38 protein-coding genes and 1 tRNA gene (2 of these 39 running past the window's edge) are annotated in these 57,671 nt (G+C 71.1%); 21 read left to right on the forward strand and 18 right to left on the reverse strand.

Going from position 1 to position 57,671, the window contains the following annotated elements:
- The 12 genes from ACZ42X_RS03330 to ACZ42X_RS03385 form a co-directional block, all read left to right on the forward strand.
- Positions 1 to 605, forward strand: the final stretch of a protein-coding gene (locus ACZ42X_RS03330) for a tetratricopeptide repeat protein (protein WP_468283740.1). The gene continues 2,458 nt to the left of window position 1, outside the view; only the last 605 of its 3,063 coding nucleotides appear in the window; its start codon lies beyond the left edge, outside the window; its stop codon occupies positions 603 to 605.
- A gap of 231 nt (positions 606 to 836) precedes the next feature.
- Positions 837 to 1,547, forward strand: coding sequence for a (Fe-S)-binding protein (locus ACZ42X_RS03335; protein ID WP_468283742.1), 711 nt, complete (start codon positions 837 to 839; stop codon positions 1,545 to 1,547).
- Positions 1,544 to 2,968, forward strand: coding sequence for a LutB/LldF family L-lactate oxidation iron-sulfur protein (locus ACZ42X_RS03340; protein ID WP_468283744.1), 1,425 nt, complete (start codon positions 1,544 to 1,546; stop codon positions 2,966 to 2,968). The genes ACZ42X_RS03335 and ACZ42X_RS03340 overlap by 4 nt, the downstream gene beginning before the upstream one ends.
- Positions 2,969 to 3,129: 161 nt before the next feature.
- Entirely contained in the window at positions 3,130 to 3,795 is a 666-nt protein-coding gene (locus ACZ42X_RS03345; RefSeq protein ID WP_468284122.1) for a LutC/YkgG family protein, read from the forward strand.
- Positions 3,796 to 3,988: 193 nt separating this feature from the next.
- Positions 3,989 to 5,419 carry a family 2B encapsulin nanocompartment shell protein gene (locus tag ACZ42X_RS03350; protein WP_468283746.1) on the forward strand — a complete coding sequence of 477 codons (1,431 nt, stop codon included), beginning with the start codon at positions 3,989 to 3,991 and terminating at the stop codon, positions 5,417 to 5,419.
- Positions 5,420 to 5,472: 53 nt separating this feature from the next.
- Positions 5,473 to 6,756, forward strand: a complete 1,284-nt coding sequence (locus ACZ42X_RS03355) for a family 2 encapsulin nanocompartment cargo protein terpene cyclase (RefSeq protein ID WP_468283748.1) — start codon at positions 5,473 to 5,475, stop codon at positions 6,754 to 6,756.
- 76 nt (positions 6,757 to 6,832) lie between these two features.
- Positions 6,833 to 7,693, forward strand: a complete 861-nt coding sequence (locus ACZ42X_RS03360) for a geranyl diphosphate 2-C-methyltransferase (RefSeq protein WP_468283750.1) — start codon at positions 6,833 to 6,835, stop codon at positions 7,691 to 7,693.
- Positions 7,694 to 8,121: 428 nt separating this feature from the next.
- The gene (locus ACZ42X_RS03365) at positions 8,122 to 8,343 is read left to right on the forward strand and encodes a type A2 lantipeptide (RefSeq protein WP_361415603.1); all 222 of its coding nucleotides are present in this window, start codon (positions 8,122 to 8,124) and stop codon (positions 8,341 to 8,343) included.
- Positions 8,344 to 8,444: 101 nt separating this feature from the next.
- Positions 8,445 to 9,251 (forward strand): hypothetical protein, encoded by an 807-nt coding sequence (locus ACZ42X_RS03370; protein ID WP_468283752.1) that lies wholly within the window; start codon positions 8,445 to 8,447, stop codon positions 9,249 to 9,251.
- Entirely contained in the window at positions 9,248 to 11,476 is a 2,229-nt protein-coding gene (locus ACZ42X_RS03375) for an NHLP family bacteriocin export ABC transporter peptidase/permease/ATPase subunit (protein ID WP_468283754.1), read from the forward strand. The genes ACZ42X_RS03370 and ACZ42X_RS03375 overlap by 4 nt, the downstream gene beginning before the upstream one ends.
- 28 nt (positions 11,477 to 11,504) lie before the next feature.
- Positions 11,505 to 14,357 (forward strand): NHLP bacteriocin export ABC transporter permease/ATPase subunit, encoded by a 2,853-nt coding sequence (locus ACZ42X_RS03380; protein WP_468284124.1) that lies wholly within the window; start codon positions 11,505 to 11,507, stop codon positions 14,355 to 14,357.
- A gap of 127 nt (positions 14,358 to 14,484) precedes the next feature.
- A complete protein-coding gene (locus tag ACZ42X_RS03385; RefSeq protein WP_468283756.1) occupies positions 14,485 to 14,721 on the forward strand; it encodes a hypothetical protein in 237 nt (78 codons plus the stop codon).
- 109 nt (positions 14,722 to 14,830) lie between these two features.
- Here ACZ42X_RS03385 and ACZ42X_RS03390 read toward each other — a convergent pair whose 3' ends face one another.
- Positions 14,831 to 20,242 (reverse strand): AAA domain-containing protein, encoded by a 5,412-nt coding sequence (locus tag ACZ42X_RS03390; protein ID WP_468283758.1) that lies wholly within the window; start codon positions 20,240 to 20,242, stop codon positions 14,831 to 14,833.
- 529 nt (positions 20,243 to 20,771) lie between these two features.
- Between ACZ42X_RS03390 and ACZ42X_RS03395 the strand changes: the two genes are divergently transcribed.
- Together ACZ42X_RS03395 and ACZ42X_RS03400 are read left to right on the forward strand one after the other, a co-directional pair.
- Positions 20,772 to 23,318 carry a GmrSD restriction endonuclease domain-containing protein gene (locus tag ACZ42X_RS03395; protein ID WP_468283760.1) on the forward strand — a complete coding sequence of 849 codons (2,547 nt, stop codon included), beginning with the start codon at positions 20,772 to 20,774 and terminating at the stop codon, positions 23,316 to 23,318.
- 72 nt (positions 23,319 to 23,390) lie between these two features.
- Entirely contained in the window at positions 23,391 to 23,921 is a 531-nt protein-coding gene (locus tag ACZ42X_RS03400; protein WP_468283762.1) for a hypothetical protein, read from the forward strand.
- 42 nt (positions 23,922 to 23,963) lie between these two features.
- Here ACZ42X_RS03400 and ACZ42X_RS03405 read toward each other — a convergent pair whose 3' ends face one another.
- Both ACZ42X_RS03405 and ACZ42X_RS03410 read right to left on the reverse strand, forming a co-directional pair.
- A complete protein-coding gene (locus ACZ42X_RS03405) occupies positions 23,964 to 25,577 on the reverse strand; it encodes a serine/threonine-protein kinase (protein ID WP_468283764.1) in 1,614 nt (537 codons plus the stop codon).
- A gap of 115 nt (positions 25,578 to 25,692) precedes the next feature.
- Positions 25,693 to 26,631 (reverse strand): serine/threonine-protein kinase, encoded by a 939-nt coding sequence (locus tag ACZ42X_RS03410; protein ID WP_468283766.1) that lies wholly within the window; start codon positions 26,629 to 26,631, stop codon positions 25,693 to 25,695.
- Between the two features lie 179 nt (positions 26,632 to 26,810).
- On the opposite strand from ACZ42X_RS03410, the gene ACZ42X_RS03415 reads away from it, so the two are divergent.
- Positions 26,811 to 28,796 (forward strand): N-6 DNA methylase, encoded by a 1,986-nt coding sequence (locus ACZ42X_RS03415; protein ID WP_468283768.1) that lies wholly within the window; start codon positions 26,811 to 26,813, stop codon positions 28,794 to 28,796.
- 44 nt (positions 28,797 to 28,840) lie between these two features.
- On the opposite strand, the gene ACZ42X_RS03420 is transcribed toward ACZ42X_RS03415, so the two are convergent.
- On the reverse strand, positions 28,841 to 30,358 hold the full coding sequence (locus tag ACZ42X_RS03420) for a serine/threonine-protein kinase (protein ID WP_468283770.1): 1,518 nt from the start codon (positions 30,356 to 30,358) through the stop codon (positions 28,841 to 28,843).
- A 308-nt stretch (positions 30,359 to 30,666) separates the two neighbouring features.
- Between ACZ42X_RS03420 and ACZ42X_RS03425 the strand changes: the two genes are divergently transcribed.
- The 5 genes from ACZ42X_RS03425 (at position 30,667) to ACZ42X_RS03445 (ending at position 42,483) form a co-directional block, all read left to right on the forward strand.
- On the forward strand, positions 30,667 to 32,223 hold the full coding sequence (locus ACZ42X_RS03425) for a PD-(D/E)XK nuclease family protein (RefSeq protein WP_468283772.1): 1,557 nt from the start codon (positions 30,667 to 30,669) through the stop codon (positions 32,221 to 32,223).
- Positions 32,216 to 33,409 carry a pPIWI_RE_Y domain-containing protein gene (locus tag ACZ42X_RS03430; protein ID WP_468283774.1) on the forward strand — a complete coding sequence of 398 codons (1,194 nt, stop codon included), beginning with the start codon at positions 32,216 to 32,218 and terminating at the stop codon, positions 33,407 to 33,409. Before ACZ42X_RS03425 ends, ACZ42X_RS03430 begins: the two co-directional genes overlap by 8 nt.
- Positions 33,402 to 37,112: a pPIWI_RE_Z domain-containing protein gene (locus tag ACZ42X_RS03435; RefSeq protein WP_468283776.1), complete on the forward strand. Its 3,711-nt coding sequence runs from the start codon at positions 33,402 to 33,404 to the stop codon at positions 37,110 to 37,112. The genes ACZ42X_RS03430 and ACZ42X_RS03435 overlap by 8 nt, the downstream gene beginning before the upstream one ends.
- A 16-nt stretch (positions 37,113 to 37,128) precedes the next feature.
- Positions 37,129 to 40,197: a pPIWI_RE module domain-containing protein gene (locus tag ACZ42X_RS03440; protein WP_468283778.1), complete on the forward strand. Its 3,069-nt coding sequence runs from the start codon at positions 37,129 to 37,131 to the stop codon at positions 40,195 to 40,197.
- A gap of 111 nt (positions 40,198 to 40,308) precedes the next feature.
- On the forward strand, positions 40,309 to 42,483 hold the full coding sequence (locus ACZ42X_RS03445; protein WP_468283780.1) for a UvrD-helicase domain-containing protein: 2,175 nt from the start codon (positions 40,309 to 40,311) through the stop codon (positions 42,481 to 42,483).
- A 174-nt stretch (positions 42,484 to 42,657) separates the two neighbouring features.
- Here ACZ42X_RS03445 and ACZ42X_RS03450 read toward each other — a convergent pair.
- From ACZ42X_RS03450 to ACZ42X_RS03465, 4 genes are all read right to left on the reverse strand, one after another.
- Positions 42,658 to 42,745 (reverse strand) — tRNA-Leu (locus tag ACZ42X_RS03450).
- A gap of 201 nt (positions 42,746 to 42,946) precedes the next feature.
- A complete protein-coding gene (locus ACZ42X_RS03455; RefSeq protein ID WP_468283782.1) occupies positions 42,947 to 43,468 on the reverse strand; it encodes a hypothetical protein in 522 nt (173 codons plus the stop codon).
- A complete protein-coding gene (locus tag ACZ42X_RS03460) occupies positions 43,465 to 44,325 on the reverse strand; it encodes an aldo/keto reductase (RefSeq protein WP_468283784.1) in 861 nt (286 codons plus the stop codon). The genes ACZ42X_RS03455 and ACZ42X_RS03460 overlap by 4 nt, the downstream gene beginning before the upstream one ends.
- Complete coding sequence (locus ACZ42X_RS03465) at positions 44,322 to 44,702, reverse strand: hypothetical protein (protein WP_468283786.1); 381 nt, start codon at positions 44,700 to 44,702, stop codon at positions 44,322 to 44,324. The genes ACZ42X_RS03460 and ACZ42X_RS03465 overlap by 4 nt, the downstream gene beginning before the upstream one ends.
- Before the next feature lie 155 nt (positions 44,703 to 44,857).
- Between ACZ42X_RS03465 and ACZ42X_RS03470 the strand changes: the two genes are divergently transcribed.
- Positions 44,858 to 45,133: a hypothetical protein gene (locus tag ACZ42X_RS03470; RefSeq protein WP_468283788.1), complete on the forward strand. Its 276-nt coding sequence runs from the start codon at positions 44,858 to 44,860 to the stop codon at positions 45,131 to 45,133.
- A gap of 52 nt (positions 45,134 to 45,185) precedes the next feature.
- On the opposite strand, the gene ACZ42X_RS03475 is transcribed toward ACZ42X_RS03470, so the two are convergent.
- From ACZ42X_RS03475 to ACZ42X_RS03520, 10 genes are all read right to left on the reverse strand, one after another.
- Complete coding sequence (locus ACZ42X_RS03475; RefSeq protein WP_468283790.1) at positions 45,186 to 46,223, reverse strand: sugar phosphate isomerase/epimerase family protein; 1,038 nt, start codon at positions 46,221 to 46,223, stop codon at positions 45,186 to 45,188.
- Between the two features lie 33 nt (positions 46,224 to 46,256).
- Entirely contained in the window at positions 46,257 to 47,660 is a 1,404-nt protein-coding gene (locus ACZ42X_RS03480; protein ID WP_468283792.1) for a nucleotide pyrophosphatase/phosphodiesterase family protein, read from the reverse strand.
- Positions 47,657 to 48,826 (reverse strand): metabolite traffic protein EboE, encoded by a 1,170-nt coding sequence (gene eboE, locus ACZ42X_RS03485; RefSeq protein ID WP_468283794.1) that lies wholly within the window; start codon positions 48,824 to 48,826, stop codon positions 47,657 to 47,659. The genes ACZ42X_RS03480 and eboE overlap by 4 nt, the downstream gene beginning before the upstream one ends.
- A 12-nt stretch (positions 48,827 to 48,838) precedes the next feature.
- Positions 48,839 to 49,687, reverse strand: coding sequence for a TatD family hydrolase (locus tag ACZ42X_RS03490; RefSeq protein ID WP_468283796.1), 849 nt, complete (start codon positions 49,685 to 49,687; stop codon positions 48,839 to 48,841).
- Entirely contained in the window at positions 49,687 to 50,316 is a 630-nt protein-coding gene (locus tag ACZ42X_RS03495) for an EboA domain-containing protein (RefSeq protein WP_468283798.1), read from the reverse strand. Before ACZ42X_RS03495 ends, ACZ42X_RS03490 begins: the two co-directional genes overlap by 1 nt.
- Positions 50,313 to 51,185 (reverse strand): sugar phosphate isomerase/epimerase family protein, encoded by an 873-nt coding sequence (locus ACZ42X_RS03500; RefSeq protein ID WP_468283800.1) that lies wholly within the window; start codon positions 51,183 to 51,185, stop codon positions 50,313 to 50,315. Before ACZ42X_RS03500 ends, ACZ42X_RS03495 begins: the two co-directional genes overlap by 4 nt.
- Positions 51,182 to 52,195, reverse strand: a complete 1,014-nt coding sequence (locus tag ACZ42X_RS03505; RefSeq protein ID WP_468284126.1) for an SCO3242 family prenyltransferase — start codon at positions 52,193 to 52,195, stop codon at positions 51,182 to 51,184. Before ACZ42X_RS03505 ends, ACZ42X_RS03500 begins: the two co-directional genes overlap by 4 nt.
- A 161-nt stretch (positions 52,196 to 52,356) precedes the next feature.
- On the reverse strand, positions 52,357 to 53,487 hold the full coding sequence (locus tag ACZ42X_RS03510) for an inositol-3-phosphate synthase (protein ID WP_468283802.1): 1,131 nt from the start codon (positions 53,485 to 53,487) through the stop codon (positions 52,357 to 52,359).
- Positions 53,488 to 53,560: 73 nt separating this feature from the next.
- A complete protein-coding gene (locus ACZ42X_RS03515) occupies positions 53,561 to 57,250 on the reverse strand; it encodes a ThuA domain-containing protein (RefSeq protein WP_468283804.1) in 3,690 nt (1,229 codons plus the stop codon).
- 273 nt (positions 57,251 to 57,523) lie between these two features.
- Positions 57,524 to 57,671, reverse strand: the 3' portion of a protein-coding gene (locus ACZ42X_RS03520; RefSeq protein ID WP_468283806.1) for a sugar phosphate isomerase/epimerase family protein. 857 nt of this gene lie beyond the right edge of the window; 148 of the gene's 1,005 nt are visible here — the last part of the coding sequence; its start codon lies beyond the right edge, outside the window; its stop codon occupies positions 57,524 to 57,526.

Consider the following 57,671-nt stretch of genomic DNA (forward strand, 5'->3'; position numbering starts at 1 on the left):
TGCGTGACGAGGCGGTCGCGGCGTACCAGCGGGCCGTCGAGCTGTGGGAGAGCGTGGGCGATCCGGTCTCGCTCGCCCGCGCGCTGCGTTCGCTCGCCTGGCTGGAGATGCGCGGCGGCGACCCGGCCGCCGCCAAGGAGCTGATGGCGAGGGCGCTCACGGCGGTCGAGGGCGAGGGGGCCGAGCTGCTGGTGGAGCGTGCGCGTACCTGGGCGCAGACGGCCGAGCTGATCCTGGACGAGCTGTACGCGGAGGACGGGGAGGAAGCGGAGGACACGGCGGACGCGGAGGGCAGGGCGGACGCGGAGGGCGCCGGCGGGGCACGGCAGGACGCTGCCTCGGCCGCCGAGGCCCGGCGCGAGGCGGTGCTCCTGCTGGAGAGGGCGGAGGCGGCGTTCGCCGCGCTCGGCGCCGGCGCGCTGGACGAGCGGGCGCGGTGCGCCGTCCAGGCGGCGTGGGCAGAGCAGGGCCTGGGCCGTACGGACGCGGCCACCGCACGACTGCGGTCGCTGATCGACGAGTTCGGCGCTCTGGACACGGAGGAGTCCCGCGGCTGCCTGCCGCAACTGGAGCACACGCTCGAACAGATCGGCGGCAGGGCCTGACCCGGACACGACGGGGGGCGGGCGACTCGGTCCGGGCCATCACAGCCCGGGCCGTGCGTCCGCCGGCCGGAATGCCGGCCGAAGTGCCGGACGGACCACCTGGCGGACATGCGGCACCCGGTCGCCACGGCGCGGCCGCCGCGCCACTACACTCCGCGCGGCGCGGCGACACGGGCAGGGGACGGGGCCGACGCCCGGATGCCCCATGTCGAGAGGGAGAGAGGAGCCAGGATGCGCGTCGCGCTGTTCGTGACCTGCGTCAATGACGCGGTGTACCCCGCCACCGGCATCGCCGTGGTGAGGCTGCTGCGGCGCCTGGGGGTCGAGGTGGACTTCCCGGCGGAGCAGACGTGCTGCGGCCAGCCGCAGTACAACACCGGCTACCGAAGCGAGACGCTGCCGCTGGTGCGCCGGACGGTGCGGGCGTTCGAGGGGTACGAGTACGTCGTGACGCCGTCGGGTTCGTGCGCGGCGATGGTGCGGGACACCTACCCGAAACTGGGCGCGCCGGAGCTGGGGCCCCGGACGTACGAACTGACCGAGTTCCTGGTCGACGTGCTGGGTGTGACGGACGTGGGGGCGTACTTCCCGCACACCGTCACGTACCACCCCTCCTGTCACGGCCTGCGGATGCTCGGGCTCGGGGACCGGCCGCGCCGGCTGCTGGAGGGGGTGAAGGGCCTTGAGCTGGTGGAGCTGCCGGGCGCGGAGGAGTGCTGCGGGTTCGGCGGGACGTTCGCGGTGAAGAACGCCGCGGTGTCGTTGGCGATGGGCCGCGACAAGGTGCGCCACGCGACCGGGACGGGCGCGGCGGTGCTGTGCGGCGCGGACAACTCGTGTCTGATGCACATCGGCGGGATCCTGCGGCGGGAGGGTGAGCGGATGCGGGCGGTGCACATCGCCGAGATCCTGGCGAGCACGGAAGAGGAGCCGCTGCGGTGAGCGGGACGACGACGTTCGTCGGGATGCCGGCGTTTCCCCAGGCGGCGGCCACGGCCGTACGTGACGAGCGGCTGCGGGCGAACCTGCGGCACGCGACGCACACGATCCGCGACAAGCGGGCCCGGGCGGTCGCGGAGTTGGCGGACTGGGAGCAGCTGCGGGAGGCGGGCAAGCGGATCAAGGACCGTACGCTGCGTCATCTGGACACGTATCTGCTCCGGTTGGAGGAGGCGGTCACGGCGGCGGGCGGCACGGTCCACTGGGCGGCGGACGCCGACGAGGCGAACCGGATCGTCACCGAGCTGGTGAAGGCCACCGGCGAGCGCGAGGTCGTGAAGGTCAAGTCCATGGCCACACAGGAGATCGGCCTCAACGAAGCCCTGGAGGCGGAGGGCATCGCGGCGTACGAGACGGATCTCGCCGAGCTGATCGTGCAGTTGGGCGACGACCGGCCCTCGCACATCCTGGTCCCCGCGATCCACCGCAACCGCGGCGAGATCCGCGACATCTTCCGTGAGCGGATGGGCGCCTGGGGGCGGCCCGCGCCCGACGGCCTGACCGACACGCCCGCCGAACTGGCCGAGGCCGCCCGCCTTCACCTGCGGGAGAAGTTCCTGCGCGCCACAGTGGGTATCTCCGGCGCGAACTTCATGGTCGCCGAGACGGGCACCCTGGTGGTGGTCGAGTCCGAGGGCAACGGGCGGATGTGCCTGACCTTGCCCGAGACCCTGATCTCGGTCGTCGGGATCGAGAAGGTGGTGCCGACCTGGCGGGACCTGGAGGTGTTCCTGCAGACGCTGCCGCGTTCGTCGACGGCCGAGCGCATGAACCCGTACACCAGTATGTGGACCGGCACGAGCGACGGGGACGGGCCCCGGACGTTCCACCTCGTCCTGCTCGACAACGGCCGCACCGCCGCGCTCGCCGACGAGGTCGGACGGCAGGCGCTGCGCTGCATCCGCTGTTCGGCCTGTCTGAACGTCTGCCCCGTGTACGAGCGGGCCGGCGGCCACGCGTACGGCTCCGTCTACCCCGGCCCGATCGGTGCCATCCTCACGCCCCAACTCCGGGGCACGGCCAGCGGGATCGACGCCTCGCTGCCGTACGCGTCGTCGCTGTGCGGGGCGTGTTACGAGGTGTGTCCGGTGGCCATCGACATCCCCGAGGTGCTGGTGCACCTGCGCGGGCGCGTCGCCGAGCAGGGCGGCAGGGGGCACCGGCTGGAGAAGGCCGCCGTCCGGGCGGCGACCTGGCTGCTCGACCACCCCACCGCCCTCGCCGCCGGTGAGCGCCTCGCCTCCGCTACCCGGCGCGCGCATCCGTCGCGGCTGCCGGGCGCGGGGCCGTGGACGGAGGGCCGGGAACTGCCGGAGATGCCCGAGCAGTCGTTCCGCGAGTGGTGGAGGAGGAACCAGGCATGAGCGCCGACCCCCGTAAGGGCGACGAGCCCCGCACGAGCGCCGGACCATGGCACGGCGACAAGCCCCGCACGAGCGCCGGACCCCGGCACGGCGACGAGCCCCGCACCAGCGCCGGACCCCGCGACGGCACCGGACCCCGCGACGGCACCGATCCCGCGCCCGTGCCCCCGCCCACGCCCCGCAGCGGCTCCCGCGAGCGGATCCTCGCCCGTATCCGCGCGGCCGTCGCCGACGCACCCGAAGCGCCGGAGCCGGCCCGCGACTACCTCACCGCGCACGCCCCGTCCGACGACCCGGCCGCGCTCCTGGACCTCCTCCACCACAACCTCACCGACTACCGCGCCCATGTGCACCGTACGGCCGAGGAGCGGCTCCCGGAGGTCATCGCCGGCCTGCTCGCCGAACACGGCGTGCGGTCGCTCGCCGTGCCGCCCGGGCTGCCGGCCGCCTGGCTCGCCGGAACCGGCGTCGAGCGGCTCCATGACACCCGCACCGAACCGCTGACACCCCGGCAGCTCGACGCGATCGACGCCGTCGTCACCGGTTGCGCCCTGGCGATCGCCGAGACCGGCACCCTCGTCCTGGACGGCGCCGAAGGCCAGGGCCGCCGGGCCCTGACGCTGGTGCCGGATCTCCACGTGTGCGTCGTGCGCGCGCCGGGCCAGGTCGTCGCGTCGCTCCCGGAGGCGCTGCCGCGCCTGGTGCCGGGGCGTCCACTGACCTGGGTGTCCGGGCCGTCCGCGACGAGCGACATCGAGCTCGACCGGGTCGAGGGAGTCCACGGCCCGCGCACCCTCCACGTCGTCCTGGTGGTCGGCGACCGGTAGAGAGGGGCGCGCGCAGGCGCGCGTGGGGGCGTACGCGCAGGCCGCGCGCTGCGGCGCGACACGCGCACGCGCACCTCAATCCAGGCCCACTATGCGTCACGCATATTCACTACGCGTGATGACGCCTGGTGGAGTCGGGTCGGTGCCCGCCATGAGGAGCCAGGCGGATCACCATACGAAAGGGAAGCCCTCCATGGCCGTCGAGACACGTCCCGCTCCCGAGCCGCCGCAGATCCTCACCCAGGAGAGCGTCCAGCTCAGCCTCAGCACGCGGGCCGCGCGGAATCTCGCCACGACCACCAAGTCCGAACCGCAGATGCAGGAGATCAGCTCGCGCTGGCTGCTGCGCAAACTGCCGTGGGTGCACGTCCCCGGTGGCGCCTACCGGGTCAACCGCCGCCTGTCGTACTCCGTCGGGGACGGCCGCGTCACCTTCGTCCAGACCGGCTCCAAGGTGCAGGTCGTCCCGGCCGAGCTGTGTGAACTGCCGCTGCTGCGCGGGTTCAACGACCCGACCGCCCTCGCGGCGCTGGCGGACAAGTTCGTCCAGAAGACGTACGAGCCGGGTCAGGTCCTCGTCGAGGCGGGCCGCAAGCTGGACACGGTCTTCCTGATCGCGCACGGCAAGGTGGAGAAGGTCGGCAAGGGCAAGTACGACGACTCCGAGACGCGTCTCGGCATGCTCGCCGACGGCGACTCCTTCGGCGGCCGGGTGCTGGCGGGCGCCGCGGACGCCAAGTGGGAGTTCTCGGTCCGCGCCCTCACCACGACCACCGTGCTGACGCTCCCCCAGTCGGCGTACAAGACGGTGGCGTCGCAGTACGAGACGCTGCGCGACCACGTCCAGGGGCTCACCTCCAACGGGCACCGGCCGACGAACAAGTACGGCGAGGTGGAGATCAGCTTCCTCTCGGGCCACGAGGGCGAGCCGCCGCTGCCGACCACCTTCGTGGACTACGAACTCGAGCCGCGCGAGTACGAGCTGAGCGTCGCGCAGACGATCCTGAAGGTGCACAGCCGGGTCGCCGACCTCTACAACAAGCCGATGAACCAGACCGAGCAGCAGCTCAAGCTGACGATCCAGGCGCTGCGCGAGCGCCAGGAGCACGAGCTGGTCAACAACCCGGACTTCGGGCTGCTGCACAACACGGACTACAACCAGCGCATCCAGAGCCCCGCCGGTCCGCCGACCCCGGACGACCTCGACGACCTGATCAGCATGCGGCGCGGCACGCAGTACATCTTCGCCCACCCGCGCGCGATCGCCGCGTTCGGCAAGGAGTGCACCAAGCGGGGCGTGAACCCCGGCAGCGTGGACATCGGCGGCCACCACATCCCCGCGTGGCGCGGCATCCCGATCCTGCCCTGCGGCAAGATCCCGATCACCGAGCACCAGACGTCCTCGATGATCGCGATGCGTACGGGCGAGGACAACGAGGGTGTCATCGGCCTCTACCAGACGGGGCTGCCGGACGAGTACGAGCCGGGCCTCAACGTCCGGTTCATGGGGATCGACGAGAAGGCGATCATCTCGTACCTGGTCAGCACCTACTACTCGGCCGCGATCCTCGTCCCCGACGCCATCGGCATCCTCGAGAACATCGAGGTCCGTCCGCGTGCGTAGCCGCCTGCGCAGCCGCGTGCGAACGAACCGGAAGGTGAAGGAGGGCCGGGCCGATGTCACTGCTGTCCCGGATGTCCGCGCCTGCGGCCGTCCATGAGCTCGCGGGCCTGGTGAGCGCCGTGCTGAACGGGCCCTCGGGGCCCGCGAAGCTGTCGGCGCCCCCGGCGCCCCGGCTGCCCACCGGTCCGACGGGGCTGGGCTCCGCCGCCGCCCGGCTGTGGTCCCTGGGGCCGGCGGGCGGTGCGGCGAAGGGCTCCCCGGCCCCTGCCGGGCGCACCGCACCCGGCGGGGCCACCGCGCCCTCCGGAACCACCACGCCCACCGCGCACGACGGAACCGCCACGCCCGGCGGGCAGACCGCCTCCGCCCCCTCCACCGGGTCGCATCCCACGCTGTACTGCCCGCCCGCCCTCCGCGACGACCCCGCCCTCGGCGAGGCGGTCAACGAACGGCTGGTCTCCTGGGCCGAGGAGATCGGGATCTACCCCGGTCAGCTCGACAAGGTCCGCTCGGCGAACTTCGGACGGCTGATGATGCTGGCGCACCCCGAGTCGGACGACCCCGACCGGCTGCTGGCGGCGGCGAAGTGCGCGCTGGCGGAGTGGGCCGTCGACGACCACTACGTGGACGGGGAGGCGGAGGAGGCCCGGCACGACCTGCTGGGCCGACGGCTCGCCATCGCCCACTCGGTGATCGACCAGGCCCAGCTCCCGCTGCGGTACGCGCCGGAGCTGGAGCAGGTGGTGCGCGCGGACCCGGTGGCGATGGCCCTCCGCTCCGCCCTCACCAACCTGCACGACCACGCCACCACGACCCAGGTGCGCCGCCTCCGCCACGAGCTGGCCATCATGTTCGTCGCGTACGGCCAGGAAGGCGTGTGGCACACGAAGGGGCAACGGCCGCCGGTCTGGGAGTACCTGATGCACCGGCACGAGAACAGCTTCATCCCGTGCATGGTGCTGGTGGACGCCATCGCGGGCTACGAGGTGCCGATGGCTGAGTTCTCCGACCCCCGGGTGCGCCGGACGTTCAACCTGGCCGGCACGGCGACGGTCCTCATGAACGACCTGTACTCGATGGGCAAGGAAGACCCCACGGACTTCAGCCTGCCGATGCTGATCGCGGCCGAGGAGCAGTGCTCCATGGAGGTGGCGGTGGAGCGCAGCGTCGAGGTCCACGACGAGCTGATGCACACCTTCGAGGCCGAGGCGGCCGCCCTCTCCGTCACCGGCTCCCCCGAACTGCGCCGCTTTCTGGCCGGTACGTGGGCCTGGGTGGGCGGCAACCGCGAATGGCACGCGGGCAGCGCCCGCTACAACGTCGCCGAAGCGGCCTGACGTCGCATCCGACTCACCCCTCCCTTCCCCTCTTCCCTTCCTCCCCCTCCCCCCACATCGCAAGGAGCCATCCGGCATGACCACGACCACCTCCCCCGCAGAGGTGCTGCGCACGGAGTACCAGAAGTCCGTCGCCGCGTACTGGAACACCAACCAGCAGGACCCGGTCAACCTGCGCCTCGGTGAGGTCGACGGCCTCTACCACCACCACTACGGGCTCGGCGAGTACGACCCCTCCGTGCTGGAGGGGCCGGAGGACACGCGCCAGGACCGCATCACCCGCGAACTCCACCGGCTGGAGACCGCCCAGGCCGACGTCCTGCTGGACCACCTGGGCCCGGTCACGGCCGACGACATGCTGCTCGACTGCGGCTCGGGGCGCGGCGGCACCAGCCTCATGGCCAACCAGCGCTTCGGCTGCAAGGTCGACGGTGTGTCGATCTCCGAGTACCAGGTCGGCTTCGCCAACACGCAGGCCGAGGAGCGCGGCGTCTCGGACCGGGTGCGGTTCCACTTCCGGAACATGCTCGACACCCGCTTCGAGACGGCCTCGCGCCGGGGCGCGTGGACCAACGAAACCACCATGTACGTCGACCTGTTCGAGCTGTACGCCGAGGTGTCGCGGGTCCTGGAGTTCGGCGGCCGCTACGTCTGCATCACCGGCTGCTACAACGACGTGACCGGCGGCCGCTCCAAGGCCGTCAGCCGCATCGACGAGCACTACACCTGCAACATCCACCCGCGCAGCGCCTACTTCAAGGCCCTGGCGGCCAACAACCTGGTGCCGATCAACGTCGTCGACCTGACGCCGCAGACCATCCCGTACTGGGAGCTGCGCGCCAAGTCGTCGCTGGCCACCGGCATCGAGGAGCCGTTCCTCACCGCGTACAAGGAAGGCAGCTTCCACTACCTCCTCATCGCCGCCGACCGGGTCTGACCGGTCCGCACCAGCCCCCTGTGGAGCCCGGGCCGTCGCCCGGGCCGCGGGGGGCTTCTTCGCGTCCGTTATGGCGCGATGCCAGCGAATCTGCACACCGAATGTACAGGCGTCACACCTTCTCCCATCGCCAGTCAGCTGACACATCGTCAGGTCGACGCGTTGATGCCGGAATGTCCAATTCCGCATCACTCGGCCCGTGCGCACCGACCACCGGGAACGGAGGGGCCTGTGAAGAACCCGGCACCAATTCATGAACACCCCTGCACACGGTGGTAATTCGTCAGCGGGATATCGCTCGGAACGCCGTCCGGCCGATTGGCTGAGCGACGCGCCCCCGTGCTTTGATCCATCGCACTGCGGGCCTCCGCACAAAGTGCCGATCTCCCGCAGTGCTTTCGAGTTATCCGTGTGAAGGGAACCTCCGCATGAACCCCCAGATCCAGACCCAGGAAATCTCCGACGCCGACCTCGACAACGTGTCGGGTGGCCTGCACTCCGCCGTGGCCGGCAGCGCCGTGGCCAACGTGACCGCGACGGTCGACTCCATCGCCCCGGTCTCCGGTGTCGCCACCTCCGCCGTCGGCGCCGTCGAGTCGTTCGCCGGCCTCAACTCCTCGGCTCTCACCGGCTTCGTCGCCGGCCTCTGAGACGGCCTGAGTGAGCCCCGGAACAGGAGAGTTCCGGGGCTCACCCCGCTTTTCCTTGTTTCACTCCCTAAACGGACATGTGCAGTCGAGGGAAGAGTTACGTGCAGTTCCGCCAAAAGGCCCTTTCCAAGCTGCAATCACCGGAGGAAATAGACCTGCCGGTGCGTTTCGCGCGCCCGCAGGGACTGCTCGTCCTCACCGTCACCGTGCTCGCCATGATCGCCGCCTCCGTCTGGGCCGTGACCGGCTCCGTCTCCTCCACCCTCTCCGCGCCCGGGATCCTCACGCACGCGCAGGGCAGCTACATCCTGCAGAGCCCCGTCTCCGGCCAGGTCGTGGACGTACGCGCCAAGGAGGGCGAGTACGTCGCCGCCGACGCCCCGCTGGTCGAGGTGCGCACCCCGGAGGGCACCACCCTCGTCCGCGCCCTCGCCGCCGGCCGGCTGACGGCTCTCGTCGCCACGATCGGCTCGGTGGTCACCACGGGCGCCGACGTCGCGGCGGTGGAGCGGGCCGGCGAGGAGGACGACCCGCTGATGGCCGTGTTGTACGTCCCCGCCGACCGCGGCGCCGCCGTGCCCGTGGGCGCCTCCGTGGACCTCACCGTCCAGTCCGTACCGGCGCAGCAGTACGGCGTGCTGCGCGGACGGGTGAAGGCGGTCGGACGGACGGCGCAGACCCGCCAGCGCATCACCGCCTTCCTCGGCAGCGGCCAGCTCGGTGAGGAGTTCTCCCGGCAGGGCCCGCCGGTCATGGTCCTGGTCCGGTTGGAGCCGTCCCCCTCGACGAAGACCGGGTACGCGTGGTCGACGTCGGACGGGCCCTCGTACCCCCTCGACTCCATGACCCTGGCCACCGGCTCGGTCCATCTCGCCGAGCAGCACCCGATCGATTGGCTCCTGCCGTGAGCGCCGCGACCGGCGGACGGCGCCGCGCCCAGCCGGCGCCCAAGGCGGGCAGGGGTCCGAAGGCCAAGGCCGTCCGCACGCCCACCGTCCTGCAGATGGAGGCCGTGGAGTGCGGCGCCGCCTGTCTCGCCATGGTGCTCGCGCACCACGGGCGGCACGTGCCGCTGGAGGAGCTGCGCATCGCGTGCGGCGTCTCCCGCGACGGCTCGCGGGCCAGCAACGTCCTGAAGGCGGCGCGCAGCTACGGACTGCAGGCCAAGGGCATGCAGATGGAGCCGGCCGCGCTCGCGGAGGTGCGGGCGCCGGCCATCCTCTTCTGGGAGTTCAACCACTACGTCGTCTACGACGGCATGGGGCGCCGGTTCGGCCTGTTCGGGCGCCGGGGCGTCCACATCAACGACCCCGACAAGGGCCGCCGTTTCGTGTCGACGGAGGAGTTCGACACCAGCTTCACCGGGGTGGCCCTGGTCATGGAGCCGGGTGCCTCCTTCCGGCGGGGCGGGCGCAGGCCGGGGGTGCTGCGCGCCATGCCCGCGCGGCTGCGCGGCACGACCGGCACCCTGCTGGCCGCGCTCCTGGCCAGCCTGCTGCTGGTGGCGGTCGGGGCGGCGGTGCCCGCGCTGAGCCGTACGTACATCGACATGTTCCTGATCGGCGGACAGAGCTCGGTGCTCACACCGCTGTTCGCGTCGATGGCCGCGATGGTGGCGCTCACGGCCGTGCTGACCGGGCTGCAACAGGCGAACCTGCTGCGCGGGCGGATCATCTCCTCCACCCTCAGCAGCGCCCGCTTCCTCCGGCACCTGATGCGGCTGCCGGTGACCTTCTTCGCCCAGCGCAGCCCCGCCGACCTGGTGCAACGGCTCCAGTCCAACGACGCGGTGGCCGAGACGCTCGCGCGTGACCTCGCCGCCGCCGGCGTGGACGGCATCGTGGTGATCCTGTACGCGCTGCTGCTGTGGACGTACGACCCGCAACTGACGGTCGTGGGCGTGGGGATCGCCCTCCTCAATGTGGTGGCGATGCGGATAGTGATCCGGTTGCGCGCGACCCACACCCAGAAGCTGCGCGCCGACAGCGCGCGGCTGACGAACACCTCGTACACCGGTCTCCAGTTGATCGAGACCATGAAGGCCACCGGTGGCGAGAACGGCTACTTCCGCCGCTGGGCCGGGCAGCACGCCACCACCCTGGAGGTGCAGCAGCGGCTCGGCGTGCCGAGCGCGGTCCTCGCGGTGGTCGCGCCCACCCTCGCGACGCTCAACAGCGCCCTGATCCTGTGGATCGGCGGCCTGCGCGCAGTGGAGGGCCATATCTCCATCGGCCTGCTGGTCGCGTTCCAGGCGCTGGTCACGCGCTTCACCGCGCCCCTCACCCGGCTCAACGGAGTGGCGGGCCGCATCCAGGACTTCGCGGCCGACGTGGCCCGGCTCAAGGACGTCGAGAACTTCCCCGCGGACACCCTCTACGCGCGCGTGGAGGCGGACACGAGCACCCGCCGCCTCAAGGGGCTGGTGGAGTTGGAGAACATCACCTTCGGTTACAGCCCGCTCGACAAGCCGCTCCTGACCGGTTTCTCGCTGACCGTCGGCCCCGGGCAGCAGGTGGCGCTCGTCGGCGGCTCCGGCAGTGGGAAGTCCACCGTCTCCCGGCTGATCTCCGGCCTGTACGCCCCGTGGGAGGGCACCATCCGCATCGACGGACAGCGCCTGGAGGACATCCCGCGCAGCGCGCTGGCCGCCTCCGTCTCCTTCGTCGACCAGGACGTCTTCCTCTTCGAGGGCACCGTCCGCGACAACGTCGCCCTGTGGGACCCCTCCATACCGGACGAGGCCGTCGTCGCCGCGCTGCGCGACGCCGCCCTGTACGACGACGTCATCGCGCGGCGGCCGGAGGGCATCCACAGCCGCGTCGAACAGGACGGGCGCAACTTCTCGGGCGGTCAGCGGCAGCGGCTGGAGATCGCCCGGGCGCTGGTGCGACGGCCGTCGATCCTCGTCCTCGACGAGGTGACGAGCGCCCTGGACGCGCGGACCGAAGAGGTCATCATCGACAACCTGCGGCGGCGCGGCTGCGCGTGCGTCGTCATCGCCCACCGGCTGTCCACCGTGCGCGACAGCGACGAGATCGTGGTGCTGGACCACGGCACGGTCGTCGAACGCGGCCGCCACGAGGATCTGATCGCCGCCGGTGGCGCGTACGCCGAACTGGTACGGGAGCGCTGACGTGTCCCTTCACCCCGTCCCCTCCGTCATGGGGACCGACCCGGTCACCCACGCCCTCGGCGGCCTCGGCACGCCCGTCGACTGCGCCGGGGTGCGCAGTGTGCACCTGGAGGGTCCGTACGTCCTGTGGCTGGTCGTCGGCGGCGGCCTGGACCTCTTCGCGGTCGACGCGGCGCAGCAGGGCAACTGGCACTTCCTGGGCCGACTGGAGGCCGGCAGCCTGCTCCTGGGCCCCGTCGAGGGCCCGCAGCACACGCTGGTCGGCCGCCCCACCCAGGACTGCGCGCTGCGCCGGATCGCACTGCGGGAGCTGTACGGCGGTGGCGCGTACGACCCGTACGACCCGTACGGCGCGCATGCGTACGGGCCGCAGGGTTCGTACGGTGATCCGTACAGTGAACAGAGCCCCCTGGAGCAGGCCTTCGCGCTCGGTACCGCCCGGAGTCTGGGCGTGCTGTTCGAGGCCCCGCTGGACGGCCGGCCGGCCGCCGAGGAGGGGGAGGCGGTCGCCGACGACGACATGCTGTGGATGCCGGTGCCCCCGGGAAGCGTCCAGTACGGGGCCGCGTACAGCGCGGACGCCGCGGGCGATCTGCTGGTGGACGGCGGGCTGTGGCAGCGGATGGTCAACCAGCAGTACCGGCTGCTGTCCGCCGTGGACCGCTGGATCGAGCAGCTGGAGCGGGCGCACGAGGACCGCGCCGCGGCCGGCATCCGCGCGGGTGAGGCCGTCCGCGCGCGGGCGGACCAGGCGCTGCTGGCGTCCATCGGCGGCACGGACCGTGCCGGGCGGAAGTCCGGCGCGGGGGGCGGCGCGAGCGACGACGCCACGTACGCCGTGTGCCGCCGGGTCGCACGGGCGGCGGGGATCACGCTGGCGGAGGCCGTGCGGAGCGACGGTACGGCCGACGAGCGGATGGGCCCGGTCGAGCGCATCGCGGTCGCGTCGCGGGTCCGTACGCGCGCGGTCCGGCTCGACGGGGACTGGTGGCGCACGGACTCGGGGCCGCTCGTCGGCCACTGGGCCAAGTCGGGGGCGCCTGTGGCGCTGCTGTGGCGGCGCGGCCGGTACGAGGCGGTGAACCCGGCGTCCGGCCTGCGGATCCGGCTGGGCGCGGAGAAGGCGGCCGAGCTGGAGCCGCGTGCCGTGATGTTCTACCGCCCGCTGCCCGACCGGCCGCTGTCGCCCTGGGGGCTGCTGCGGTTCAGCATGCGCGGCACCGTCGGCGACGTGCGCAACCTGGCCCTCGCCGGTCTGGTGACCGTGTGCCTGGGGGCGCTGGTGCCGATCGCGACGGGCAAGGTGCTCGGCTCGTACGTCCCGGCGGCCGAGAAGAGCCTGATCGTGCAGGTGTCGCTGGCGATCATGGTCACGAGCGTGGTGTCCGCGGCGTTCATGCTGCTGCAGAACCTCACCCTGCTGCGGATGGAGGGCCGCATCGAGAGCGTGCTGCAACCGGCCGTGTGGGACAGGCTGCTGCGGCTGCCGACGCGATTCTTCACCGAGCGCTCCACGGGCGAGCTGGCGAGCGCCGCCCTGGGGATCAGCGCGATCCGCCGGGTGATGACCGGCGTGGGGCCGGTGGCGCTCCAGGCGACCACGATCGGCGCCATGAACCTGGTGCTGCTGTTCTGCTACAGCGTGCCGCTGGCGCTGGCGGCGGTCGCCATGCTGCTGGTCATCGGGGCGGTCTTCCTGGGGCTCGGGCTGTGGCAGGTGCGGTGGCAGCGGCGGCTGGTGGAGCTGGGCAACAAGCTGAACAACCAGGCCTTCCAGACGCTGCGCGGGCTGCCGAAGCTGCGGGTGGCGGCGGCGGAGAGCTTCGCGTACGCGGCGTGGGCGCGGGAGTTCGCCCGCTCGCGCGAGTTGCAGCAGCGGGCGGGCCGGATCAAGAACATCACCACCGTCCTGGACGCGGTGTACCTGCCGCTCTGCTCGCTCATCATGTTCATGCTGCTGGCGGGCCCGGCGCGGGGCTCGATGTCGGCGGGCGCGTTCCTGACGTTCAGTACGTCCGTGACGATGCTGCTGACGTCGGTGACGCAGCTGACCGGGGCGCTGGTGTCGGCGGCGGCCGCGCTGCCCATGTTCGAACAGATCAAGCCGGTACTGGACGAGGCCCCGGAGGTACGCGGCTCCACGGCCCAGCCGGGCGTCCTGTCGGGCGCCATCGAGGCCCGCAACGTCTCCTTCCGGTACGCGGACGACGCGCCGCTCGTCCTGGACGACGTGTCGCTCGACATCCGCCCGGGCGAGTTCGTGGCCGTCGTCGGCCCGAGCGGCTGCGGCAAGTCGACCCTGCTGCGCCTGCTCATCGGCTTCGACCGGCCGGCCTCCGGCAGCGTCCTGTACGACGGCCAGGACCTGGCCGCGCTGGACCAGGCGGCGGTGCGCCGCCAGTGCGGGGTCGTGCTGCAGAACGCGCAGCCGCTCACCGGCTCGATCATGGACTGCATCTGCGGCGCGGAGACCTTCTCGCAGGACGAGGTGTGGGCGGCCGCCGAGATGGCGGGCCTCGCCGAGGACATCAAGCGCATGCCGATGGGCCTGCACACGATGATCGCGGGCGGCGGCGCCATCTCGGGCGGCCAGCGCCAGCGACTGATGATCGCCCAGGCGCTGATCCGCCGCCCGAGGATCCTCTTCTTCGACGAGGCGACCAGCGCCCTCGACAACGAGACGCAGCGCATCGTCATCGACTCCACGCGCCGCCTGAACGCCACGCGCCTGGTGATCGCCCATCGGCTCTCCACGGTCATGGACGCCGACCGGGTGATCGTCATGTCGGCCGGCCGCATCGTGGAACAGGGGCCGCCGGCCTCCCTGCTGGCGACACCCGGGGGCCATTTGCATGAATTGGTATACCGTCAGATGAGCTGACCGGACCGCCCTCGAAAGAGTGGGCTTCGGGCCGCCTCGCGCACGGAAGTGAAGGCCGAGGGGAACCCCTGTCTCCGAATCCCGCCCGGACTCACCGGGCGGAGCTCCCTGCGATCCGGAGGAACAGATGCTCAAGAAGGCTCTCGCCTGCGCGGCCCTGGTGGCCGCCGCCACGGCACTCGGCACCGTCCCCGCCGCCGCGTACGGCGACAACGACGACAACGCCTGCGACACCACCTGCCAGGCAGGCTTCTGGTCGGGCGAGTGGAGCAAGGGCAAGTTCCACACCCTGGAGCACGACAGCGGTGACTCCATCACGAGCGGCGGCTACCACGAGGGCGAGTTCCTCGGCGCCCGCTGGTAACGCGCCCCCGCTGCAGGAAGCCGCCAGGGGCGAGGGGCGACCTCGCACCTGGCGGCTCCGGCGGCGTCGTAGGCGCAGCCCCGGGGTGGGAGCCGCTGACCGAAGTACGTCATGCCCGCATAGTGCGGACGACGGCGCGCCGGGTAAGGCCGTCAGCTGTGACGTACTCGACCTGGTGACCCGCCTTCTTCCACATCAGTGCCATCCCCAGTGGCGAGGATGGCGAGATATGGTCCCCCTCGCCGGTGGCCAGTTCAGCCACCGTGTGGAGCCCTTCACTGATCTCGCCGTCCAGTTCGAGCACGAACACCGCGCCCGGGACGACGACGGCCGGTGCACCCGCCTCCGGTTCAGGGACCACGGAGTCCAAGAACGAGCGCAGATGCAGGATGCGTCGTTCGAAACGGGTACGGCGGTCCTTCTGGGTCTTGCGAAGGAAGACAAGGTTGGCGGCGTCTACATCCGCGGGCGTCTCGTCCGGTGCGGAGACCGCTTCCTGCAGCGCGCGCAGCTCCCGAAGAACCCGCTGATAGCAGCTCGCCGGAACCGACCGTACCGGGAAGGGGCCGGGGTGCCGAGTGAGCGGCTCGTGACGCTCCTCGACGTCGGCGCGCCTGTCCGTAAGGACGGGCGTGTGGGCGGTCGCCGCGTGTTCGCCCGCCGGTGTCGGCTCTTCACGGGGCGCCGCGGTCACCGGCTCGATACCCAGCCGCTCCAGCTCGGCCCTGAGCGGCGCCATGGCCTGGTCCCGGTCGAGATGGAAGCGGCTCCCCCGGATGCGTACGAATGTCCAGTCCACGCGCTCCAGATCACGCTGTCTGGCAGCAATGGTGGCGGCGTCCTCACCCTCGGCAAGGGAATCGCCGTCACATTCGACGGCGAGCCGGCGGGTGCCGCCCTCGATCACCAGGTCGATGGCGTGACGACCCACTCGGTACTGCGGGCGCACCCGGTAGCCGTCTCGGATCAGCTCCACATACACCCGCTGCTGGAAAAGGTTCTCGAAGGCCTCGTGCCGCTGGTCGGGCAGCACCTCGCCGGTCACCGTCTCCACCGCTTCCTCGACCGGTGCGGTCAGATGGTCCAGATAGGCGCGGCGCAGGTCGTTCTCGTGGAACTGGTCGGTGCGTGCGCTGTGGAACACCCAGACCTGGTCACGGGCGCGTGATGCGGCGACGTTGATGCGCTGCTCATACGTCTTGCCGCTGTAGCCACCGGGGACCCCGCCACCAGCGGTCGTCGCGGAGTTGACACAGGAGATGAACATGATGTCGCGTTCATCTCCTTGGAAGTCCTCCGCGTCCCCGACGCGCAGGCGGCGATCCTGCCGCTCCTCGTACGACAGCCGCGTCACGAGCTGGTTCTCCAGTTCCTGGAGGTGGGCCTTGCTGGCGCGCAGGCTGATCACTCCCATGGACCGGCCCGCGTACGTCGGGTCTTCGCAACACCGCGCGACGGCGTCCACCAAAGTCCGCGCCTCCGCATGGTTGAGCATCTGTGCGCCGTTGCCCTCGGTCGCTCCCTCCTCGACGTACACGGTGCGCACCGGGGGAAGCCGGTCAGCGCCGTACTGCCGCAGGGGCAGCAGCTGGTTGTCGTAGCAGAGCTCGTTGGAGAAGCCGATGATCTCGGGCATGCAGCGGAAGTGTTCCTTGAGCATCAGCGTGCCACGGCCGCCGGCCAGCGCCTCGGTGAGGTCGAAAAAGCTGGTGTCCGGGCCGAACAGATCCTTGCGGGCCGGGCTCAGACCGGTGAGCAGACGGTCTTGGAGCTGGAAGTACTCCTCCTGCTTGAGGCCCACGTTGGAGGGGCTGACCTGCTTGCTGTCACCCACCACGACGATGCGGCCCGCCAGCCACGTCAGCAGCATCGCCTCAAGTCCGGACTGGCTTGCCTCGTCGACGATGACCACGTCGAAGATGCCGGGCCGTTCCATCGGTACGGTCTCGGCGACCTGGTGCAGCGGCATGATCCAGGCGGGTACCGCGCTCTGCGCCTCGCGCAGAGCGGTCTGCGCCGCACGGCGGTAGCGGTGCTGATACTTGCCCTTGATACGGCGCACCGCCTGCTGATACGCCTTCAGCGCGGTCGTCTGATCGCCGGTGAGCAGCGCCAGAGAGCCGTGCCACGCCCGGGCCGCCGCCAGCTTGCTGAGGGTGATCCTGATCTCGTCGTCGGCCACGGCGAGCTCGGCACCAAGGGCGCGTTCGGCATCCGGGTCGGTGAGGCGTTCGATGCGTGCCCTCCACGCCGACCAGGCCCAGGCCTCCGCCAGCCGGCCAAGCCGCTCCTCCCAGTCCGGGGCCTCACGACTCTCCACGATCCGCTGGGCGAGGGCGGGGAAGGCGTCCTGGACGACGGTGAGCGCCGCTTCGTGTGCCGCCCGCAGCCGCGCCGCCTCCCGGACCCCCGCAAGCTGGTCACATGCCTCTCGATAAGCCCTCGGGTCCTGCTGGGCGACCGCCTCGCGGGCGCGGGACACGGCGGGAACGACGTTGGGGCGGTCGGTCCAGGCCCGGAGCAGTTCCCCGGCGGTCGAGATCACGTCGCGTGAGCGTTCGGCCGCTCGGAGGGTCTGCCGAACGCGCAGCAGCGATCGGACGGCGGTCTCGGTTGACGGCTCCTTCCACGGCGCGGCGGCGAGCTCGGGTGAGGTCGCCGCCGCGGTGACTACCTCCGTACGGGCGTCGGCGACGGCGAGCAGTGCGTCGAGCAGGGTGACCTCCTGGCGCAACGCGGCGACACGCTGGCCGTGTGTCTGCCAAGGGGAGGCCGCGGTCGCGTACGCGTCCTCGACCCGGGCGAGGAGTAGCTCCATCTGGACACGGGCGAGGAGCTTCGCAGCGGTCTGCGCGCCCTCCGGCGTCCGGCCGTCGACCCGTACCTGCTCGATGAAGGGGCCGACCGCCTTGGCGAGCTTGGTCCGCATCCCCAGAGGGCCGCGCAGCTTCTGCCCCTGCTCAAGCCCGTCGTACAGCGTGGTGGCGAGACCGAGGGCGGTCGCCGGCTCGTACTGTTCGAGGCCGGTGACCAGCGCGCCACCCAGCGTTTCGAGGGCTGCGTCCACAGCGGTGAGCGCGTCCTTGACGGCCGCCTGGCGGGAGCGCACCTGCCAGTCGTCACCGTCGAGGACGGAGCTGAGCGCGGAGGTGGCCCATTCTCCGGCGGCCGCGGCCTTCGCGGCGGCTCCGACCCGGTCCCGGGTGAACTCGTCCAGGGCGAGGCCCAGCCGCTCCTGCTCCACCTCGGTGAGCCTGCCGACCGGCACGTCGTACGTGGCGGCGACCGGCTCGTCGCGTACTGCGGCATGTGCTTCTTCCGCCGCCCGCACCGCCGCCACGGCCTCGTCGAAGTCGCCGGGCGTGGGGAGATCGGCCGGGCCCGGCACCTCCGCGGCCAGCGCCCGCTCGACGGGCCCGTAGGCTCGGGCGGCATGGAGCAGACGCAGCGCCTCCGCCGAGGTGAGCGCGGGCTGTTCTCGCGGAACCGGTCCGATCCACGCGTGGCGCTCGGTTTCCTCGGCCAGCCGTTCGGCGATCTGCTGGAGGCTTCCGCTGTAGTCGCCGATCTCGACCGGGAAGTGATGTGTCTCCTGGTCGCGCAGCGCGGCCAGATCCGCGAGCAGCTTTTCCTGGCTCCGGCGCGCGTTGGCTAGCCGCGCCTCCAACAGTGCGATCTCACGCTGGGACGCCTTGGGGTCGTAGCCGGCCTGGCGGCTGAGGATGGTGTGGACCGACGCCTCCAGTTCACGCTGGGCGCGCGCGCCGTCCTCCGTGCGGCTGACGCACAGGTCCCGGATGGTTTCGGGCAGCTTGTCGCGCAGGACGCGCAGGGCACGGGGCGTGTGACTCGTGATCAGTACGCGTTTGCCCTGCGCGAGCAGGTCGGTGACCAGGTTGGCGATGGTGTGTGTCTTGCCGGTCCCCGGAGGCCCCTGGACGACAACCAGCCGGTTGTCGCGGAGGCGTTCGGCGATGGTGCGCTGCTCCTCATTGGCCGGAAGCGCGAAGTACACCTCGCCCGATGCCTTGGATTCACCGCGTTCCCGGTCGGTCACGGTGAGCGCGCCGTCGCCGCCGGCGATGTACCGCAGCAGCTCGGTGGTCTCGGCGCCGCACTCGATGCGGCCCGCGATGTCCCGCAGTGCCTCCAGGGTCGAGCGGCGGGTGCGCTCGCGCAGGACGAGAGCGGGGGTGAAGCCGACGATGGGGACGTCCAGGCTGTGCGGGCGCGCGCGGTCCACGCCCGGCAGGTGCCGTCCGGCGCTGTGGGTGGCGTTGACCCAGCTGCGCAGGGCGGTCTGCAGATGATCGAGGTGTTCACCTTCAGTGCCGTCCGAGGCGAGCTCCAGCGATGCGCGGATCTGGTCGCGTACGGTCGCCTGTACGTGCTGTTCCGCGTCGAGCATGTTCTCCTCGAGCCGAAACCCTGAAGCGCCCCGGTCAGGGCCAGCGGTGAGGGTGCCTGTCCGGGGGTCCAGGTGCAGGGCGGCCCGGTGGATCAGAAGGTGCCGCTCGACTCGGTCGCCGGTGGTCGACTGCCACGTGAGCCGACCGACACCGAGGACCAATTCGTAGGACTCACCGAGGTTGGTGGCGTCCTCGTGCATTTTGTGCAGTCGGTCGTACAGCTTGACGAGCGGCTCGGTCTCCCGGCGCTGCTGGGCCCAGGCCAGCCAGTCGACCTCCCATGCCGCGTAGTGCTTTTCGATGCGTTCCCTGTCGGGGTGTTCGTCGAGGTCGTGGTACACCTTCTCCAGGGCGACGCCCCATGTGCGCGGCGTCGCGTCCGGCTCGATACGGCGGCGCAGCCGCGGGGCGTGTCGTTCTGTGAAGTCCCGCAGCCGCTCGGTGTCCACCCAGGGTGCGAGCCAGTCGGGGAGGGCCGGCGGCTCCTCCCGCTGCGGCCGCTCCACGGTCAGCCAGGCCGGCTCCGTGGCCGACACGGGCCCTTCAAGTACGGAGGCGATGTGCGGGTCGTCGGGGAGGTCGGTGAACCACACGGTGCCCTGCGCCCCGTCGAGCGTGCGGACGGGCCGGGTACGGGAGTCCTCCGCGGCGGCGAGGAACTGGAAGATCTGCCGGACTCTCACGGCATCGTGATCCGTGGTGAGGGCGGCGCCGGATTCGGCAGCGGCATGGGCGTGGTCGGCGGCGTTGTTCCGCACCCTCTCCTCGGGCGCGGGCTCGGCTGGCGGATCCTCCACGGGGCTGAACAACGAACGTTGCCCGTCCCCGAAGAGCACGTTCTGTTCGGGCAGGGCCGCGCGGGTGGCGGCGGCCGCTGGTCGCGGTTCGACGGACACGGCAGGCACAACGCCCACTATCCCGGTCTCGGTGGTGAAGGTGACGCCGTCCCGCTCGTCGTCGTGGGCGAAGAAGACCTCGATGTCGAGTTGCTCGGCGGTGCCGGGCGGAATGCTGTACGCCCACGTTACGGAGACGGTCCTCCCCGGTCTCAGGGTGCCTTGGAGGTCTCTGTCCAGGATGTCGGAGTCGTAGTTGTGGAGCCGGCGTGCCACCTTCCCGTTCGGGCCACAGCGAAGGAGGAGTTCAGTCCCGTCGAGGGCGAAGCTCCCTCCCGTACCGTTGGTGAGCGAGACGGTGCACGAGACGAGATCGTCGCCTGGGCGGTGCCCGTCGGTGCGCCCACCGGTGGGCTCGTATGGCCTCACTTCCCCGACCCGCACCGTCAGCCCGTCTGCGTACGTATACGCCGTATCCACGGGGTGGATACCACCGTCGACGCTCTCGACACGCTGCTTGTTCACAGTTCACCCCACGCACGGCCGGCTCGCCGCTCGGACGGCTCTCAGGAGTCCACCAAACGCTTCGCGCGGAGCCTTCACGCCTCAACGCACCCACAGCCGCGCCATGTGAACTCAGTACACGCGCGACTGTAGCAGCGCCGCCGAGGAACTGCCCCCACTTTGCGGAGACTTACATTCCGTCAATTGACTGAGTTCACGATCGATGCCAGGGTTTGCTCTGCCGCGTACAAGGTGGTGACGCCAAGCACCCGCGCGGGCATCCGGGGAGGAAAAAGACGCCATGCGCGCCCAGGAGATCACGTTCCTCAAGCTCGTGCAGGGGGACAAACAGTTTCAAGTCCCGCTCTACCAACGCACGTACAGCTGGGGAAGGGACCAACTGGTGCGCCTCTGGGACGATGTACGTGACCTCGTCGAACAACAGCTGGCCGGCGCGAGTGCCGCACCTCACTTTCTCGGCTCGGTCGTTCTGGCCCCCGGACAGGTACAGGCGGGCGGAGTCCAACGCTGGCTCGTCGTCGACGGCCAACAGCGGCTGACGACCCTGATGCTCGCGTTCACTGCGCTGCGCGACCACCTGAAGGACACCGGCCAGGAGCGGTCCGCGGACCGGGTGCACCGGCAAGTCCTGGTCAACGAGTTCCACGAGGGGTACGACCACTACCGGCTGCTGCCCACCCAGGCGGACAGGGACGCGTACACAGCCTGCGTGGAGGCCTCCCCGCTCGCGGGTGGAGGGGACAACATCGGGGCGGCGTACCGCTTCTTCCGCGGCGTGCTCGCCGAGAGCCGGGAGGACACGGGCGACGGGTGGCCCAGCGCCGTGGAGACCGTCCTGAAGGACCTGCTTTCGATCGTGGAGATCACGGCCGAACAGGGCGACAACGTCTACCGCATCTTCGAGTCGATCAACAACACCGGCGTCGGCCTCAGCCAGAGCGATCTGCTGCGCAACTACGTCTTCATGCTGCTGCCCAAGCGCGGCGAGCGCGTGTACCAAGAGCTGTGGTTGCCGATGCAGCAGCGTCTGGGCCCCAAGAACCTCGAACTCCTGGTATGGCTGGATCTCGTCGTACGCGGCCACCACAAGGCCAAGCAGAGCGAGATCTACAGCGAGCAGCAGAAGCGTCTCAAGCACCTGGCCGGTGACGAGCAAGCGCTGCAGCGGGAAGTCGAGCTGCTGGCCGAGCGTGGCGAGCGGCTGCTGCGCATCCTGGAACCGCACCGCGAGCAGTCCGCCTCGCTTCGGTCCGCCCTGGAGCAGCTGGCGGCGTGGCGCATGCAGATCCACTACCCGCTGGCCCTGCACCTCCTGGACCTCGTCGACTCCGGCCGCACCACTGCGGAGGAAGCGGCGCAGGCACTGCGGTACGTGGAGTCGTACCTGGTGCGCCGCATGATCTGCCAGATCCCCACCAACAACCTGAACCGCATCTTCATGGACGCTCCGCGGGAGCTGGAGCAGGACCGCTCCCCCGCCGAGGCGGTACGCCGCTTCCTCTCCGGCCGCCGGCGGAACTGGCCGACCGACGAGGACCTGCGCGAGGCCATCCGCACCAAGCCCTTCTACTGGGCGGGCCGTCCGAACCAGCGGTTCCATGTGCTGCGCCGACTCGAAGAGAGCTACGGGGGCAGCGAACCGGTCGACTTCGACAAGGCCGAGTTGACCGTGGAACACATCCTGCCGCAGCGGCCGCCGCAGTCGTGGCTCGATCTGCTCGCCGAGGAGACGGAGGACGGCCAGAGCGCTCGGGAGCTGCACGACCTACTGGTCCATACCCTCGGCAACCTGACGCTGACCGGCGAGAACTCGAAGCTGTCCAACCACCCGTTCCGCCGCAAGCAGGAACTGCTCGACTCCAGCGCCTTGCGCATGAACCAGGAGATCGCCGCTGCCGAACGCTGGGGCCGGGCGGAGATCCTGGACCGCGCCGACCGCCTCACCGGCCGGGCGGTCGAGTTGTGGCCGGGCCCCGTCGGTGCCGTCAAGAAGGTGGGCGAAGAGTGGCCCGGCTGGGCGGAGTTGCGGGCTGCTCTGGTCGCCATGCCGAGTGGTACGTGGACCACGTACGGCGATGTCGCCGAGCTCGTCGGCAGCCACCCTGTGCCGGTGGGCAACTACCTCGGCAGCCATCCCGATGTGCTCGGCGCGTACCGGGTCCTCACGTCGGACGGGCGGATCTCCGCCGGGTTCCGGTGGCCGGACGGCCACCAGGGAGGCACGCCGCAGGAGCTGCTGGAGGGCGAAGGCGTTCCCTTCGACGCGTCGGGCCGCGCCCATCCCTCACGGCGGCTCGACGCGGCAGAGCTGGCGACGCTGCTCGGCAAGGAGGTACCCCAGGACTCCCAGCGGGATCCGCTTCCGGACGCCGACAACGCCGAGCTGGCAGAGCGGTTCGAGAGGCAGCTCAGGGAGCACCACCCGGACACCGCCGAGGGCGTGCTTACCACGCTGGACTTCTGGCGTCGTCAGGGCGGTTACCTGGATTACGGCCGCCACAACGAGACCAGCTGCTTCCCGATGCTCGATGCCGGCACCTCGCTGCAGCCGCACCTGCTGTGGCCACTGGCCCTATACCCGGAAACGGGAACCGCCGAGGTCGTCTTCCAGTACCTCAAGGACCGCAGTCCGTTCGACGACACCGAGCAGCGCCGCGAACTTCTGAACCGTCTCAACGAAATCGACGGAATCGTGCTCGCCGAGGCCAAGCTGGAGCTGCGGCCTTCCTTCCCTCTGCAGGTCTTCGCCACTCACAGCGGCGAGATCTGCGCGGTGCTGGAGTGGTTCGTGCACACGGCGGCGCTGGATCTGGCCCGCAGGACATGACGTTCCACGGCGACGGCCCCACACCGCGGTCCCTCCTCAGTGCTGACCTCCACACCGAAAGAGAGCGAATCCATGACGCCGAAGCGGCATCTTCGTCTCACCGCCTTGGCCGTCGCCACGGCGGCCGCCCTCAGCGGCTGCTCCAGTACACCGGAGCCCACAAAGCCTGCGGCCCGCACCGCTTCTGACGCCTCTGTGCCCGACGGCGCAGCCACCCCCGAAGTCCAGGCCGAGTCGAGTACCGTCCCGAGCCCGCAGACCGCCTTCGATGGCGTGCGCCACCTCATCGATCACGAACCCGCCGGCCGAAAGGTCGCCGAGGTGCAGGTGTCCGGATGCAAGCTGCCCGAGTACGGCGGCGACATCTTCGAGTGCCGGTTCACCATAAAGAACCTGCTCGACTATCGCACGACGTTCGACGTCTCGGCGGAGGCAGTGAACGCGTCGGGCGATCGCACGGGCATCACGCATCCGCAAGTACCAGACCTGGCCCCCGGCTCGACGGCGACGGAATCCTTCACCTACTCGCTCGCGGAGGGAGCGTCGGTCAAGGACAAGGTCGTCGTACTGGAGGTCAACGCCTTCGGCCGGGGAACGGTGTGATCACACTCCCCGGACATGAATCACGAACGCTGTGCACAGCGGCTATGGCTTCTCGCTGCCCTGCAGAAGCCCTTCCAGTCGGCTGATGAACAGCGCAATGCGGGTGAGCCTGACGTCGTCGACCGGCACGACGGCGCGCAGGTCGGCGTGCACGCCGCGGAAAAGGTCGTGTGCACGACGATGATCTCCGGCCCGGGCCACCAGAACGGCGATCTCCTCCCTCGTACCGAGCACCGTGAGCTCGGCGGGGCCGAGCGCCCGCGACTGGTCGAGCAGCAGATCCTCCAACGCGCGCAGAGCCTCGGACGTTCGGCCCAGCGCGTCGAGGCAGCGGGCCAGTCCCAGACGACAGGCGAGCAGATCGCGATCGGTCGGCGGTCGTGTGCCCTGCAGGAAGGAGATCAGCGCCGCGAATCCCTCGTGGGCACGAGTCGGCTCCCCGGAGCGGCGTACGTACTCGAAGTACGCGAGCCGGGCGGCGATGTGCACATCGTCTTCTGGCGGCCGCGCGGGGTCCCCGACCAGCGGAGTCACGCGGGCGGCGGCCCCGGCCAGGTCACCGCTTTCCGCCAGTTCCCGCGCCTGGGTCAGGGCCGCGAGAAGGGACGCCACGGGGAACGACGCCGGCGAAGGGCCATGCCGGGGCAGGGCGGGGCGCTGCCCGCCCATCGGTTGTGCGGGCACCGCTGCCCGACTCAAGGAATCCCGGCGCGCCATCCCGCTCGGCGTCGGCTTCGGGCGAGTACCGCCACCCGAAGGGGTGGCTACAGATGCGGCGGTCGAGCGGCCGTCGGCGGCTGCCCCCGGCCCCGGAACGACGGGGGGCTCCTCGGACCACGTCCGGGCCAGGTCCCGCACCTCGGCGGCGGACGCGGGCCGCTCATCCGGGTTCTTGGCCAGTAGCCGCAGTACGAGCTCGGCAAGCGGGGCCGGCACGTGCGCGCGGTGGCTGGTGAGCGGCGGGACGGAGTCGTGCATATGCCGGTACACCAACATCAGGGGGTTGGCGGCGGTCAAGGGCGGAACCCCCGCGAGGAGTTCGTACACGACACAGCCAAGGGCGTACAGGTCGCTGCGCTCGGTCGCCTGGCCCTGCGCCTGTTCTGGGGCCATGAACCCGGGCGTTCCGGGCGTGGCGTGCGTCCCGGTGAGACGCTCCTCGTCCTGGTCCGGGTTCAGCGCGGCCGCGATGCCGAAGTCGAGGACCTTGACCCGCCCTGTCGGGGTGAGCATCAGGTTGGAGAGCTTCAGGTCCCGGTGGATGACTCCCTGCCCGTGCGCATAGGCAAGCGTGTCGGCCGTCTGGGCGAGAACGTCCAGGGCACGCTCCACGGTGAAACGTCCGTCCCGCGCGACAAGGGCGGACAGCGTGTGACCCGGCACCCGTTCCATGAGCAGGTAGAGCCGGCCGTCGTCCAGCGTGCCGAGATCGTGGATGACCGGGACGCCGGGATGCACGAGTCGGGCAGTGAGCCTCGCCTCGCGCAGGAAGCGCTGCTCAAGAGTCCTCAGCGCGCTGCCCTGACCCCTGGGTGCCAGCAGCTTCACGGCCACGGTGCGATCGAGGTCCTCATCGTGCGCAGCCCAGACCTCACCCATGCCGCCGTGGCCGAGCCGCTCCACCAGTTCGTAGCGCCCCAGGATCGCCCGCTGCACAACCCGTCCCCAGCTCACCCACGCCCGCGCGCCCTGCCCGGCCGCGCGGACACCTACCCGTCATCGGCACTGCACCGAGTCCAATGATTCTCTCACTTCGTCCGTGCGGAGGAGGTCACAGCGGGTGGGGCGCCTGTGGGAGGACGAACGGCCGACAGGGATCCTCCGGCGCGAAGGACCTCCCGATGGCGGTCTGGTGGTCGGCGACAGGGAGGAACGGGCCGAGCGACGCGTACACCTCTGCCGCCGAACCGGGGCGGTCGGAGGGGTCCTTGGCGAGCAGGCCGTCGAGCAGCTCCTGGAGCGAGCCGGGCACGCGGACCCCGTGCGCGGAGAGCGGCTGCGGCGTTTCGTTCAGGTGCCTGTGGAGCAGCAGAGAGGGGTACGCGGGCGGGAACGGCGGGACGCCCGCGAGCAGCTGGTACAGCAGGCATCCCACGCTGTAGAGGTCGCTGCGCCCGTCGATCGTGGCGACCCCGGACAGCAGCTCGGGGGAGGCGTAGACGATGTTGCCCAGCTGCTCACCGGTGAGCGTGAGGCGGGTCGCCCCGTCGGCAACGATCTTCACCAGTCCGAAGTCGAGGATCTTCACCATGCCGTCGCGGCGGATCATCACGTTTTCGGGCTTCAGGTCCCGGTGGACGAGCCCGGCGCCGTGGGCTGCGGACAGCCCGGCGCACAGCTGCGCCGCCACGGCGGCGGCGGAGGTCGTGATCATCCGTTCATCGGGCTGCTCACCGAGTACCAGGTCGAGCGTTGCTCCCTCGACCAGCTGCATGGTGAGCCACCAGATGTCACCCGTGACACCTGCGTCGTGGACCGTGGTGAGGTTGGGGTGATCCAGGGAGGCTGCCGCCGTGGCCTCGCGCCGGAAGCGCCGCATCGCATGCGCGCACTCCTTCGTGTCGGTCGGCAGATCGGTCAGGACCGTCTTGACCGCAACCGGCCGCGCCAGTCGCAGATCGTTCGCCTGCCAGACACTGCCCGTCCCGCCACGCCCCAGGAGGCGCTCCAGTCGGTAGCGGTCCCCCAGTACAGCCGACGAAGCGATCACACCCACACCGTCCTTCACACGGATTCCACAACGGCCCCACGAACACCTGCCGGCCTGTGAACAAAGTCAATGACCGTAGTAGCCTGCCATTGATACGGAGTGGCGTGCCCTGGCGCCCCCACGCTGGTTCAGACGGTCGCCGCTCTGACCACCCGCCGACACCCGACCCGGAGCTCTCGATGCCCTCAGCCCAGGCTGTACCGGTCACCCTCGCCGAGATCGCACGGATCGCGGGGGTAGGACGCGCCGCAGTGAGCAACTGGCGGCGCCGCCATGACACGTTCCCCGAACGGATCGGTGGTACGGACGTCAGCCCGCAGTTCTCGCTCGCGGAGGTCGAGGAGTGGCTGCGGGCGAACGACAAACTCAAGGACACCGGAGGCCGCGAGCTGCTCTGGCCACGGTTCGAGGCGCTCGGCAGCCGGGACGAGACAGCGCTGGCCATCGCGGCGGTGGGCCGACGGATGGCCGGTGGCCGGACCCCGGCGAGCTTCGGACTGTCGTCACAGGCCTGTGAACTGGTGAACGAGGCGGCCCGCCTGGGCCGGCGGGAGGGCCCGAAGGAGACTTACGACTTCCTGCTCCAAAGGTGGCTCGACGCCCATGTCCGGCAGGTCAGTACCACCCCTCCGGCACTCGCGGCCCTGATGGCCGAAGTCGCGCTGCTCGTCGGGGTGAATCGTTCCACCGAGCAGCTGACGGTGCTCGATCCGGCGTGCGGGTCGGGGCATCTGCTCCTCGCCGCGGCGCGGGCCCATGGGGCTGACCCCGTGGAACTTCTGGGCTGCGACCGGGATCCCGCCCTGGCTGCTCTATCCTCGGCTCGCCTCACGTACGAGACCCGTGACACGCGCGCGACATCCGAGGTGCGGGTCGGGGACTCCCTGCTGGCGGATCCCTTCTGCGATCTCGTCGCGGACGTCGTGCTGTGCAACCCGCCCTTCAACGAACGTGACTGGGGTTACGAGGAGCTGGCCACCGACCCCCGATGGACCCACGGGCTGCCGCCGCGTACGGAACCCGAACTCGCCTGGGTCCAGCATGCCCTCGCACGTCTGCGGCCGGGGGGCGCGGCGGTATTGCTCCTCCCACCCGCCGTGGCCTCCCGCAAGGCCGGCCGTCGTATTCGGGGGGCGCTCCTGCGGACGGGCCTGCTGCGCGCGGTGATCGCGCTTCCGCCGGGTACCGCCCAGCCACACAGCGTCTCACTCCATCTGTGGGTGTTGCAGGCCGGGCCCGCGTCGGCCGGTAGCGAGGGAGTACTGCTCGTCGACACGGTGGAGCACGTGAGGGGAGCGGGGAGCCGCGAGTCCGGCGCACCCGACTGGCAGGCGCTCGGCAGCCTCGTACGATCCGCCCTCGGAGCCCTGGACGACCCGGGCGTCGCTCTGCCACAGCAGGTGGCCCGCGTGCCGCTGATCGACCTGCTGGACGACGAGGTCGACCTCACACCGGGCCGACACGTGGCCGCGGGGAGTGAAGCCGCCGGGCACGATCTGGCCGTTTCGTGGAGCCGGTTCGCCGGCCTGCTCGCCGACGTCCAGAAGACGGGCAGGGCTCTGTCCGGTTTGGACATGGACGGGCGGGACGGACGACACACGACCACCACCGTGGGTGACCTCGCCCGAGCCGGAGCGCTGGTGCTTCGCGGCGGCCAGCAGCCCACGGACGGAGCGGTACGGAAAGGGACGCCGACGGTGGGAGACGTACCGCTGCTGACCGTGCCGGACCTGCTGATGGGCGGTGAGCCGGGCGGGTGGCTGCCGGCGGACGAGGCGGCGGCGGTCGCCGAGCCAGGGGATGTGGTGGTGGCTGGTGTGGCGCGTGCGTTCAACGCCTGGGTGCACCAAGGGCCGCCCACCGCTCTCGGCCCCCAGCTGTACGCATTGCGTGTCGCCCCGGACAGACTCGACGCCCATTTCCTCGCGGGCTGCCTGCGCGCTCCGTCGAACGGCCGGCAGGCGGGTACGCATGCGTCCAGCTCTTCGCGGGTGGACGTGCGCAAACTACAGGTGCTGCAACTGCCGCTGGAGGAACAACGGAACTACAGCCAGGCTTTCAGGACGGTCAAGGAATTCGAATCCCTCGTGTCAGGACTGGCAGGACTCGGCGCGGGCCTGGTCCGGGACCTCAGCGACCGGCTGGTCGCGGGGCGCCTCTCGTGACCATGTGGGCGTAACCGGGTGACGGTGACCGGGGCGAGTGACGGCTATCCGTTCGCGTTCCGCGCGCTCCTCTCGGCCACGTCCACCGCCACCTCCCGGCACACCTGCTCCACCCAGGACGCCTGAGCAATGGGGAGCCCGGCGGCAAGCGTCCTGGCCTCGTCGATCGCCATGAGAGCGGCGGGGATCTCGCCGAACGCAAGACGGCATTCGACTGCCCGCAGCCGCAGCACGGCGCGCTCGGCCCGGTTGTGCGGGGTGTCGCCGTGGACCAGCTTGCCGGCCAATTCGTCGTAGAGGGGCGCCGCCCCGCCGCAGTCGCCGGCGATGCGTAGCCCTTCGGCCGCGAGCAACCACACCTCGCGGACCAACGGCCGACGAGATCCCCACTCCTCGCGCACCCGCGGGGCGAGCTCTGCGAGACGGCTGACCGCCTCGTCCGGGGAACCGTCGTACAGCTCGTCCCGAGCTCTTTGACACAGCCGTTCCACCTCTTTGGGGTCGAGCCACTCGTCGTCATCCTCGAGGTTCCCGTGTCCGGCCACGGGCTGCCCGGCGGGCGGTGCATCGACGGGAACGCGGTAAGGCAGCGTGGGATCCGGGTGCAGGCGCGGGCGCGGTGGGGGATCTGCGGGGCGCGGCACCATGGGCGAGAGGACGGAACGCACTTCGTCGATGGTGGGACGACCCTCGGGGGCCTTGGCGAGCATGCGCAGGACGAGTTCGTCCAGCTCTGGGGGAATGGCGGCGGCGTGCAGGCCGGGCGGCGGCGGCTCGTCGTGCAGATGGTGGTGGTTGAGGAGCTGGGTGCTGTCCGCGTCGAACGGCGCGCGTCCGGTGAACAGCTTGTAGTAGACGCAACCCAAGGCGTACACGTCGGTGCGGGCCGTCGGCTCCTTCTCCAGGATCTGCTCCGGGGCCTGGTAGCCACGACTTCCGAGGGTGGAGCCGTGGCGGGTGTATTGGGTCACGTTGGCGCCCAGGGGCTTGGCGATGCCGAAGTCGATGAGAACGGCGACCCCCTCCTCCGACAGCATGATGTTGTGCGGCTTCAGGTCCCGGTGTACCACCGGCCGCTTGTGTGCGCACGCGAGTGCGTCGGCGACCTGGGCGGCGACGGCAATCGCCGCCGGAAGGATCAGCGGGGCGTGATCCTTGAGAAAGGTGTCCAGGGTGACGCCGTCGACCAACCGCATCGCCAGGTAGGGCAGGCCGCGGTGGGATCCCCGACTGTACAGTTCGGGGATGCCGGGGTGCGACAGCCCGGCCAGCAGTGCGCCTTCCCGCCGGAACCTGGCCCGCAGCGTGTCGATCTCGGCGAGCCGTTCCCGGGTGTCGAGTTGCTGGAGGTTCTCGGTGTCCGGCCGGAGGAACTTCACGGCCACGGCGCGTCCGGTGGTGGAGTCGGTCGCGCGCCATACCTCGGCCATACCACCTTTGCCGATGGGTCTGTCCAGTTCGTAGCGTCCGTCGAGCACCTCACCCGTCCGGACCTGCTCCCACCCGCCGTCCAACGAGGTTCCTCCCGCACACCAAAGCTGTGACTGACTAGGCGTCAGCATAGCGGGCGTGAAAGCGACGAGGGAGTTTTTGTCAGTGCACTTAGTTCACAGCCGACCTATGGCATGCTGGTGCCCTACCGACCGCTGCGTGGCGCAGGGCCCGGCTCTGCTCACCACGCCTGTCATAGGGAGCGGCCATGTCCCCTCCACCTGGCACCACGGGGCACTCCTGGCTGATCAGGGTCAGCACCACCAAGGCCCGCACCGACCCCACCGCGTGCCCCACTCACCTCCGAGCGGCGATCCGCCCGCTCCTCCTGGCCCATCCGGAAGTGCCGTACCGGCGCCCGCCTCGCCAGGAATTCGGAATGGGACCGCTGTTCGCAGCCCTCGATCACATCGAGCACCGCGGCTGGCCCCTGGAACGGGTGGTCGCCGAACTCCACCGTACGCAAGGCGTGTTCGGAGGATGGGACGCTCCCGCGCATCCCTCGCTCCTGGCATGGACAGCAGAGGTGCTGGGACGCTTCATGGCGGCGCGCCAGGCGGAGCAGTTGGCGTCCCACGAGGCCGGCATCCCCGCAACCGAGCCGGTACGCCACGAGTGGATCTTTCGTACGCGCAAGCGTCCTATGCCGGATGCCCGAGAAGCGCAGCAGTACGAACACACCGTCTGGGGGCGACGGTACGCCTCCCCGGACGGTGCGGTGCGCGACCTTTGGTTACCGTCCTTCGGCCGAGCCAAGCACGACAGGTCGGAGGCCGAAAAGGCGGCCATCGCCCACGTGTTGGCGCTGGGTGAGCCCGGGCCCCGGCCGCGCAGGGGGGTCGCCCCGCCGGAAAGCGAGAGCCGGATCCCACGGCCCCCCGACCGGGTACGCGCGTTCGGGTTCGGGAGCGCCGACGGCAGTACGCGACTGATCCTCGACTGGGACCAGCACGAGGTCCGGCAGCGGTTCGCCGAGCACGCGGCCCCGGTATTCCATGAAGCGGCGACCGGTACGGCGATCCGGCCGGGCTCCAGCTGCGTGGAGTGCAAGGCGATCAGCGCATGCGACTCCCTACGCCGGGCACCGGGCCTGTGGCAGGGCACACCGACCGTACCGGCTCGCCAGCGGCGCTCATTGTCCGCATGGGACCTGCGGTTGCACGCCGAGTGCCCGGCTCAATACCACCTCGTCCGGCATCTGAACCTCAACTCCCTGCAGGAGGAGAACGAGGGCGCCGTGCGTGGCAGGGCGGTGGACGCCTGGCTGAACGAGTACCACCGCACCCGGCCGCGTACCCCTCGTGGTTGCCGCGACCTCCCGGTGCCGGCCGGCTCGGGGGCCTGGTCGGCTGGTGGGCACCGGCTCGAGGGTCCGCTCGCCTTGCAGGGCGCGGCCATGCTGCGCGAGCACCGGTCGCTGTGCCCGCTCGACCGCCTGGGTGCACAGGAGCAGGTACGCGTACAGCCCCGCGTCACCGCGTACGTCCCGGAGCTGGACGTCGTGGTGATCGCCGACCCCGACCTGCTGTACACCCGCTCCGGCAGCTGGATCTGGCGCGAGACCAAGACGTCGTCGAGTCCTCTGTGGGACAGGACGGCGCTGATGAAGCAGTACCCGCAGCTCGCTCTGGGCGTACTGCTGCTCGCTTCCGGAGCGGTGCCGGGCTCGGACCCGCAGCGCTCACGGGTGGAGCTCGAACTCCTCAATGAGGGGGACAGCTGGCTGGAGTCCCTCGACGTAGGCCTGCCCGACGTCGTGGAGGAGGCACGCACGGTCATAGCGGGACTCGCCCAGCCCCTGCTCGACGACGTCTCCTACGCCCCGCGCACCGGCCGCCACTGCCACTCCTGCCGGGCCCGGCCGTGGTGCGCGCCCGGCGATGCGCACGTCACCGAGGCCTCGTCGGCAGCCGAGGAAACGGGGCCCCATGACTGACGCGATTCCGGGCGGACCGCTCGCTCACCCCGATGTGCGACTGCTGCGTGACGTCGCCACCGCCGTCGTACAGCTGGAGGACGTCACGCACCTCGATTCCTTCACGCTGCCGTACCCGGCCCAAGCCCAGCGGGCCTTGGACGCGGTGGTGTTGGCCTGTCTGCGCAGCGGGGCCCGGCCCCCGGCAGGGGTGCCGGAGCTACTGCGCTGGTGCAGGTCGCGGCCCGTGGGGAGCTGGCCACTGGAAGGGCTGGCCGAAGCGCTGCCCGATAGCGGTGACCGGCTCATCGACGAAACGTCCGGGCGACCCACGCAGTTGTGCCATGAGCTTGCGGTGAAAGGGCGTGGTGACAGCGCGGGGCGGCAGTACGACCGCCTGGTGATCGCGGAGGCCATGCGAGCCTGCCGGGACGCGGCCTCTCCCGAGGCGTACACCGCCTTCCGGCGGCTGCTCGTCAACCAGCCGGTGCTCACCGAGACGGACTGGTTCGAGCTCGGGACCGATCTTTATCTCGATCCGGTCCGAGAGCTGCTCGGCATCATCTACTCGCCCGTGCCTCACGCCTACCTGCGGCAGGGGGCGTACACACCGTGCCGACGCTGTCTCACCTTGCTCGTGCCGCTTGAGGGCGGCGGATGGTGGTGCGAGCGCGACCAGTGCCGTGCTCTCGGCACACCGCCGCCGGGCTCGGAGCTAAGGGTGGAGCAGTGCGGCGAGGTCCGGCAGCTCAAGCGGCCACTGCGGCAGTTCGTGACCGGACCGGGCCGTGCCGAGGCCTCGTTGGAGCGTGCGCTGCGTGGCCGAGGGCTCACGGTGGAGATGTGGCCGGGCTATGACGCGTACGACCTCCGCGTGGTCTTTCCAGACCGCCATGTGTGGGCGATCGACGTCAAGGACTGGGCCCATCCGGGCCTGTTGGGCCGAGCGGCGGAAGCGGTGACCCGCGACCCGCACTACGACGAGGCGTGCTGGGTCGTACCGCGGTTCCGCGTCGACGCCCGCCGCGACTACCTCGACGTGTACGAGCGAGAGCGCGGTGAACGCGCCGGAGGTCTGCGTCTGCTGACCGACGAACAGCTGATCGCGGCGGCGGACGCCCGGCTGAGTGGTGATCGGGGACCTGCCTCGCGCATCGCACCCATGGCCGCCGGACACACCGGGAAGGGAACGGACGAGTATGCGTGACCGCAGCAGCTGGTACGACCCCCTGGTCAGGGATCTGCGGCCCTGGCCCGCCGAGCACGCGGACGTGAAACCGGCCCTCCTGTGCCAGGTCGAACTGGGCCTGAGGCTCATGGAGACCCTCGACGACGGACGCCCGGCGGATGGCGTGTGGACGCTGCTGGGTGGCTATCCGTTCGCGCAGGCCGCGGGTATCGCGCCAGGGCCCGCCGAACGCCTGGCGCTGACGGCGGCCCGTCATCTGCTCTGGCCGATGCGGCGGCGTCGCATGTGGCAGCAGAGCCTGGACGCCTATCTGGACCTGCCGGAGCGACTGCGCGGCTACCGGGTCTCTCCGGGGGGTGGGCCGGCGCGGCGGGTCTCTCCCCCCGTCGCAGCGCACCGCTTCAGGGTCTACGACGCGGCGCTTGGCGCGCTGCCTCCCTTCGCCTCCAACCCCCTGCCGTGGGCGGAAGCCGGCGCGTACCGCTTCATGGACCGACGCAGGCGTACGTCCGTGACGGTGACCGAGGAGCTGCTGCTGGAACGTGTGGAGGGACACGACATCGCGGCGGGGCGCCCCGGACCCGGCGGGCCCTGCGCCATCCCCTTGTCCGAGCTGGCTGACGCCGCACGGTGGATGGACTCTCAGGAGAGCCACCGCCGACTGCCGAAAGGGGACTGGGAGCGTCGCCTGGCGGAGCTGAGGCTCGACTCACGTACCGCGGACGGCGGTTCCTTCACGCCTGCCGGCGAACTGGTCTTGGACCAGCTGACGCATCTGGTCGGCATGGTCGGCGCGGGCAAGTCGACCCTGATGACGCTGATCGCCGTCTGGGCTCACCAGCGGGGCTTGCGCATCACGCTGGTGGTGGGTGATGTGGCCGAGCAGCTGCACCTCACGGAACTGTTCCGTTCCCTCGGCCTCGCCGCCGCCCTGGTGCAGGGCCACACCACCCGCGAGCAGCACGCCCAGCGGCTCCACCGACGCCTTGCCGCCCGCGGCCAGCGCTCGCTGCTGGACCACACGGGCCGCGTGTTCGAGCACCTGAGTACGGCGTGCCCGCTCGACGCGCAGCGCGGGCTGGACGCGACCACACCGCTCCGGTACGCGGACGCGCCGTGCGGCGGGTTGCATCCCGCTCGCCGGCCGGCCACCGGCACCTCCGCACCGGGTGACGACCAGCCGGCCGGCCTGGAGTTGCTGCGACTCGTGGCAGCCGAATCCACCCCCGGTGTACACCAGGCGGAGGGTGAGGAAGCTGACGAGGAGGTCCTACGCCATCCGCACGCCTGCCCTCTGTGGAGCGCCTGCCCACGGCATCGGCCGTCGCGCGACCTGGTCAACGCGCTGATCTGGGTGGCGAACCCGGCGAGCCTCGTGCAGAGTCCCGTGCCACGCCAGCTCAACGAGGAACGGCTGCGCTACCTGGAGCTCGCCTGTCTGCGCAGCGACATCATCGTCGTCGACGAGGCGGATCGGGTGCAGATGCAGCTGGACCGGATGTTCGCGCCCTCCGCGACCCTCGTCACCCGGGGGCCCGAGTCATGGCTCGACCGGTTGCAGACCCACGAGATCGCGGAGCTGGCGCGACAGGGCAGGTTGCCGCTGTCCGACCGCGACGTGGGACGCTGGTCCGCCGCGCTGGACGTGGTCGGATCCGCCACCGACCGGCTGTACGCCATGCTCATCGGCGACAAGGACCTGCGGGACTGGGCCCAGATCGACTACTTCAGCGCCTGGACCCTCCAGGAGCGGCTGATCAACGAGTGGTACCCCGTACCCACCGTGCCCGACGACGAGGAGGCCATCGAGGACGAGGGTGCGCTGTACGACGACGAGGAGGACCTCGGCGCAGAGGCGGACCACCGCGCTCCAGCCCAGCCCCACGACCCGTACGCCGCACGGCGTGAGGACGTCACCCGCGTGCTCGACGCGTTCCGTGACGACCCACTCGGTGACCGGGGCCCCTACCGGACGGCCACCGACTCGCTGACCCGTCTCGCACACGACCTGCTGCACACCCTGAACGAGAAGAACACCCGCGCCCGGGTCCGCGAACTTCTGAACACGCTGCTCGACGGCGCACCGGGCGCCACGGAGCGCCGCACGCCGCGACGTACCCGTGCCGGTGACACCGATCCTGCGGACGTCCCCCTGAGTGAAGCCTGGCTGGAGCGGTCCGCGCGAAGGCTGGAGTTCACGCTCGTCGTCGCCGCGCTGCACCAGCGGCTCGACCGTGTGACGTTCCTGTGGCCACAGGTGGAAGCCGCGCTCCACCTGGACACCGGAGGAAACGACCTCACCCGCCGTCCTCCCCTGGACTACGCGCCGCTCGTGCCGGAAGCTCCGATGGGCAACGTCCTCGGCTTCCAGTACCTGCCGGACGACCGTGAACGGGCCCGGGACGCGGACGGGCGGTTCACCGGCACCCTGCGGTTCTTCCGCTGTGCCGGTGTGGGCCGGGAACTCCTGCTCACCCTCCCGCAGCTGGGAGCCGTGCCCGAGCAGGGTGTGCCGGGCCCCAACGTGCTGCTGATGTCCGGCACCAGTTGGGCCGGAACGTCGACCCGGGCCCATGTGCTCGCGCCCGTCCGTGCCGTACTGAAGCCCCACGAGCGTGCGGTGCACGCAGTCCGACAGACCGAGCTCCGCCTCATGTTCCAGTACGACGACTCCGGCCGGCCCATCCGGCTCTCCGGGCAGGACCCCGACGACCGCGAGGCCGTGCTGCGGCTGATGGTCTCCCGGCTTGCCCGCCCGGGCCGGGGGGAGGACACTGCGCCGCTTCAGCAGGAGCTGGGCCGGATCGCCGACAGCCGCAGAAGGCGCGCACTTCTGCTCGTCGGCAGCTATCGGGAAGCGGCCATCGCCGCCGACGCATTGGACGAGATCCCACGCTGGCACGGCAGGGTACGCGTACTCGTCGCGGACGACGCCGAGCTCGACACCGCGGTGGACGGGGACGTCCCGTCCACCGGAGCGGCCCCCGGCTCTGCGAGTGCGGTGCGGCGGGGCGACCTCGCCTCCTTCGCCGACGACCTGGACGCGGAACTGTTGGTGGCGCCGCTGCTGGCGATCGAGCGCGGGCACAACATCCTGACCGTACCCGGGCGGCCCGGGGAGGAACGGGTGGCCGCCTTCGGCACGGTGCTCTTCCTCGCACGTCCGCACCCGCGGCCGGACGACCTGTCCCTTGCGGTCCTGGCGGTCAACGACTGGGCCTCCCGGTTCGTGCGGGACCTGCCCGGCGGCGGAGCACAGGGCATCTTCAGCGAGCTCGTGGGCAAGGCCGACGGCCTCGACGCTGCCGGACGTGAGTTCCGCTCCGCCGCACGCCGGGTCTGGCGGCATCTGCTGTCGCGCCCGTACATCTACTCCGTGCTGTCGGACGACGAGAAGACGTCGTTCGCCTGGGACCAATTGGTCACCATTTGGCAGGTGATCGGTCGGCTGGTGCGCGGCGGTGTGCCGGCCCGCGTGGTCTTCGTCGACGCGGCGTTCGCCCCCGCGGCCGCGGCGGCACTGGCTCCCCTGCCCATCCCCGGCACACCGCCTCGGTGGCTGCGCGACCGAGGGCTGCTCGTACGGCTGCGTGAGGTCCTCGCCCCCTACTTCGACGACCAGCCGGCCGACGGCCGGTGCGCCGATCCTGCCGACCCCGCTCTCGTACGGACCCTCTATCAGCCGCTGTACGAGGCCCTGTGCCATCTCGAACACCTCTGAACGACAGGAGAACAGGATGTACGGTTCCATCCGTCGCGCGGCGTACGCGCTTGACGCGGATGCCGCCCCGTGGAGCGCGGACTACCGTGCGCTGCCCTTCCCGGAACACTGGCGCGAGGGGCTGCTCGACCTGTGCAACGTCGGCCGTGCCGAGGACAAGCGGCTGCGTACCGTGCCCACCCGGCGACTCGACGGCGTGCTGCAAACCCTCGCCCCCGACCTGGTCGTCAGGCCCCGGTCGCGCCCGCCGGTCGGCGAGGGGGCCCCGCCTCCGGAGGACTTCTGGTTGTACGTACCGTCCGATGCTCCCGACCCCTTGCCGGGCCCCACCATGGGCCGGCTACTCGACGCCTGGCTGCGTACCCTGGGCTCGGAGAAGGCCCGCTCCACGCCCGCCCACCGCGATCTGCTGCTGCGCACGAGCGCCGCACTCAAGACGGACCTTCCGCGCTGGCAGAGCGTCGATGGCGTAGACCTGCTCGGAGCACAGGCGGGCGACGGCGGCACCGCCTCTCCGGAGTCCCGGCAGTTCCAGTTGGCCACCGACGCCCTGGCGCGGCGGATCCTCGACCTGGACCCCTACGTGTTCGAGGGCGGCACGCTGCGCTTTCGCGCCGTGCCCCGCGGGCCGAAGGAACAGGGCGCCGAGCTGCTGTCGCAGCCGCTGTGCCGCACGATCAAGCGCAAGGAGTGGTGGTTCTCCGTTGTTCTCACCATCTCGCTGCACACCGTCCCGTTCGATCCGCGGCCTCGCCTCCATCTGCACTGGGGGGTGCGCCGGTGGGCCACTCACCCGCGTGCGCGAACGGGCCGGCTGAACCTCCCTTACCGGCAGGCCACCTCGGTGTATCTGCGGCCCCGAATCCCATGGCTTCCCGGTGCGCCCGCCAGTGACCGCTATGCGGTCGCCCGGCTGGTACGCAACGGCAACCAGGGTGAGGACACCTTCGGCTGGCTGCACACCGACCCGGCGGGGATCCTGCACCAGCTCAGCCTCAGCGGCCGCTTTCCCGCCCCGGAGATGCTGTTGAGCGACCCCGCGGCATGGATCGGCGACGGTCCGGGCGTGTGGGCCGCCGTCGCGCACCACACACGCATGGGCAGCCATGAGGTCGGGACGGGTTTCATGCCGCACCAGCGTTCACAGCTCACCGAATGGGCCGAGCAGGCTCTGCCCGAGGGCGTCGTCCGAGTGCCCGACCTGGTCCGTGTCGGGCGTGGCGTAGGAGCACCGGCGAACCGGCGGCCCAAGCCGCAGGGGAACGAAGCCAAGGCGGCCGAGGCCAGGCGGTCGGCCGAGGTTCGGCGATCCGCGGTGGCACGGGCTGTCGCGATTCTCACCGGCGGCGTGCCGGAGGATGGCGTGCGCCCGGTGGTCGAGGCACGGCTGCTGTGGCAGACCGCCGAATTGCGCGATGCGGCCGTCGATGCCTTCGTCGAGGTCCTCGGCCTCGACGACCACAGCACCACGACGGTGACCCCCAGGCCTTCCGACCGGGCCTTCGAGGAAGCCCGGCCTGGCGTCCCCGTCGTTCTGGAGTGGCACACGGAGCAGGCTGTGCTGAGGTTGCGCTGCCTGCCACTGGTCGAGGGGCTCGGGGAACGGCTCGTGCTCGACACCACGCTCAAGGGCCAGGGAGCGCGTATCGCGCAGGCCGTGCAGGAACGCCGCCGTGACCTGCGGACCTGGCTGAAGGCGGATGGAGCGGACACGGCTCTGCCGTCACTGGCCCTGGTGGAGATTCCGCATCGGAGCACCTTCCGGCCGAGCGGTACAGACCCGAAATTCGCTCTGCGGCTGGGCTGTGCGGATGCCGGGGTACTCACGCAGTTCACGGTGACGCCCTCCGCCGAACGCGGCATCGAGAACGACGGCAACCTGGAGCACCGGACAGCGAACGCATGGCTGGACGGCCTGCGGCAGCTCGGTGTGCGCGTCCTGCCGGAACACACGCTCGCCGGCGAGCTGCCCGAGGGGCTCCAATACGCCGCGCTCTGGATGGTCAAGCGCCGCAAGGACGGCCCGACCAGACTGCCCAAGCACCTGCCGGTCGCCGTGCTGGTGACCCCGCTTCCCGGAACGAGCGGATCGGCGTCGATCCAGGGCTGGGACGACGAACTGCGCGACTGGGTACCGTACCCGACCTTCCTGCTGCGTCTCGTACGGCAAGCGGAGATCGGTCCCGACGCGTACAGCGAGCCGATGCCCCTCATCCCCGCTCAGCAAACAGCAAGCCCGCCTCCGGAAATCACCTTCGTCACGTCGAAGGCATGGCGTTCGAACCTCGCCCAGCAGCGCAAGGAGACCTCCGGCTTCGTTCAGCGGGTGCTCCACTCCCTGCACTCCACACCCACCGTGCTCATCACTCATGCGCAGAACAGCCGGCTGCACTGGCCCTGGTTGCAGGACGGCCAGGCGGTACGTGACATGCTCCGCACGGGCCACGCCCCCGCCTCGCGACTCGACACGGATCTCCGGCTGGTGCGGGTGCGCGGAAGCGGCGGCCGTGAGACCGCACAGTGGTGGGGTGTCGCTGCGCCTGGTGAAGCCAATGGACAACCGGCGGGCTTCTGGGCCCATGAGGTCGCGGATGGTGGGCCGCGTCCGGCTGAAGACCGCGTCTTCTACAGCACCACGAGTCGACCGCGGACCCAGCCGGTCTCCCCTTCGCTGGACCGGCTCGCCGCACGGGTCAACGCAGCGGGCAAGCTCACCTCGCAAGCCGGTACGCCGGCCTCCAACCCGGCACTTGTGGAGATCACTGTCCTGGGGTGTCACCCGGACGGCGACGCGGCAGGGCGGCGCGACCGTCCCGAGGCGATCGGGCTCGCGGTCCATCAGTTGCGGCAGGCCCCCGACTACGCGGACGCACTGTCCTTGCCGCTTCCGCTGCATCTGGCGGGTCAGGCTCAGGAGTACGTCCTCCCGATGATGGCCGAGGAGGACGACGGCACCGGAGAGGGGGCGCCGTCGCCCGACGAGATGCGGGCCGGCTCCGACCCGGACCGGGTCGAGGCCCCCTCCCTCCTCCCCGAGCCCGACCACTCGGAAGCCGGCGAGATGCAGCAACTCTCGTTCTTCTGACGATTTCACCGACGACAGATCGACGGATCCCGTCTCACCGCCCTATGCGGAGGACGGGGTCCGTAGGCTGTCGTCCCATCAGATCCCATGCAGGACCGTACGAGGAGCCCCATGCCCAGACTGGCCATCTCGGAGGAATTCTTCGAGGAGTACGACCGGCTGGAAAAGCACGTCCGCGCGGGCGTCCGTGACGCCATCCGGATGTTCCAGCAGCTCACCGTGGCGCAGTTGTACTCGGGCAAGGGCCTGCACCTGGAGCAGTTGCAGCACGCACGTGATCCGCGGATCAGAACGATCCGCATCACGAAGTCGTACCGCGGCGTGGTTCTCGCCCCGGATGACGGCAGTGACACCTTTCTGCTCATCAGAGTGGCGCAGCACGATGACGCCATCGAGTGGGCTCGTAAGCGCGCCTACTCGGTCAACCGCGCCACCGGTGCTCTGGAGGTCCGCAACGTCACGGCTTTGGAGTACATGGAGCCGTTCTTCGAGACGAAAGCCCAGCAAGCGCCGGCCAGGCTTTTCGCTGGCCACTCGGACACCACACTGCGTGATCTCGGGATCGATGACCAGACACTTCGGCTGGTGCGGCTGTGCGTCGACCGTGACGACCTGCGCCTGGTGGCACCGCCGTTGATGCCCGCGGACCAGCACGAGGTACTCGAATTTCTCGCCGAGGATTTCAGTCCGAAGGAGGTCTGGGAGCAGCTCATCACCGAGCGCCGCCCTGCGGCCGGCCGTCATGGCAGCGAGGAAGCCGTAGTAGGCATCGCCGAGGCCATCCGCAACACGCCCGGCCGCATCGTCGAGGTGACCGGGGCAGATGAGCTGGACCGTGTGCTCGCCGACGACTTCGCACGCTGGCGGGTCTTCTTGCATCCGGCCCAGCGGCGCGTGGCCTACCACCCGGGGTACAGCGGTGCCGCGCAGGTCACCGGCGGGCCCGGCACGGGCAAGACCGTGGCTGCCCTGCACCGGGTGCGGCACCTACTCCGGGCCCACCGCGGAGGCGACGGACGCATTCTGCTCACGACGTTCACCAACGCCATGGCCGACGCGCTCCGACAGAACCTGGCCCTGTTGCTGGGTGAGGCGGACAAGGACTTGCTGTCCCGGGTCGACGTCACCACCGTGGACGCCCTCGCCTCGCGCGTGATCCGTGAAGCGCAAGGCAGCGCGCCGAAGGGGCTGAGTAGCGCTGCCGAGCGCAGCCACTGGGCCAAGGTCCGTGCGCGGCACGGGCTGTCGTGGTCGGAGCAGTTCCTGGCCCAGGAGCTGCGGCATGTGGTGTTGGCGCAGGACCTGCGCAGCCCGGAGGAGTACTTGGGCTGTGTACGGCGCGGACGTGGCACGCCGGTAGGGCCGGTGCAGCGCGCCCAGCTGTGGCGCGCCATCGAGGACTTCCGCGCCGCGGTGTCGGCCCGTGGCATGGCGACCTATCCCCAGATCTGCGCGCAGGCCGCGGACCTGCTGAGGGAACAGGGCCCCCGCTATCAACACGTCGTCGTAGACGAGGCGCAGGATCTGCACCCTGCGCAGTGGCGCGTGCTGAGGGCCTGCGTGGCGCCAGGACCGGACGATCTCTTCCTCGTCGGCGATCCGCATCAGCGGATCTACGATTCGAGGGTTTCGCTGCGCTCGTTGGGCATAGCGGTGACGGGCCGGTCCACCAGGTTGCGGATCAACTATCGCAGCACTGAGGAGATCCTCACGTGGGCCGCGTCCCTCCTCGACGGCCAACGCATCGAACGCCTCGGCGAGGACGACGAAGACGGCGAGTTGGACAGCCTGACGGGGTACCGGTCCGAGCTCCACGGCCGAAGGCCGACGGCACACGGCTGGCGGACGCAGGATGAGGAGCTCACCGCTGTGGTGCAGCAGGTTCGCTCGTGGATCGATGACGACGGCGTCGTCCCCTCCGACATAGCGGTGTGTGCCCGGTTCAACACACTGGTCGACGCCGTCATCGCCCGGCTCCGCCGCGACGGCATTCCGGCGGTGGCCGTCAAGGACGCGGTCGGCCCGGCGGTGAGTGGCGTACGGGTCGCCAGCATGCACGCCATGAAGGGCCTGGAGTTCCGCTGCGTCGCCATGGTCGGGGTCACAGCGGGCGTTCTGCCCTTCCCGCCGCAGGTCACGCCGGCCGAGGTGGACCCACTGCAGCATCGCTCGGACATGCTCGCCGAACACTGCCTGCTCTTCGTCGCATGCACCAGGGCGCGCGACGCACTGGCCGTTTCCTGGCACGGGGAACGCTCAACCCTGCTGGACCCCGTGGCCGACTAGCGGGGCCGGCAAGGCCCGACTGCGCCTTCTCCCAGGTGGCGGGGTCCTGGCCGGAACCGGCAGATGACCTGCCTGTTCCGGCCGGCCGGTGGCTTTGCGAGCCGACCGGGCCGGGTGGGACCGGCCCCACTCCGGGAAAGCAGAAGACCCCTGATCGAAATCAGGGGTCCCAGCTGGTGTCCGAGGGGGGACTTGAACCCCCACGCCCGATAAAGGGCACTAGCACCTCAAGCTAGCGCGTCTGCCATTCCGCCACCCGGACAAGGTGTCTGCCGTTTCGCGGGGTGTTCCCCGCGGCGACATGGATAACTCTACCAGGGGTTTGAGGTGCCCTTCACCCGCATATCCCGTGGTCAGGCGGCCGGGGCGGCTCGTCGGCGGGGCCGCGGGGGCAGGGCGCACAGTGCGTTGCCACGGGCACACTGATTGTGCTCGGGGGGCTCGGGAGGGTGGGCCGCGGCGGTCAGTCGTCGCCGATCTGCAAGGCCAGCGCGAAGTACTCACCGTCCGTTCCGGCGAGCAGGCTGTCGAACAGGGGTGTGAGTCCGTTCACGGCGCCGCATGCGGCGTCGTGGTTGGTCCACCATTCGGCCTCCGGTCCCAACAGGGACACCACCCGTTCCGCCGCACGCTCCGCGGTCTCGACGGGCAGGTGCCGGTGGTTCGGCCAGACCAGGTCGACGGTCGCGAGCCGAGCCAGGAAGGCCGCGGCCTCGTGCGTTTCCACCGGTTCGAGGGCCGCGCGGATCTCGGGGACGGAGGGCGGGGCGTACCCGGGCAGGAAGCGCCGCCAAGCCTCGTCCGCCGCGACCGCGGCCAGGAGCGTACGGATCCGGGCCGCCGGCGCCGACAGGCCGGGGCTGGAGCCCCGGCGCGGGCCCGGGCCCGGCTCGGTGAAACGGCCGGCCGCCACGTACACCCGCATCGGCGTGGAAAGTGCCGCCATGCCGGCTTCCAGCTCCGCCAGCACCCCCATGGACGTCATGCGGCCGTACGGTCGAGGCGCTGCCGCTGTGCGTCGGTGAGCCGGAGGTCCGCCGCGGCGAGGTTCTCCTCCAGGTGGGCGGCCGAGCCCGTTCCGGGGATCGGCAGGACGACCGGGGAGCGGGCGAGCAGCCAGGCGAGCAGGACCTGCGGGACGGTGGCTTCGAGCTCGGCGGCGACGGTCGCGAGCACGGACGCCCGGCCGGAGTCGGTTTCCGCGGCGACGGGACGCCAGGGAAGGAAGGCGATGCCGCCGGCCTCGCATGCCTCCAGAACCGGCTCGTGGTCGCGGTCGAAGAGGTTGTAGCGGTTCTGGACGCTCGCGATCTCGGCGGCCTGCCGGGCCTCGGCAAGCTGCGCGGTGGTGACCTCGGACAGCCCGATGTGCCCGATCTTCCCTTCGAGCTGGAGCTCGCGGAGCGCGCCGACCTGTTCGGCGACCGGGATCTCCGGGTCGATCCGGTGCAGCTGCAGGAGGCCTATGCGCTCGGTGCGGAGCCGGCGCAGGCCCTGTTCCACCTGCTCCCGCAGGCTTTCCGGCCGTGCGTCGTACGCCCACCCTTCGGGCCCGGACTGAGTGACCCCGACCTTGGTGGCGATCAGCAGGTCGTCCGGGTACGGGTACAGGGCCTCGGCCAGGAGTTCTTCGTTGGCGCCCCATCCGTACAGGTGGGCGGTGTCGATCAGGGTGACGCCGAGCTCGACAGCGCGCCGGGCCACCGCGATGGCGGTGTCCCGCCCGGGGCCGGGCAGGGTCGGCAGGCGCATGGCGCCGAACCCGAGGCGGGCTACCCGGTATTCGCCCCCGATGGAGAACGTGCGCGCCGCGTCCGGAGTATTCGGTATGCCAGAAGTCATCGGTTTCCCCCCTTGTCGGCCCGACGATACCCGGGCCCTCTGACAGCACCCCCCTGTACGGCGCCCTCGCGCTCTGCGAGGAACTCGTCGAGCAGCTCGAACAGCACCTTGATGACGCGCGACTCCTGCTCAGGGGTGAGCTCGGCCTCCCATCCCTCGGGAAGGGCTATATGGCGGACCAGACCGGCCCAGTCGTGGTTGCAGTCGCGCTTTCCCCGGTGAACAAGCCACTCCCGCCAGTCCAGCCCCGGCCCGCCGTGGCGCCGGGAGTGCTGGTGGTAGCCCTCCAGGTACCCTTCCAGGCCGCTCAGTGTCGTCCGCCCGATGAACATGCCGGGCCGCTTGGCGACGTTGGCGAAGTATTCACGCTCGCTCATACGGATGAGATCCATCCGGGCATCGTCCCGCAGACGGTCATGCGCGTCGATCGTCAGCCAGACCCTCATGGCGTAGGAACGCCGCGCGTGAGTTGCCGATCTACACCGCCCCCGCAGGCTGGGAAGGAGTGCCCTCGGCTACAGGGAGCAGAACCATGAGCATGGTGACCCGGAAAAGTGAGATCGCCTCGCAGTCCCTCGAGGTGTTCGCGGTGGAGGTCGGCGAAGGAGACTGGCAGGCGTTGCAAGAGGACCCGGAGAGGTTCTTCCGGTCGCGTCTCGAACCAGAGCACAAGGTGAACGGCATCTGCGTCGACGCCAGGAACCTCCGCTCACCCGAAGCGGCGATCCGGGGAGGTTTCGTCGAACTCGTTCATATCAGCGGCGGTCCGTTCAACTCGTACTACATCTGGCCCGAGCGGCTGCAGTGAGGACGGGCAGGTGACGATGGTTCGCCGGACGCCGGTCCGGCGAACCATGTGTTCAGCAGTCCTTCTCACGGAGTGAGTGGAGGTGGGCGGCGGCTTTGCGGGCGAAGGTGAAGGACTCGACCGGGTTGTCGTGTTCCGCCTGCCAGTGGTGGTCGCGGCGGCCGCCGGGGGTGCGGGTGACCGCCGAGATGAAGCGCCGGTAGTCGATGTCTCCGTCCCCGACGTCCACCATCCGGTAGCCGTCGCGGGCGGTGTCGTCGCGTTCGCCGTCCTTGACGTGGAAGAGCGGGTAGCGGTCGGGCTGCCGGAGCACGTAGTCGAGCGGGTCGAAGGGGGCGGGGGTGCCGTCGGCGCGCTTGCCGAAGCGGAAGCGGCCGGCGTACGCCCAGTAGATGTCCATCTCGAGGTAGACGAGGTCGGGGTCGGTTTCGGCGAGCAGGACGTCGTAGAGGCGTACGTCGGGCCGGTCGGTGGCGAAGGAGAACTCCTCGGCGTGGTTGTGCTGGTAGAACTTCATGCCGCGCTTCTTCGCCTCGGCGCCGTAGTGGTTGAACTCCTCGGCGCAGCGCTTCCAGCCGTCGACGGTGGCGCCGTAGCGCCAGGGGCCGGAGGCGGTGCCGATGTGCTTGAGGCCGAGGGCCTGGGCGTCGTCGAGGACCTTGGTGAGGTTCTGCGCGAAGGTGTACGCCGTGGGGTCGGAGGAGTAGTAGCCGACGTGGCTGCCGATGGCGCGCAGGCCGTGGTCGCGGGTGAGGCGCCTGAGCTCGGCGAGGGTGAGGGGGCCGGCGGAGCCCTGGGAGTAGCCGGCGTACTCGACCTCGTCGTAGCCGTGGCGCCGGAGCTCTTCGAAGACGGGGCCGAAGCCGAGGGTGGAGACCTTGTCGCGCAGTGAGTAGAGCTGGATGCCGAGGCGGCCGGGTGGAAGGACGGGCCGGCCATGGCCCCGGCCGGTGGCTTCCGCGGCCGACGCGGTGGCGGTGGTGGGGCCGAGGAGGGCTGCGGCGGTGGCGCCGGCGGCGACGCCGAGCATGCCGCGTCTGCTGAGGCGGTGGGCGAGCTCGGGATCGGTGCTGCTGGTCGTGCGGGGCATGTGGATAACTCCTCGTTGTCAGCGGCGTGTGCTTCAGTGGAGACCAGCGAGTTGAAGCAGCAGGGACTTCACATCGGTGGCCGCGACGCGGCCGGGCAGGGCTCGGGGGGTGGAGCAGATGATGAGTGGACCGTTGTCCCCGTTGTCCCCGTTGTCACCGGCGTCGCTCGTGGGGAGGCGGCCGTGGCTGCCGCGAATAGGTGAGGGGTCGAGGGGCACGACCGCCAGGCGGTAGCGCATGCCCAGTTTCTTGCGTGCGATCGCCGTGGCGGCCTTGAGCCGTACGTACGGGTCGAGGGGATCCATGAACAGCTCGGCGGGGTCGTAGCCGGGTTTGCGGTGGATGTCGACGAGCCGGGCGAAGTCGGGGGCGCGGGTGTCGTCGAGCCAGTAGTAGTACGTGAACCAGGCGTCGGGTTCGGCGATGGCAACGAGCTCGCCGGAGCGCGGGTGGTCGAGGCCGTGGGCCTTCTTGCCTTCGTCGTCGAGCAGCCGGTCGAGGCCGGGGAGGCCGGCGAGGACCTCCCGGGTGGCATCGAGGTCCTCCGGGCGTCGTACGTAGACGTGGGCGAGTTGGTGGTCTGCGACGGCGAAGGCCCGGGAGGCCATGGGGTCGAGGTACTCCATGCCGTCCTGGGTGTGGACCTCCAGCAGGCCCGCGCGGCGCAGGGCGCGGTTGATGTCGATGGGCCGGGTCACGCGGGTGATGCCGTACTCGGAGAGCGCGACGACGGTACGGCCTTCGGCCCGGGCGTCGTCGAGGAGGGGGGCCATGACCGTGTCGAGGTCGGTGGCGGCCTGGTGGGAGCGCGGGTCGTCGGGGCCGTAGCGCTGGAGGTCGTAGTCGAGGTGCGGGAGGTAGCAGAGGGCGAGGTCGGGGGTGCGGGTGCGGAGGATGTGGCGGGTGGCGTCGGTGATCCACTGGCTGGAGACGATGTCGGCGCCGGGGCCCCAGAAGTGGAAGAGGGGGAAGGTGCCGAATTTCTCGGTCAGTTCGTCGTGCAGGGCGGGTGGCCGGGTGTAGCAGTCGGGTTCCTTGCGGCCGTCGGCGTAGTAGATGGGGCGGGGGGTGAGGGTGATGTCGGTGTCCGCACCCATGGCGTACCACCAGCAGATGTTGGCGACGGTGTAGCCGGGGTGGGCGCGGCGTGCGGCGTCCCAGAGCTTGTCGCCGGAGACGAGCCGGTTGTGCTGGCGCCACAGCAGGACGTCGCCGAGTTCGCGGAAGTACCAGCCGTTGCCGACGATGCCGTGTTCGGAGGGGAGGGTTCCGGTGAGGAAGGTGGACTGGGCGGTGCAGGTGACGGCGGGCAGGACGGTGTCGAGGGGGGCGTGGGAGCCGGTGCGGGCGAGCCGCTTGAGGTTCGGCATGTGGTCGAGGAGCTGGGGGGTGAGGCCGACGACGTCCAGGACCAGGAGGGGGGTGGGCCGTGTCATGGGAGTTCCTTGAGGCCGAGGTCGGTGAGGAGGTCACGGGCCAGGCTCAGCTCGGCGGCGATGCCGTCCGCGAGCCGGCCGCGGGTGCGGGGGCGCAGCTCGGGCGGCAGGGCCTCCCAGGTGTAGGTCTCGACCTCCAGGTGGCGGGTGTGCGGGACCGGGCCTCCGACGAGCCGGGCCAGGGCGCCTTGGAGTACGGGGAGCGTGGAGGTGAGCGGCGGGGCGGCCGGGCTGTGCAGGGGGACGTGGAAGTGGGCGCGCCAGGGGGCGCCGTCGGGGAGCGCGTCAGCGGCGAGCGCCTCGGCGAGGTCGTCGGTGCCGCGCAGGCCGGCGGCGGTCCGGGTGCGCGTCTGGTGGAGGAAGCGGGGCTCGGCGAAGGCGGCGAGTGCCTCGCGTACTTCGGGGAGGTGCGGGTGCTCGGCGTGCAGGGCGGCCGAGAGCTGGGCCTTGGGGATGGCGATGCCCGCCGCGACGAGCGCGTCCAGGGCGGTGTGCGGGTCTTCGAAGGAGGTGGCGAGATGGCAGGTGTCGACGCAGACGCCGATGCGGGGGCTCGATACGGCGGTGAGCGGGCCGATCGCGTCTGCGGTGGTCTCGATGGTGCAGCCGGGCTCGGGTTCGAGGCCGACCCGCAGGGATTTGCCGGTGAGTTCCTCGAGTGCGTCCAGGCGTTCGGCGAGGGTGGTGAGCGCGGCGCGGGCGGTGTCGGCGGCGGCGGTGTCGAAGGGGGTGCGCCAGGCGATCGGCAGGGTGGAGACGGAGCCCTCGGTGACGTCGTCCGGGAGGAGCGCCGCGAGGAGGCGGGCCAGGTCGGTGGTGTGGGCCAGGCGTTCGGGCCGGGTCCAGTCGGGTTGGTAGACGCGGTACTTGACCTCCTGGGCGCCGAAGCCCTCGTACGGGAAGCCGTTGAGGGTGACGACCTCCAGGCCGCGCCGGTCGAGTTCGGCGCGCAGGCCGCGGAGGGCGGCGGGGTCGGCGGTCAGCGCGTGGGCGGCGTCCTTGGCCAGCCAGAGACCGATGCCGAGGCGGTCGCGGCCGAGGCGTCTGCGGACGGGTTCGCAGTGGTCCCGCAGTTGGGCGAAGACTCCGTCGAGGGTCTCGGCGGGGTGGACGTTGGTGCAGTAGGCGAGGTGGATGGTGGAGCCGTCCGGGTGGCGGAAGCGCATGGCCGGCTCCTCTCATTCCCCGCCGCGGAGGATCGAGTTGCCCTCGTGGAGGGGGCCCGGAGAAGGGAGGTCGAGGTGGAGGCGTCCGCTGAGGCCGTAGAAGGCGACGGGGTTGCGCCACAGGACCCGGTCGACGTCGTCGGGCGTGAATCCGGCGGCGAGCATGGCATCGCCGACCTTGCGGGTCTTGAGCGGGTCGCTCCTGCCCCAGTCGGCGGCCGAGTTCACGAGGATGCGCTCGGTGCCGTACGCCTTGAGGACCGCGACCATCCGCTCCTCGTCCATCTTGGTGTCGGGGTAGATGGAGAAACCGAGCCAGGCGCCGCTGGAGGCGGCCTCTTTCACGGTGGTCTCGTTGAGGTGGTCGAGCAGGACCCGCTCCGGGGGGAGGTGGGATTCGCGGACGACGTCGAGGGTGCGGCGCAGTCCGGCCAGTTTGTCGCGGTGCGGGGTGTGGACGAGGGCGGGCAGGCCGTGGTCGGCGGCGAGCTGGAGCTGCGCGGCGAGGGCGGTGTCCTCGGCGGGGGTCATGGAGTCGTAGCCGATCTCGCCGACGGCGACGACGGAGTCCTTGACGAGATAGCGCGGCAGCGCGTCGAGGACGGGTGTGCAGCGGGGGTCGTTGGCCTCCTTGGGGTTGAGGGCGAGGGTGCAGTGGTGGGCGATGCCGTACTGCGCGGCGCGGAAGGGCTCCCAGCCGAGCAGCGCGTCGAAGTAGTCGAAGAAGCTGGCGGGCGAGGTGCGGGGCTGACCGAGCCAGAACGAGGGTTCGACGACGGCGCGGACCCCGGCGTCGTACATCGCCTGGTAGTCGTCCGTGGTGCGGGAGGTCATGTGGATGTGCGGGTCGAAGATGCGCATCAGGACTCCTCCGGGGGAACGGTCGCGGCGAGGGCGCGGTGGAGGTCGGCGGGGACGGGGCGGCCCGCGGCGGTGCGTTCGGCGGCGTAGTCGGCGAGCATCCGGACCAGCTCGTTGTCGCCGCGGGCCCGCTCGGGCAGGCCGGCGACGGCGTCGAGCGGGACGCCGGTGAAGAGGCACTTGAGGATGGCGTGGCGCCAGGAGTGCGGATCGAGGTGGGCGGCGGCGTACGGGCCGACGGCGGCGGCGACCAGCCGGGTGTCGTTGGTGCGCAGGGCGTCCTCGACCAGGGGCAGCGCCTCCGGTCCGGGGACCAGCGAAGGGAGGGCGAGCAGGACGGCGCGCCGCTCGGCGGCGGTGCCGTGGTGGTAGAGGCGGGTGAGGGTGTCCGTGTCGGCGCGGGCCTCGCGGAGGAGGAGGGTGCGTACGGAGTCGGCGTGTTCCTGGCCGCAGTGGCGCCCGGCGGAGGCGAACCGCAGCTCCCAGGAGGGCGGTCCGCCGGCGGGGTCGGGGTCCGGTGCGGTGGGGGCGGAAGCGGCGGCGTGGGCGGCTTCGGCGAGGGCCTCGTCCAGCCAGGCGCGGGCGGCGCCGCCGAGCCGGCCGTCCAGTTCGGTGCGGATCGGCGTCACAGTGCCGGCGCTCCCTTCGTGAGGAACTCGATGGACGCGCGGGCGAGTTCGGGGCCCGCGTGGGAGTGGCGGGGCAGTTCGACGACGGTCAGGCCCTGGTAGCCGGTGGCGGTAAGGGCCGCCAGGACGGGCGGGAAGTCGATCTCGCCCTCGCCGAACGGCAGGTGCTCGTGGACGCCGCGGCGCATGTCCTCGATCTGGACGTGGTGCAGCCAGGGCGCGGCGGCACGGACGCAGTCGGCGGGTGGTGCGGGTTCCAGGCACTGGCAGTGGCCGATGTCGAGGGTGAGACCGAGGAGGTGGGGAGCGGGGTCGCCGAGGGTGCGGCGCAGGCGGTGGAAGTCGTCGAGGGTGGCGAGGAGGTGACCGGGTTCGGGTTCGACGGCGAGGGGGACACCGACGGTGGCCGCGGCGTCCAGGACGGGGGTGAGTGCCTCTTCGAGCCGCTGCCACGCGGTGGCGGGGGACGTGCCGTCGGGGACGGTGCCGCTGAAGCAGTGCACGGCGTGGGCGCCGAGGTCCGCGGCGATCCGCACGGCCCGCAGCAGCAGCCGGGTGCGGGCGGCGCGCCCGTCCGGGTCGGGGTCCAGCAGGGACGGGCCGTGCTTGCGGCGGGGGTCCAGGACGTAGCGGGCGCCGGTCTCGACGGTGACGCCCAGGCCGAGTTCGCCCAGGCGGCGGGCGACGCGGTCGGTGCGGGCGGCGAGGTCCGGAGCGAGGGGGTCGAGGTGCATGTGGTCAAGGGTCAGCCCGACGCCGTCGTACCCGAGGTCGGCGAGCAGGGCGAGGGCGTCGTCGAGACGGAGGTCGGTGAGGCCGTTGGTGCCGTAGCCGAAGCGGAGTCCCGTGGGAGCGGGGGTGGCGGTCATGTGGGGCTCACCTTGCGTGCGAGCGCCCGGGCGAGCGGGGCGAGCCCCATGACGGCGAGCCCGGCGCCGAGGGCACCGCCGCGTGCGGCGAGCGCGGCCTGCAGCGGAATCATGGCGCGGATGCCGCCGCCGACGGCGCGTTGGGTGAGGTGTGGGGAGGGGTTGAGCGCGGCGTGGAGGAAGGGCACGCCGGCGGTGCGGGCGTAGGCCATGGTGCCAACTGCGGCGGCGAGTGCGGCGGCGCGACCCGCCGTCGCCTGGCCCGCGGGCCAGGGGACGGCCGCCGTGCGCTCGCCCCTGGCGGCGGCGACACATCGCGCAGCGCCCCGGGCCAACAGGGCGGCCAGGGCCGTGGTGGCCGCGAGGGCGGCGAGGGGGGCCGTCGTCGAGCCGCCGTGGGCCTCGTGGCGGGAGACCGCCGTCACCGCGTACGTGTGCGCCCCCAGCACGGCGGCCGACGGCAGGGCGGCCCGCGCCGCCCCGGCCGCCGCCTGACCCGGTGCCTGCCCCGCCGCCCGGTCGGCGGGGGTCGCCGTGGCCGTCGCGCCGAGGAGGAGGTCCAGGGCGCGGGCCGCAGCCATGGTGGCGGGCGCCGCGGGGGTGTGCTTGAGGTGGAGGTCGTACGACCAGACCGCCACCGCCAGGGCCGACGCCACCGCCAGGGGCGCGCGGCCCGCGCGGGCGGCGAGGGCCAGGCCCGTGGCGGTCAGCGCGGCGGAGGCGGCCAGGGCCGCGCGCGGGGTGACGCGCCCCGAGGGGAGCGGCCGGTGCGGGCGGTCGAGGGCGTCCTCGTTCCGGTCGGCCCAGTCGTTGAGGGCCATGCCCGCCTCGTACAGGCACAGCGAGGCGCCGACCGCGAGCGCGGTGCGCCGGTTCGGTCGCAGGCCCGCCGCCGCGGCGCCGGCGAGCGCGTCGCCCGGCACGCTGAAGAGCGCGGAGACACGCAGGAGTTCCGCCCATGCCCGCAGCCGCGGCCTGCGGCGGTCCGGCGTGCCGAAGCTGCGGACCAGCAGGGTGCGGCCCCGCCCCGGTGCCACCGGCCCCGCGCCCTGTCCCTCCGCGCCCCGTCCCTCCGCGCCCTGTCGCTCCGAGCTCTTTCCCTCCGCGCCCCACCCCTCAGCGCCCCGTCCCCCCACGCCCTGTCCCCCCACGCCCTGTCCCTCCGCGCCCCTCACCGGGCCCCCCGCAGGCGGGTCGCGAAAGCCAGGAGCGCGGCGTACTGGTCCGCGAGGGCCGCGGGGCCCGCGTCGGGGTCCTTGAAGTAGAAGCCGAGTTCGGGCAAGGGCCCGGTCAGGCCGGTCTCGTGGGCGCGGGCCACCAGGCGGGCCAGGTCCAGGACCAGGGGGGCGGCGAGGGCGGAGTCGCAGCCCTGCCAGATGGTCTGGAGGATCATCCGGGACCCGAGGAAGCCGTCGAAGGCGATGTGGTCCCAGGCGGTCTTCCACTCCCCCAGCGCCGGGACGTCGTCGATGTGGACCTCGCCCTCCGGGGCGTGGCCCAGGGTCTCGGCCAGGACGCGTTCCTTGCCGGCGTTCTTCGCGGCGGCGGCCGCCGGGTCGGCCAGCGCCGCGCCGTCGCCGCCGCCGAGCAGGTTGGTGCCGGACCAGGCCCGTACGGACAGGGCGCGCTGCACGAACATCGGGGCGAGGACCGAGCGCAGCAGCGTCTGGCCGGTCTTGCCGTCCCGGCCCGCGTGCGGGACGGCGCTCACGGCCACGGCGTCGGCGAGGGCCGGGGCGCGGAGCCCGGTGGAGGGGGTGAAGTTCACGTAGGGGCAGCCGGCCTGCAGTGCGGCGGCCGCGTAGAGGGAGCTGGGCGGAAGCCGTACGTCGTCGGGGTCCGGGACCGGCTCGGTGGAGGCGACGTTGACGACGACCGTGCGGGCCAGGCCCTGACGGACGGTGAAGTCCGCGAGGTCGGCCGCGAACGCGGCGATGAGCTCCTCGTCGGTGCGCGTGTCGCCGGCCACCGGGCCGCCGGGGCGGATCTCGCCGTCCGCCGCGGAGAGTTCCGCCCGCACGGCGGCCGCCAGGCCGTGCGGCAGGACGCCGGCCGCCGTCAGCTCCTCCGCCCGCTTGGGCAGCGGGCACTCCGCCGTGTCGTGTCCGCCGAAGACGAGGGAGGCCAGGGTGGGCAGCCCGCTGTCCCGGAAGGGTGGTGTTTCGGTCACCATGCCCGTCGGCGGGTGCAGCCCCGCGGCGACCGCCGCGCATCCGGCCACCGCGGTCGTGGCCACGGAGCCTCTGGCTCCGACGAACCAGACCCCGACACGTCGATCGGCACGTGGATCAGCAGCGGACATGGCCGGCCTCCTCCATGAGGTGCGTGGAAGGCGGCGGGCGGGGGGTACGGCGCCTCCCCGCCCGCCGCCGGCTTCAGGACAGTTCCTTGAGCCGGATGTCGCGGAAGGACATTCGGTCCCCGGCGCCGTGGTTCTGCAGGCCGATGTGGCCGTCCCCCAGGCTCCGTTCCGGGTCGGTGTTGGTGAAGTCGTTGATCTTCACGCCGTTGAGGAAGACCTGGAGGCGCTCGCCCCTGACCCGGATCTCGTAGGTGTTCCACTGGCCGGGCGGCCGCAGCACCCGGTCACGGGCCTTCAGGTCGGCCGACGTGAAGCCGTAGACGGCGCCGGTCGTACGGTCCGCGGCGTCCGTCGCGTCGATCTGGATCTCGTAGCCCTTGTGCACCGCCGACCAGGGGTCGTCGGAGGCCGGGAAGCCGACGAAGACGCCGGAGTTGTCGTCGCCCTCCGCCTTCCAGTCCAGTGTCAGCGAGTACGACGAGAACGACCTCGCCTGATACCACAGCAGCCCCAAGCCACCCTCGGTGCGCAGCTCTCCGTCCACGACCTTGAAGCTGCCCGGCCCGGCCTGCTTCCAGCCCTCCAGGGTGTGCCCGTTGAAGAGGTCCCGGTAGCCGGTACGGGGCGAGCAGTCGGCGCGGACCTGGCCGGTGGCGTAGCGCAGGCCGCCCAGCAGGTGCTGCCGGAAGGCCGGTTCGGCGTAGGACTCGGCGGTGTGGCCGCCTCCGGTGTAGAAGGCGCGGCCGCCTTCGTAACTCTGGCACCAGGCGATCGGGTGGTCGCCCTTCATGGTGCCGCCCTGGTAGGTGGTCTCGTCGAGGGTGGCGAGGACGCGGGCCTGGCCGCGCGGGTTGGTTCGGTAGTTGTACCACTCGTCGGTGCGCTCCCAGCCTGCCGCCGGGACGTCCTTCATGGCCGGGTGGTCGTGGTCCTCCACCCGCACCGTGGCGGGCTGGACGTGCGGGTGCGAGGCGAAGTACGCGCCGACGAGCCCGCCGTAGAACTCCCAGTCGTACTCGGTGTCCGCGGCCGCGTGGATGCCGACGTACCCGCCGCCCGTGGTGACGTAGTCCTCGAACGCCTTCTGCTGCTCGGCGTTGAGCACGTCACCCGTCGTCGAGAGGAAGACGACGGCGTCGTACCGTGCCAGGTTGCTCGTGGTGAACTGCCGCGCCTCCTCCGTCGCGTCGACGGTGAGGTTGCCGGCCGCGCCCAGCTCCTTGAGGGCGGCGATGCCGGCCGGGATGGAGTCGTGGCGGTATCCGGCGGTCTTGGAGAAGACCAGGACCCGTTTGGCTGTCCGGTCGACCGGGGTGCTGGACAGTTCGAAGTCGTCCACGTCGTACAGCGCTCCCGTCCCGCCCTTGAACACCAGGAACAGCTCGGTGGTCCGCTTCGGTACGGACCGCAGCGGTACGTCGACGTCCTGGAAGGTCTCCCAGCCACCGGTCACCGGCACCGGGGCCGAGCCGAGCAGCGTGCCGGCGGCCGAACCGGCCCGTACCTCCAGGAAGCCACCCGCGCCGCCGGAGGAGATCCGGGCGGTGAGCTTGGTGGAACCGGTCAGCAGATAGGGCTTGAAGGCGATCCAGTCGCCGTCGTCGATGTCGCCGACGGTCCGGCCGCCGTGCGCGGCGGCCTTGTCGTACGTCCGGATGCCCGACTGCGCCGAGAAGTGCTCGGCCTGCCGGTGGCGCGGCTGCAGCTGCGCCTGGTCGTGGCTGGTCAGCGCCGCCTGGCCGCCGCCCCCGCCGTCGGTGTACTCGGCGTCGAAGACGCCGAAGATGTTGGCGTTCGGGTCGTGTCCGCCGTCCGCCGACGTCTTGATGGTGCCCGAGCAGCCCTGGGCGGAGGTCACCGGGTGGCCGTGGCTGTCGTGGCCGAGGATGTACGTCACCTTGACCTTGGCGCAGTCGATCGTGCCGTCCTCGGGGTCGGTGACGGTCACCTTGAAGGGGATCTCGTCCCCGAAGGAGAAGAGCGCGCCGTCCTGCGGCAGGTCGAGCGTCACCTTGGGCGCGGTGTTGCCGACGACCACGTGGACGCTGGCGGAGCCGGTCCGTCCGGTCGGGTCGGTGGCGGTGACGGTCGCCGTGTAGGTGCCGTTCTTCCGGTACGTGTACGTCGGGTGGGCGGCCGTCGACGTGCCGGTGCCGTCGCCGAAGTCCCAGCGGTAGGTGAGGGCGTCGCCGTCGGCGTCGGCCGTGCCGGCCGAGGAGAAGGCGACCCGCAGCGGTGCCTTGCCGGAGGTCTTGTTCGCCGAGGCCTCGGCGACGGGCGAGCGGCCGCCGGTGGCGTTCTCGATCCGGTACAGGCCCGCGTTCTCGTCGCCGCCGAACCAGGCGGTGCCGTAGTCGAGGACGTACAGCGCCCCGTCCGGGCCGAAGGCCATGTCCATCACCTGGGTGCCGGTCCACGGCACCGGGTTGATGGACTGCACCGCCCCGTCCGCACCGTGCTCGATGCGCTTGATCCAGCGGCGGCCGAACTCACCGGCGAAGAAGTCCCCGTCGTACGCCTCCGGGAACTTCACCGGCGACGTGTTGGTGGGGTCGTAGCGGTAGACCGGTCCGCCCATCGGGGATTCGGAGCCGGAGCCGAACGCGGGGAGCGAGCCGCCGTCGTACGGGATCCACGCGGGCTCGGCGGGCGGCAGGTCGACGAGGCCGGTGTTGAGCGGCGAGTCGTTCCTGGGCGCGGCGCAGTCGAAGGGGGCGCCGGAGGTCTTGGTGGCGAAGTCGTAGTCGACGTACGGGTCGTTGTCGCCGGTGCAGAAGGGCCAGCCGAAGTTTCCGGGCTTGGTGACGCGGGCGAACTCGACCTGGCCGGCCGGGCCGCGCGCGGGGTCGGCGGTGCCCGCGTCGGGGCCGTAGTCGCCGACGTACAGCACGCCCGTCTTCCGGTCGACGCTGAAGCGGAAGGGGTTGCGGAAGCCCATGGCGTAGATCTCGGGCCGGGTCTTCGCCGTGCCGGGGGCGAAGAGGTTGCCGTCCGGAACGGTGTACGAGCCGTCGTCGGCGACCTTGATGCGGAGGATCTTGCCGCGCAGGTCGTTGGTGTTGCCGGAGGTGCGGCGGGCGTCGTAGGCGGGGTTGCGGCCGGGGCGGTCGTCGATGGGGGTGTAGCCGTCAGAGGCGAAGGGGTTGGAGTCGTCGCCGGTCGACAGGTACAGGTTGCCCTGCGCGTCGAAGTCGATGTCGCCGCCGACGTGGCAGCAGATGCCCCGGGTGGCCGGGATGTCGATGACCTTCCTCTCGCTGGCGTTGTCGAGCGTGCCATCGGCGTTGAGGGTGAAGCGCGAGAGGCGGTTGACGCCTTCGTACGTCGCGAAGTCGGCCGCCGTGCCGTCGTTGGGGGCGTCCCCGGCCGGGGTGTCGAGCGGGGGCGCGTAGTACAGGAAGATCGCGCGGTTCCGCTCGAAGCCGGGGTCGAGGGCGATGCCCTGGAGGCCCTCCTCGTCGTGCGAGTAGACCGGTACCGTGCCGATGACCTTGGTGTTGCCTGCGGCGTCGGTACGCCGGAGTTCGCCGCTGCGCGAGGTGTGCAGCACGCTGCGGTCGGGCAGCACGGCCAGCGACATCGGTTCGCCGACCTCTTCGCCGCCCTTGGCGAGGGTGACCTGCTGGAACTGCTCCTCGGCGGACACCTCGCCGGCGCTCTCCCCGGCAGGGGGCGAGGCGCCGAGCGCGAACGACGTCAGGGCGAGCAGGCCGCCGGTGAGGAGAGCGAGGGCCTTGCGCCCTCCGAGCTGCTTTCTGTGCACGAATGTCCTCCGGAAAGGGCCGGTGGTACGTGTCGTGGGGCCGGGAGCGTCCGGGGACCGGCGTGCGCCGTCACGCTGGTCGTGTCCTGCGGGTGTCGGGTCCTGTGGTGTCCCGCGACACCTCAGGGACCGTAGCGGGGTTGTTCCGGCACCGAAAGCCCTTGCGCGCGACTTCGGTTGGACTTTCTCCCGGGGAAGGACATAGCCGGTTACGGGCAGGGCGGACCGGCCCGGCGGGCTGTCCGCCGCCGGGCTCCGGCCTGCCGTTACGGGTTACTCACCGCCTCCGAAGGCGGCGTCGAAGGAGGCGGTCGGCGGCTCGAAGTCGTACCGCTTCAGCGTGGCGAGCGCTTCCGGAGCACCCTGCAGCCGGTCCATGCCGGCGTCCTCCCACTCGACCGACACCGGCCCGTCGTAGCCG

It is taken from the genome of Streptomyces sp. NPDC030862 (genome assembly GCF_055571835.1).

Excerpts from the sequence above, each read along its gene's own strand:
- ACZ42X_RS03335 (WP_468283742.1), top strand. The coding sequence starts at position 837 with ATGCGCGTCGCGCTGTTCGTGACCTGCGTCAATGACGCGGTGTACCCC.
- ACZ42X_RS03350 (WP_468283746.1), top strand. The coding sequence starts at position 3,989 with ATGGCCGTCGAGACACGTCCCGCTCCCGAGCCGCCGCAGATCCTCACC.
- ACZ42X_RS03355 (WP_468283748.1), top strand. The coding sequence starts at position 5,473 with ATGTCACTGCTGTCCCGGATGTCCGCGCCTGCGGCCGTCCATGAGCTC.
- ACZ42X_RS03360 (WP_468283750.1), top strand. The coding sequence starts at position 6,833 with ATGACCACGACCACCTCCCCCGCAGAGGTGCTGCGCACGGAGTACCAG.
- ACZ42X_RS03365 (WP_361415603.1), top strand. The coding sequence starts at position 8,122 with ATGAACCCCCAGATCCAGACCCAGGAAATCTCCGACGCCGACCTCGAC.
- ACZ42X_RS03380 (WP_468284124.1), top strand. The coding sequence starts at position 11,505 with ATGGGGACCGACCCGGTCACCCACGCCCTCGGCGGCCTCGGCACGCCC.
- ACZ42X_RS03385 (WP_468283756.1), top strand. The coding sequence starts at position 14,485 with ATGCTCAAGAAGGCTCTCGCCTGCGCGGCCCTGGTGGCCGCCGCCACG.
- ACZ42X_RS03395 (WP_468283760.1), top strand. The coding sequence starts at position 20,772 with ATGCGCGCCCAGGAGATCACGTTCCTCAAGCTCGTGCAGGGGGACAAA.
- ACZ42X_RS03400 (WP_468283762.1), top strand. The coding sequence starts at position 23,391 with ATGACGCCGAAGCGGCATCTTCGTCTCACCGCCTTGGCCGTCGCCACG.
- ACZ42X_RS03415 (WP_468283768.1), top strand. The coding sequence starts at position 26,811 with ATGCCCTCAGCCCAGGCTGTACCGGTCACCCTCGCCGAGATCGCACGG.
- ACZ42X_RS03420 (WP_468283770.1), bottom strand. The coding sequence starts at position 30,358 with ATGCTGACGCCTAGTCAGTCACAGCTTTGGTGTGCGGGAGGAACCTCG.
- ACZ42X_RS03425 (WP_468283772.1), top strand. The coding sequence starts at position 30,667 with ATGGGACCGCTGTTCGCAGCCCTCGATCACATCGAGCACCGCGGCTGG.
- ACZ42X_RS03430 (WP_468283774.1), top strand. The coding sequence starts at position 32,216 with ATGACTGACGCGATTCCGGGCGGACCGCTCGCTCACCCCGATGTGCGA.
- ACZ42X_RS03435 (WP_468283776.1), top strand. The coding sequence starts at position 33,402 with ATGCGTGACCGCAGCAGCTGGTACGACCCCCTGGTCAGGGATCTGCGG.
- ACZ42X_RS03440 (WP_468283778.1), top strand. The coding sequence starts at position 37,129 with ATGTACGGTTCCATCCGTCGCGCGGCGTACGCGCTTGACGCGGATGCC.
- ACZ42X_RS03445 (WP_468283780.1), top strand. The coding sequence starts at position 40,309 with ATGCCCAGACTGGCCATCTCGGAGGAATTCTTCGAGGAGTACGACCGG.
- ACZ42X_RS03455 (WP_468283782.1), bottom strand. The coding sequence starts at position 43,468 with ATGACGTCCATGGGGGTGCTGGCGGAGCTGGAAGCCGGCATGGCGGCA.
- ACZ42X_RS03460 (WP_468283784.1), bottom strand. The coding sequence starts at position 44,325 with ATGACTTCTGGCATACCGAATACTCCGGACGCGGCGCGCACGTTCTCC.
- ACZ42X_RS03465 (WP_468283786.1), bottom strand. The coding sequence starts at position 44,702 with ATGAGCGAGCGTGAATACTTCGCCAACGTCGCCAAGCGGCCCGGCATG.
- ACZ42X_RS03470 (WP_468283788.1), top strand. The coding sequence starts at position 44,858 with ATGAGCATGGTGACCCGGAAAAGTGAGATCGCCTCGCAGTCCCTCGAG.
- ACZ42X_RS03475 (WP_468283790.1), bottom strand. The coding sequence starts at position 46,223 with ATGCCCCGCACGACCAGCAGCACCGATCCCGAGCTCGCCCACCGCCTC.
- ACZ42X_RS03480 (WP_468283792.1), bottom strand. The coding sequence starts at position 47,660 with ATGACACGGCCCACCCCCCTCCTGGTCCTGGACGTCGTCGGCCTCACC.
- eboE (WP_468283794.1), bottom strand. The coding sequence starts at position 48,826 with ATGCGCTTCCGCCACCCGGACGGCTCCACCATCCACCTCGCCTACTGC.
- ACZ42X_RS03490 (WP_468283796.1), bottom strand. The coding sequence starts at position 49,687 with ATGCGCATCTTCGACCCGCACATCCACATGACCTCCCGCACCACGGAC.
- ACZ42X_RS03500 (WP_468283800.1), bottom strand. The coding sequence starts at position 51,185 with ATGACCGCCACCCCCGCTCCCACGGGACTCCGCTTCGGCTACGGCACC.
- ACZ42X_RS03510 (WP_468283802.1), bottom strand. The coding sequence starts at position 53,487 with ATGTCCGCTGCTGATCCACGTGCCGATCGACGTGTCGGGGTCTGGTTC.